The 53,771-nt window shown below is 59.4% G+C and carries 59 protein-coding genes, 3 tRNA genes and 1 pseudogene (1 of these 63 running past the window's edge); 25 read left to right on the top strand and 38 right to left on the bottom strand.

From position 1 onward, the window contains the following. From tig to AC3WP4_RS22280, 4 genes are all read right to left on the bottom strand, one after another. A protein-coding gene (gene tig, locus AC3WP4_RS22295; RefSeq protein WP_074878450.1) for a trigger factor crosses the window boundary here: on the bottom strand, positions 1-1,246 show its 5' portion. Its footprint begins 65 nt before the window's first position; only the first 1,246 of its 1,311 coding nucleotides appear in the window; it begins with the start codon at positions 1,244-1,246; its stop codon lies beyond the left edge, outside the window. Between the two features lie 423 nt (positions 1,247-1,669). Next, positions 1,670-1,754, bottom strand: a tRNA-Leu gene (locus AC3WP4_RS22290). 54 nt (positions 1,755-1,808) lie between these two features. After that, positions 1,809-1,884: transfer RNA gene (locus AC3WP4_RS22285), tRNA-His, on the bottom strand. 40 nt (positions 1,885-1,924) lie between these two features. Further along, positions 1,925-2,001, bottom strand: a tRNA-Arg gene (locus AC3WP4_RS22280). 279 nt (positions 2,002-2,280) lie between these two features. Between AC3WP4_RS22280 and folD the strand changes: the two genes are divergently transcribed. Both folD and pbpG read left to right on the top strand, forming a co-directional pair. Next, on the top strand, positions 2,281-3,135 hold the full coding sequence (folD, locus tag AC3WP4_RS22275; RefSeq protein ID WP_008148421.1) for a bifunctional methylenetetrahydrofolate dehydrogenase/methenyltetrahydrofolate cyclohydrolase FolD: 855 nt from the start codon (positions 2,281-2,283) through the stop codon (positions 3,133-3,135). A 238-nt stretch (positions 3,136-3,373) separates the two neighbouring features. Then, a complete protein-coding gene (gene pbpG, locus AC3WP4_RS22270) occupies positions 3,374-4,312 on the top strand; it encodes a D-alanyl-D-alanine endopeptidase (protein WP_074878453.1) in 939 nt (312 codons plus the stop codon). A gap of 51 nt (positions 4,313-4,363) precedes the next feature. Here pbpG and AC3WP4_RS22265 read toward each other — a convergent pair whose 3' ends face one another. From AC3WP4_RS22265 to AC3WP4_RS22255, 3 genes and pseudogenes are all read right to left on the bottom strand, one after another. Continuing rightward, positions 4,364-4,579 (bottom strand): hypothetical protein, encoded by a 216-nt coding sequence (locus AC3WP4_RS22265; protein ID WP_074878456.1) that lies wholly within the window; start codon positions 4,577-4,579, stop codon positions 4,364-4,366. Between the two features lie 17 nt (positions 4,580-4,596). After that, entirely contained in the window at positions 4,597-4,803 is a 207-nt protein-coding gene (locus AC3WP4_RS22260; RefSeq protein WP_074878458.1) for a DUF6021 family protein, read from the bottom strand. A 94-nt stretch (positions 4,804-4,897) separates the two neighbouring features. After that, positions 4,898-5,627: pseudogene (locus AC3WP4_RS22255) on the bottom strand (peptidase C39 family protein). A gap of 167 nt (positions 5,628-5,794) precedes the next feature. On the opposite strand from AC3WP4_RS22255, the gene AC3WP4_RS22250 reads away from it, so the two are divergent. Beyond that, positions 5,795-5,962: a hypothetical protein gene (locus AC3WP4_RS22250; RefSeq protein ID WP_162842864.1), complete on the top strand. Its 168-nt coding sequence runs from the start codon at positions 5,795-5,797 to the stop codon at positions 5,960-5,962. A 78-nt stretch (positions 5,963-6,040) separates the two neighbouring features. Here the strand turns inward: AC3WP4_RS22250 and AC3WP4_RS22245 are convergent, their stop codons facing one another. Together AC3WP4_RS22245 and AC3WP4_RS22240 are read right to left on the bottom strand one after the other, a co-directional pair. After that, positions 6,041-6,790, bottom strand: coding sequence for a TerC family protein (locus AC3WP4_RS22245; RefSeq protein ID WP_074878463.1), 750 nt, complete (start codon positions 6,788-6,790; stop codon positions 6,041-6,043). A gap of 28 nt (positions 6,791-6,818) precedes the next feature. Then, positions 6,819-7,061: a hypothetical protein gene (locus tag AC3WP4_RS22240; RefSeq protein WP_074878465.1), complete on the bottom strand. Its 243-nt coding sequence runs from the start codon at positions 7,059-7,061 to the stop codon at positions 6,819-6,821. A gap of 134 nt (positions 7,062-7,195) precedes the next feature. On the opposite strand from AC3WP4_RS22240, the gene nhaR reads away from it, so the two are divergent. Then, on the top strand, positions 7,196-8,095 hold the full coding sequence (gene nhaR / locus AC3WP4_RS22235) for a transcriptional activator NhaR (protein WP_074878467.1): 900 nt from the start codon (positions 7,196-7,198) through the stop codon (positions 8,093-8,095). Between the two features lie 4 nt (positions 8,096-8,099). Here nhaR and AC3WP4_RS22230 read toward each other — a convergent pair whose 3' ends face one another. Next, positions 8,100-9,254, bottom strand: a complete 1,155-nt coding sequence (locus AC3WP4_RS22230; protein WP_074878468.1) for an MFS transporter — start codon at positions 9,252-9,254, stop codon at positions 8,100-8,102. A gap of 279 nt (positions 9,255-9,533) precedes the next feature. Here AC3WP4_RS22230 and sstT point away from each other — a divergent pair, with 279 nt between their 5' ends. Continuing rightward, positions 9,534-10,766 carry a serine/threonine transporter SstT gene (gene sstT, locus AC3WP4_RS22225; RefSeq protein WP_074878470.1) on the top strand — a complete coding sequence of 411 codons (1,233 nt, stop codon included), beginning with the start codon at positions 9,534-9,536 and terminating at the stop codon, positions 10,764-10,766. A 76-nt stretch (positions 10,767-10,842) separates the two neighbouring features. Here the strand turns inward: sstT and AC3WP4_RS22220 are convergent, their stop codons facing one another. Genes AC3WP4_RS22220 through AC3WP4_RS22200 form a run of 5 tightly spaced genes read right to left on the bottom strand, consistent with a single transcriptional unit; the run spans position 10,843 to position 14,955 of the window. Continuing rightward, positions 10,843-11,352, bottom strand: a complete 510-nt coding sequence (locus tag AC3WP4_RS22220) for a DUF1993 domain-containing protein (protein ID WP_074878472.1) — start codon at positions 11,350-11,352, stop codon at positions 10,843-10,845. Between the two features lie 39 nt (positions 11,353-11,391). Next, positions 11,392-12,912: an ArnT family glycosyltransferase gene (locus AC3WP4_RS22215; RefSeq protein ID WP_102616351.1), complete on the bottom strand. Its 1,521-nt coding sequence runs from the start codon at positions 12,910-12,912 to the stop codon at positions 11,392-11,394. A gap of 3 nt (positions 12,913-12,915) precedes the next feature. Further along, entirely contained in the window at positions 12,916-13,194 is a 279-nt protein-coding gene (locus AC3WP4_RS22210) for a lipid-A-disaccharide synthase N-terminal domain-containing protein (protein ID WP_076028031.1), read from the bottom strand. Further along, complete coding sequence (locus AC3WP4_RS22205; protein WP_076028032.1) at positions 13,191-13,931, bottom strand: glycosyltransferase family 2 protein; 741 nt, start codon at positions 13,929-13,931, stop codon at positions 13,191-13,193. The genes AC3WP4_RS22210 and AC3WP4_RS22205 overlap by 4 nt, the downstream gene beginning before the upstream one ends. A 46-nt stretch (positions 13,932-13,977) precedes the next feature. Further along, positions 13,978-14,955, bottom strand: coding sequence for an NAD-dependent epimerase (locus AC3WP4_RS22200; protein WP_102616350.1), 978 nt, complete (start codon positions 14,953-14,955; stop codon positions 13,978-13,980). Positions 14,956-15,265: 310 nt separating this feature from the next. Here AC3WP4_RS22200 and AC3WP4_RS22195 point away from each other — a divergent pair, with 310 nt between their 5' ends. Further along, on the top strand, positions 15,266-15,913 hold the full coding sequence (locus AC3WP4_RS22195; RefSeq protein WP_102616349.1) for a YceH family protein: 648 nt from the start codon (positions 15,266-15,268) through the stop codon (positions 15,911-15,913). Positions 15,914-15,920: 7 nt separating this feature from the next. On the opposite strand, the gene AC3WP4_RS22190 is transcribed toward AC3WP4_RS22195, so the two are convergent. Together AC3WP4_RS22190 and AC3WP4_RS22185 are read right to left on the bottom strand one after the other, a co-directional pair. Next, on the bottom strand, positions 15,921-16,439 hold the full coding sequence (locus AC3WP4_RS22190; protein WP_102616348.1) for a cupin domain-containing protein: 519 nt from the start codon (positions 16,437-16,439) through the stop codon (positions 15,921-15,923). 12 nt (positions 16,440-16,451) lie between these two features. Next, positions 16,452-17,303, bottom strand: coding sequence for a shikimate 5-dehydrogenase (locus AC3WP4_RS22185; RefSeq protein ID WP_076028035.1), 852 nt, complete (start codon positions 17,301-17,303; stop codon positions 16,452-16,454). Positions 17,304-17,548: 245 nt separating this feature from the next. Here AC3WP4_RS22185 and AC3WP4_RS22180 point away from each other — a divergent pair, with 245 nt between their 5' ends. The 3 genes from AC3WP4_RS22180 to AC3WP4_RS22170 all read left to right on the top strand — a co-directional run bounded on the left by AC3WP4_RS22180 (position 17,549) and on the right by AC3WP4_RS22170 (position 18,633). Beyond that, positions 17,549-17,920 (top strand): hypothetical protein, encoded by a 372-nt coding sequence (locus tag AC3WP4_RS22180; RefSeq protein WP_074878489.1) that lies wholly within the window; start codon positions 17,549-17,551, stop codon positions 17,918-17,920. Between the two features lie 235 nt (positions 17,921-18,155). Next, a complete protein-coding gene (locus tag AC3WP4_RS22175) occupies positions 18,156-18,350 on the top strand; it encodes a hypothetical protein (RefSeq protein WP_003179723.1) in 195 nt (64 codons plus the stop codon). Between the two features lie 100 nt (positions 18,351-18,450). Then, entirely contained in the window at positions 18,451-18,633 is a 183-nt protein-coding gene (locus AC3WP4_RS22170; RefSeq protein ID WP_074878491.1) for a hypothetical protein, read from the top strand. On the opposite strand, the gene AC3WP4_RS22165 is transcribed toward AC3WP4_RS22170, so the two are convergent. Beyond that, a complete protein-coding gene (locus AC3WP4_RS22165; RefSeq protein ID WP_074878492.1) occupies positions 18,630-19,691 on the bottom strand; it encodes an AI-2E family transporter in 1,062 nt (353 codons plus the stop codon). The two genes, AC3WP4_RS22170 and AC3WP4_RS22165, sit on opposite strands and share 4 nt — an antisense overlap. A gap of 163 nt (positions 19,692-19,854) precedes the next feature. Here AC3WP4_RS22165 and trhP point away from each other — a divergent pair, with 163 nt between their 5' ends. After that, a complete protein-coding gene (gene trhP, locus AC3WP4_RS22160) occupies positions 19,855-21,180 on the top strand; it encodes a prephenate-dependent tRNA uridine(34) hydroxylase TrhP (RefSeq protein WP_074878494.1) in 1,326 nt (441 codons plus the stop codon). A gap of 108 nt (positions 21,181-21,288) precedes the next feature. Here trhP and AC3WP4_RS22155 read toward each other — a convergent pair whose 3' ends face one another. Continuing rightward, positions 21,289-22,152, bottom strand: a complete 864-nt coding sequence (locus AC3WP4_RS22155; RefSeq protein ID WP_074878496.1) for a LysR substrate-binding domain-containing protein — start codon at positions 22,150-22,152, stop codon at positions 21,289-21,291. 95 nt (positions 22,153-22,247) lie between these two features. Here AC3WP4_RS22155 and AC3WP4_RS22150 point away from each other — a divergent pair, with 95 nt between their 5' ends. Then, entirely contained in the window at positions 22,248-23,159 is a 912-nt protein-coding gene (locus AC3WP4_RS22150) for a DMT family transporter (protein WP_102616347.1), read from the top strand. A 96-nt stretch (positions 23,160-23,255) separates the two neighbouring features. Here AC3WP4_RS22150 and AC3WP4_RS22145 read toward each other — a convergent pair whose 3' ends face one another. After that, a complete protein-coding gene (locus AC3WP4_RS22145; protein WP_102616346.1) occupies positions 23,256-23,486 on the bottom strand; it encodes a hypothetical protein in 231 nt (76 codons plus the stop codon). A 92-nt stretch (positions 23,487-23,578) separates the two neighbouring features. Further along, the gene (locus AC3WP4_RS22140; protein WP_074878501.1) at positions 23,579-24,292 is read right to left on the bottom strand and encodes a FadR/GntR family transcriptional regulator; all 714 of its coding nucleotides are present in this window, start codon (positions 24,290-24,292) and stop codon (positions 23,579-23,581) included. Between the two features lie 285 nt (positions 24,293-24,577). Between AC3WP4_RS22140 and AC3WP4_RS22135 the strand changes: the two genes are divergently transcribed. The 3 genes from AC3WP4_RS22135 (at position 24,578) to ampC (ending at position 28,565) form a co-directional block, all read left to right on the top strand. Continuing rightward, on the top strand, positions 24,578-25,924 hold the full coding sequence (locus AC3WP4_RS22135; protein WP_074878502.1) for an MFS transporter: 1,347 nt from the start codon (positions 24,578-24,580) through the stop codon (positions 25,922-25,924). Positions 25,925-25,947: 23 nt separating this feature from the next. Then, positions 25,948-27,291 carry a glucarate dehydratase gene (gudD, locus tag AC3WP4_RS22130; RefSeq protein ID WP_102616345.1) on the top strand — a complete coding sequence of 448 codons (1,344 nt, stop codon included), beginning with the start codon at positions 25,948-25,950 and terminating at the stop codon, positions 27,289-27,291. A 116-nt stretch (positions 27,292-27,407) separates the two neighbouring features. Then, complete coding sequence (gene ampC / locus AC3WP4_RS22125; protein ID WP_371916937.1) at positions 27,408-28,565, top strand: class C beta-lactamase; 1,158 nt, start codon at positions 27,408-27,410, stop codon at positions 28,563-28,565. A gap of 79 nt (positions 28,566-28,644) precedes the next feature. Here ampC and AC3WP4_RS22120 read toward each other — a convergent pair whose 3' ends face one another. Both AC3WP4_RS22120 and AC3WP4_RS22115 read right to left on the bottom strand, forming a co-directional pair. Continuing rightward, the gene (locus AC3WP4_RS22120; protein WP_102616343.1) at positions 28,645-29,013 is read right to left on the bottom strand and encodes a DUF6124 family protein; all 369 of its coding nucleotides are present in this window, start codon (positions 29,011-29,013) and stop codon (positions 28,645-28,647) included. Between the two features lie 223 nt (positions 29,014-29,236). Next, positions 29,237-29,785, bottom strand: coding sequence for a DUF4174 domain-containing protein (locus AC3WP4_RS22115; protein WP_102616342.1), 549 nt, complete (start codon positions 29,783-29,785; stop codon positions 29,237-29,239). A gap of 177 nt (positions 29,786-29,962) precedes the next feature. On the opposite strand from AC3WP4_RS22115, the gene AC3WP4_RS22110 reads away from it, so the two are divergent. Further along, positions 29,963-30,331, top strand: coding sequence for a VOC family protein (locus AC3WP4_RS22110; protein ID WP_074878512.1), 369 nt, complete (start codon positions 29,963-29,965; stop codon positions 30,329-30,331). Between the two features lie 42 nt (positions 30,332-30,373). On the opposite strand, the gene AC3WP4_RS22105 is transcribed toward AC3WP4_RS22110, so the two are convergent. Together AC3WP4_RS22105 and AC3WP4_RS22100 are read right to left on the bottom strand one after the other, a co-directional pair. Continuing rightward, positions 30,374-31,159 carry a sulfite exporter TauE/SafE family protein gene (locus AC3WP4_RS22105; protein ID WP_074878514.1) on the bottom strand — a complete coding sequence of 262 codons (786 nt, stop codon included), beginning with the start codon at positions 31,157-31,159 and terminating at the stop codon, positions 30,374-30,376. A 207-nt stretch (positions 31,160-31,366) separates the two neighbouring features. After that, on the bottom strand, positions 31,367-32,116 hold the full coding sequence (locus AC3WP4_RS22100) for a hypothetical protein (protein ID WP_074878517.1): 750 nt from the start codon (positions 32,114-32,116) through the stop codon (positions 31,367-31,369). Positions 32,117-32,369: 253 nt separating this feature from the next. Between AC3WP4_RS22100 and AC3WP4_RS22095 the strand changes: the two genes are divergently transcribed. From AC3WP4_RS22095 to AC3WP4_RS22085, 3 genes are all read left to right on the top strand, one after another. After that, entirely contained in the window at positions 32,370-33,518 is a 1,149-nt protein-coding gene (locus AC3WP4_RS22095) for an aldose epimerase family protein (protein WP_102616341.1), read from the top strand. Positions 33,519-33,753: 235 nt separating this feature from the next. Further along, complete coding sequence (locus AC3WP4_RS22090; RefSeq protein WP_102616340.1) at positions 33,754-34,575, top strand: aldo/keto reductase; 822 nt, start codon at positions 33,754-33,756, stop codon at positions 34,573-34,575. Positions 34,576-34,604: 29 nt separating this feature from the next. Further along, entirely contained in the window at positions 34,605-35,075 is a 471-nt protein-coding gene (locus tag AC3WP4_RS22085) for a DUF1810 domain-containing protein (RefSeq protein ID WP_102616339.1), read from the top strand. Here AC3WP4_RS22085 and AC3WP4_RS22080 read toward each other — a convergent pair. Further along, positions 35,040-37,400 carry a DNA polymerase II gene (locus tag AC3WP4_RS22080; RefSeq protein ID WP_173860487.1) on the bottom strand — a complete coding sequence of 787 codons (2,361 nt, stop codon included), beginning with the start codon at positions 37,398-37,400 and terminating at the stop codon, positions 35,040-35,042. The two genes, AC3WP4_RS22085 and AC3WP4_RS22080, sit on opposite strands and share 36 nt — an antisense overlap. Before the next feature lie 343 nt (positions 37,401-37,743). On the opposite strand from AC3WP4_RS22080, the gene AC3WP4_RS22075 reads away from it, so the two are divergent. Next, complete coding sequence (locus AC3WP4_RS22075; protein ID WP_074878529.1) at positions 37,744-38,184, top strand: CBS domain-containing protein; 441 nt, start codon at positions 37,744-37,746, stop codon at positions 38,182-38,184. Between the two features lies 1 nt (position 38,185). Here the strand turns inward: AC3WP4_RS22075 and AC3WP4_RS22070 are convergent, their stop codons facing one another. Continuing rightward, entirely contained in the window at positions 38,186-38,809 is a 624-nt protein-coding gene (locus AC3WP4_RS22070) for a glutathione S-transferase (RefSeq protein WP_074878531.1), read from the bottom strand. 297 nt (positions 38,810-39,106) lie between these two features. On the opposite strand from AC3WP4_RS22070, the gene AC3WP4_RS22065 reads away from it, so the two are divergent. Next, positions 39,107-39,508: a hypothetical protein gene (locus AC3WP4_RS22065; protein ID WP_102616336.1), complete on the top strand. Its 402-nt coding sequence runs from the start codon at positions 39,107-39,109 to the stop codon at positions 39,506-39,508. An 80-nt stretch (positions 39,509-39,588) separates the two neighbouring features. On the opposite strand, the gene AC3WP4_RS22060 is transcribed toward AC3WP4_RS22065, so the two are convergent. Next, entirely contained in the window at positions 39,589-40,683 is a 1,095-nt protein-coding gene (locus AC3WP4_RS22060) for a DUF1615 domain-containing protein (RefSeq protein WP_102616335.1), read from the bottom strand. 339 nt (positions 40,684-41,022) lie between these two features. Here AC3WP4_RS22060 and AC3WP4_RS22055 point away from each other — a divergent pair, with 339 nt between their 5' ends. Further along, positions 41,023-42,558, top strand: coding sequence for an FAD-dependent oxidoreductase (locus AC3WP4_RS22055; RefSeq protein ID WP_074878538.1), 1,536 nt, complete (start codon positions 41,023-41,025; stop codon positions 42,556-42,558). A 43-nt stretch (positions 42,559-42,601) separates the two neighbouring features. Here AC3WP4_RS22055 and hemB read toward each other — a convergent pair whose 3' ends face one another. The 3 genes from hemB to AC3WP4_RS22040 all read right to left on the bottom strand — a co-directional run bounded on the left by hemB (position 42,602) and on the right by AC3WP4_RS22040 (position 45,348). Continuing rightward, positions 42,602-43,576: a porphobilinogen synthase gene (hemB, locus tag AC3WP4_RS22050; RefSeq protein ID WP_046047616.1), complete on the bottom strand. Its 975-nt coding sequence runs from the start codon at positions 43,574-43,576 to the stop codon at positions 42,602-42,604. Positions 43,577-43,773: 197 nt separating this feature from the next. Next, entirely contained in the window at positions 43,774-44,616 is an 843-nt protein-coding gene (locus tag AC3WP4_RS22045; protein ID WP_074878540.1) for a PhzF family phenazine biosynthesis protein, read from the bottom strand. A gap of 18 nt (positions 44,617-44,634) precedes the next feature. Beyond that, positions 44,635-45,348, bottom strand: a complete 714-nt coding sequence (locus tag AC3WP4_RS22040; protein ID WP_074878542.1) for a glutathione binding-like protein — start codon at positions 45,346-45,348, stop codon at positions 44,635-44,637. Between the two features lie 370 nt (positions 45,349-45,718). Between AC3WP4_RS22040 and AC3WP4_RS22035 the strand changes: the two genes are divergently transcribed. After that, complete coding sequence (locus tag AC3WP4_RS22035; protein ID WP_074878545.1) at positions 45,719-46,393, top strand: histidine phosphatase family protein; 675 nt, start codon at positions 45,719-45,721, stop codon at positions 46,391-46,393. 173 nt (positions 46,394-46,566) lie between these two features. Here AC3WP4_RS22035 and mnmH read toward each other — a convergent pair whose 3' ends face one another. Next, positions 46,567-47,670, bottom strand: coding sequence for a tRNA 2-selenouridine(34) synthase MnmH (mnmH, locus tag AC3WP4_RS22030; protein WP_102616334.1), 1,104 nt, complete (start codon positions 47,668-47,670; stop codon positions 46,567-46,569). Beyond that, positions 47,670-48,704, bottom strand: coding sequence for a selenide, water dikinase SelD (gene selD / locus AC3WP4_RS22025; protein ID WP_102616333.1), 1,035 nt, complete (start codon positions 48,702-48,704; stop codon positions 47,670-47,672). Before selD ends, mnmH begins: the two co-directional genes overlap by 1 nt. Positions 48,705-48,953: 249 nt before the next feature. Here selD and AC3WP4_RS22020 point away from each other — a divergent pair, with 249 nt between their 5' ends. Continuing rightward, positions 48,954-49,181, top strand: a complete 228-nt coding sequence (locus AC3WP4_RS22020) for a DUF6555 family protein (protein ID WP_074880815.1) — start codon at positions 48,954-48,956, stop codon at positions 49,179-49,181. 38 nt (positions 49,182-49,219) lie between these two features. Continuing rightward, positions 49,220-49,498 (top strand): hypothetical protein, encoded by a 279-nt coding sequence (locus AC3WP4_RS22015; protein ID WP_102616332.1) that lies wholly within the window; start codon positions 49,220-49,222, stop codon positions 49,496-49,498. A 26-nt stretch (positions 49,499-49,524) separates the two neighbouring features. On the opposite strand, the gene AC3WP4_RS22010 is transcribed toward AC3WP4_RS22015, so the two are convergent. From AC3WP4_RS22010 to AC3WP4_RS22000, 3 genes are all read right to left on the bottom strand, one after another. Beyond that, the gene (locus tag AC3WP4_RS22010; RefSeq protein ID WP_074878553.1) at positions 49,525-49,689 is read right to left on the bottom strand and encodes a metallothionein; all 165 of its coding nucleotides are present in this window, start codon (positions 49,687-49,689) and stop codon (positions 49,525-49,527) included. Positions 49,690-49,762: 73 nt separating this feature from the next. Then, positions 49,763-50,218: a DMT family transporter gene (locus AC3WP4_RS22005; RefSeq protein WP_074878555.1), complete on the bottom strand. Its 456-nt coding sequence runs from the start codon at positions 50,216-50,218 to the stop codon at positions 49,763-49,765. Continuing rightward, a complete protein-coding gene (locus tag AC3WP4_RS22000; protein WP_074878557.1) occupies positions 50,218-50,703 on the bottom strand; it encodes a DMT family transporter in 486 nt (161 codons plus the stop codon). Before AC3WP4_RS22000 ends, AC3WP4_RS22005 begins: the two co-directional genes overlap by 1 nt. Before the next feature lie 128 nt (positions 50,704-50,831). Here AC3WP4_RS22000 and AC3WP4_RS21995 point away from each other — a divergent pair, with 128 nt between their 5' ends. Then, positions 50,832-51,767, top strand: a complete 936-nt coding sequence (locus tag AC3WP4_RS21995) for a LysR family transcriptional regulator (RefSeq protein WP_074878559.1) — start codon at positions 50,832-50,834, stop codon at positions 51,765-51,767. 145 nt (positions 51,768-51,912) lie between these two features. Here AC3WP4_RS21995 and ctpM read toward each other — a convergent pair whose 3' ends face one another. Together ctpM and AC3WP4_RS21985 are read right to left on the bottom strand one after the other, a co-directional pair. Then, positions 51,913-53,589, bottom strand: a complete 1,677-nt coding sequence (ctpM, locus tag AC3WP4_RS21990) for a methyl-accepting chemotaxis protein CtpM (protein WP_492575896.1) — start codon at positions 53,587-53,589, stop codon at positions 51,913-51,915. Then, a partial coding sequence (locus AC3WP4_RS21985) for a hypothetical protein (protein WP_218219207.1) occupies positions 53,573-53,771 on the bottom strand: 199 nt, incomplete at its 5' end. The genes AC3WP4_RS21985 and ctpM, both read right to left, overlap by 17 nt.

Raw genomic sequence — 53,771 nt, 5'->3', positions numbered from 1 at the left:
CGCTAGCTTTCTGCAGAACAGTATCCACAACTTGCTCTTCCAGCACAACCGAACGAACTTCGTTCAGTTGCTGGTCGTTCTTGTAGTACCAGGACACAACCTGCTCAGGCTCCTGGTAAGCCGAAGCCATTTCCTGAATCATTTCACGAACGCGGGCTTCGTCAGGCTTGAGGTCGAATTGCTTGACCACTTCAGCCACGATCAGACCCAGCACGACGCGACGCTTGGCTTGTTCTTCGAACAGCTCGGCTGGCAGTTGCTCAGGCTTGATGTTGCCACCGAACTGCTGAACAGCCTGCACGCGCAGACGGTCAACTTCGTTGGACAGCAGAGCCTTCGGCACTTCGATCGGGTTGGTGGCCAGCAGACCGTCCATTACCTGATTCTTGACCTTGGATTTGATCGCCTGGCGCAGTTCACGCTCCATGTTCTTGCGAACTTCAGTGCGGAAGCCTTCCAGACCCGTTTCCTTGATGCCGAATTGAGCGAAGAATTCTTCGTTCAGTTCTGGCAGCTTTGGCTCGGAAACAGTGTTCACGGTTACGGTGAACTCAGCGGTTTTGCCTGCCAGGTCGAGGTTCTGATAGTCCTCTGGGAAAGTCAGGTTCAGAACGCGCTCTTCGCCGGCTTTAGCACCAACCAGACCGTCTTCAAAACCAGGAATCATGCGGCCGGAACCCAGAACCAGCTGAGTACCTTTGGCGGAACCGCCAGCGAACACTTCACCATCGACCTTGCCAACGAAATCGATGTTCAACTGGTCTTCGGTTTGAGCAGCGCGATCGGCCACTTCGAAACGAGTGTTCTGCTTGCGCAGCACTTCCAGCATTTTGTCCAGATCGGCATCAGCCACGTCAGCGCTCAGGCGCTCAACCGCGATACCTTCGAAACCGGCAACGGTGAACTCAGGGAACACTTCGAAAATCGCGACGTATTCCAGGTCTTTGCCAGCTTCCAGCGATTTCGGCTCGATCGAAGGAGCGCCAGCCGGGTTCAGCTTCTGCTCAACGACAGCTTCGTAGAAAGAGGACTGGATCACGTCACCGACCGCTTCCTGACGCGCATCAGCACCAAAACGGCGCTTGATTTCGCTCATTGGCACTTTGCCTGGACGGAAGCCAGCAATCTTGGCCTTTTGGGCGGTCTGCTGCAGACGCTTGTTGACCTGGCTCTCGATGCGCTCAGCCGGCACGGTGATGCTCATGCGGCGCTCAAGAGCAGAAGTATTTTCAACAGAAACTTGCATGGATATTCCTCGTTGCACAGACGTTAGCCGGCCGTTTCCGACCCCAGAATCAAGGGCATGCATTCTAGTGGGTCAAACTCAAGAAGTCACCCTACTGAAAACGGGTAAAAAAGCAGCAGGCAATTTATAGGCGGGGACAAACGGTTGTGCCGCGCCCTGTTAGCAAACACAGCCAATCATGCCAGGGCTCTGCACCAATCCTTCTATATATAGAAGGCATCGGCAATCCATCCCTGACAGTCGACCCCACAAGGGGACCAACGGGCGAAACAGCATCATCGAGAAACATAAATTCGACGATCCTAGCCGCCCTCTCGACCCAGAACTTGCGGCCGCTTTGAAAATTCAGACTTCTGAAACAAAAACGGCGCAGCCCTTTTCAGGTGCTGCGCCGTTTTCTGCTATTAAATAGCTACTTGTAAATGGTGCGGACGGAGAGACTCGAACTCTCACACCTTGCGGCGCTGGAACCTAAATCCAGTGTGTCTACCAATTCCACCACATCCGCATCAAGCTTTTAAAGCAAAGGCGCCAGACTGTTAATCTGGCGCCTTTCTAAATATGGGGTGGACGAAGGGGATCGAACCCTCGACAACGGGAGTCACAATCCCGTGCTCTACCAACTGAGCTACGCCCACCATATTGCCATGTTGCGTTACTTGTGCCAAAGCTGCCTAATGGCGCACCCGGCAGGACTCGAACCTGCGACCATCCGCTTAGAAGGCGGATGCTCTATCCAGCTGAGCTACGGGCGCCTTGTTAATCTGTATTCTTGGACGATTACAAACTAAGTGCTTTCAGTCTCACCGAATCAAACATCAACTCTGCTCGACCTTCTTAACCAGTGCTAGGCTGTGCCCGACAAGTGCGACGAATGTTATAGGTGACCCTGAAGGTCGTCAACTCTTTTTTAAAAAAAATTCATTTAATTAAAGGGGTTAGGGGAATTTGCAGACCAAGCGCCTTTGCCCTCACCTCATGACATGCGAGAATGCGTTCTCTTTTTTTCCCCTCTCGATGGTTAATCACGCGCAATGACTGCACAACTAATCGACGGCAAATCGATCGCCGCCAGCCTGCGCCAGCAGATCGCCAAACGCGTCAACGAGCGTCGCCAGCAAGGTCTGCGCACGCCCGGTCTCGCGGTGATCCTGGTCGGCAGCGATCCCGCCTCTCAGGTTTATGTCTCGCACAAGCGTAAAGACTGTGAAGAGGTCGGCTTCATTTCCCAAGCCTACGACCTGCCTTCCGAAACCACTCAAGAAGCACTGACCGATCTGATCGATCGCCTGAACGACGATCCGGCGATTGATGGCGTTCTGCTTCAGCTGCCTTTACCTGAACACCTGGACGCCTCCAAATTGCTGGAACGCATTCGTCCAGACAAGGACGTCGACGGTTTCCACCCTTATAACGTCGGCCGCCTTGCCCAGCGCATTCCACTGCTGCGTCCGTGCACCCCTAAAGGGATCATGACGCTGCTGGAAAGCACTGGTGTCGATCTCTACGGGATGGACGCAGTGGTTGTCGGGGCTTCCAACATTGTTGGCCGCCCGATGGCAATGGAATTGCTGCTGGCTGGCTGCACTGTGACCGTCACCCACCGCTTCACCAAGGATCTGGCAGGCCACGTCGGTCGTGCCGATCTGGTGGTGGTCGCTGCCGGCAAGCCGGGGCTGGTAAAGGGTGAGTGGATCAAGGAAGGCGCAATCGTGATCGACGTCGGCATCAACCGCCAGGAAGACGGCAAACTGGTTGGCGACGTGATCTACGACACCGCCCTGCCCCGCGCTGGCTGGATCACTCCGGTCCCGGGTGGCGTTGGCCCGATGACGCGCGCTTGCCTGCTGGAAAACACGCTGTACGCAGCCGAAACACTGCACAGCTGAGTTCGCAACTTCATTGCTGCGACGAACAAAGGAACCCCGCCATTGGCGGGGTTCTTTTTGCCTGGATTTAAAACACTACCGCTCGCCGGAAACCTACAGGTTGTAGGGGTTTTCAAGGACTTTGACCTGTTCATTGATCAACCATCGACAGTTCTTCAGCCATACTCCTAAAATGCGTCGTTTTTAAAGAAACAACCCGTTACAGAACGGTTTATCCACACCTAACGAGTCTGCCAGCGTGAAAATCCGTCTTTCCATCCTGAGCCTATTTTTTGCATTTACCGGGACTTTCACCACGCCAACCGTCAACGCTGCCGACACCACTTCAGCGCCGCGAGATACGTCAACACTGAAGCTCGCTTCCAGCAGCGCATTGCTGATGGATCTGCAGACCAACAAAATCATCTATGCCAGTAATCCTGACGTGGTTAAGCCGATCGCTTCCGTCAGCAAGTTGATGACTGGGCTGATCGTGGTTGAAGCCAGACAGAACATGGACGAATACCTGTCGATCAACATCAGCGACACGCCGGAAATGAAAGGCGTGTTCTCCCGGGTGAAACTCAAAAGCGAATTGCCGCGCAGGGAAATGCTGCTGATTGCCCTGATGTCCTCGGAAAATCGCGCGGCTGCCAGCCTGGCCCATCATTATCCAGGTGGCTACGTCGCGTTTATTGCCGCAATGAATGCCAAAGCAAAAGCACTGGGCATGACCAGTACACACTTCGTCGAACCCACCGGCCTCTCCCCTCGCAACGTGTCCACAGCCCGCGACCTGAGCAAACTGCTGATCGCTGCGCACAAATACCCGCTACTGACTGAACTGAGTACGACCAAGCAAAAAACCGTCTCGTTCCGTAAACCCAACTACAGCCTGGGTTTCCGTAATACCGACCACTTGGTCAACAAGCCGAACTGGGACATCAAGCTGACGAAAACCGGCTTCACCAACGAAGCCGGTCACTGCCTGGTGCTGGTCACCAGCATGGGCAATCGCCCGGTTGCGCTGGTCATCCTCGACGCCTTTGGCAAGTACACACACTTTGCCGATGCCAGCCGTATTCGCAGCTGGGTTGAAACCGGCAGGGGCACCAACGTGCCATCTGTAGCCTTGCAGTACAAATCCGACAAGAATCTCAAGCATCGTCAGAGCAGCGTGGTTGAAGCGTCGAAATAAACAACAGGTAAAAGTAAGCCCCGATTGTTCGGGGCTTTTTTCCGTCCAGCGTTAATCATTGGGCAACGGCATCTGGTCGTCATCCGGAATGCCATCCCCGGCACTCGGATCTCTCGTGCCGTGGGGATGTTCCGTTGGCACTACCATCGGACGCGCCAAGGGATCCCTCAATGGATCGTTCGGATCCATCACAGGGTCGATGTCTTTTTCAGGCGTGGTTGGAACGCTGTCCGGACGTTTGTCGTTGAAACTCGAATCGGTAGACATACGCACCTCACTCAGGCTCAGGGTTTCAGATCGGCGAGTGGATCGTAAGGCTTCGCGGGAGCCTTGGGATTGTCGCCCGGCTTCACATCCCTGGGTGCCTTGGCAGGTCCGATGGGGTCGACCTGAGGATCGGCGAGGTCCGGTGAATCGGGATCGAACCCCAACTCATCACCCGAAGAATGCTCAGACGAATGCGGGCCGACAGGGGTCTTGGAATGTGCCATGGGCGCCTCCTTTGAATCCGGCCCGGAGAAATCCGGGCCCTATTTCATTAGAAGTCGGCAAAGTGCAAGGGTGCCCGGCAAATGACGAACGGACTTATTGCGCGCTCAGCGCTTTCTTCGCCCTGGCGGCTGCCTGCTCCTGACCTGCCTGAGCAAGGTCGTTCGCGGCCTTGAGCCATCGCTGTTGATCGACATTGGCCGGCAATTGATTCGGCTTCTGGATCAGCACGGCCCAGCCACCGGCATCCTTGAGCGCCGCTTCAAACGAACCGAAGCCCATCAACTCTCGACGGTTCATGCCCGAGCGCAGCAGCACGGTCTGCTTCTGGCGGTTGTACCCGGCAAGAATGGCGTAACGCGGTTCAGCCCAGAACGCCGAGCCTTCGGTGAAACGCACCATGACCGGGTAACCGGCCGCAACCTGGGTCAATAGTGCCGGCAGATTGCTGTCGAGGGGATAGACGACCATGCCGTACTCGCGAGCGAGGTTCTGCATGTTCTGCTGCAACTGGGCTTCGGCACCCGGCAAATGCAACGGTTTTTCGAGCAACCCTGGCGTTATCACAATGCCTTGCTGGGACAACATGCTGGCCAGCACTTGCGGCCCACTTTGATTCGCCACGCCACGGTAGAACGTGCCACTGAGCTCGACGCGCTCCGGCAGCCGCTTGATTTCCGGTGCCACACTCCCCGCGCAACCCGCCAGACCGGCAACGCAGCCAACGACCAGCACTAAAGACCGAACTCGAGAAAATACCCGCACCATCATCACTCTCTTGATTTAGACGCCAGGCATCCGCGCTCCCGGCTTGGCCGTCGATCATAGGACGCCGCGCGGCAGCGGTATAGCCTTAAGCGGCAGATGATGGCATTCGATAGAGCGAACTGATTGGTGACAGCCGACCTTTGGTCAATAGTCTGAAACACAGCAGCGACTAGACTGTCATGTGCAAAGAGTGTGTGCCCGCAGCAGGGCGAAGAGGAGGCACTGATGAGCCTGGCGATGACCATTGTGATGTTGATTTCTGGCTGGCTGGCCGTTGCCGCCGCCATGTTATGGGGAGTCCTGCGCATTACCCGTCGGCACCATCATCCGGTTCAGTCGGCGCCAATGGCGAAACCCGATAAAACCACTGAACAGCACGCTGCCGCGCACTGACCGCCCCCCTTACGTATCCAAACAAAAACGGCCGCCTGGGCTCTTTCGAGCGCAGGCGCCCGTTTCGTTTGACGCGAGTTAAGCTTCAGCGGCTAAACGCTTCTGCTTCGCCCGCCGTGACATCATGTTCAAACTCTCGATCGTCGCCGAGAACGCCATGGCTGCATACACGTAGCCTTTCGGTACATGGGCGCCGAAGCCTTCGGCGATCAGCGTCATGCCGATCATGATCAGGAAGCCCAGCGCCAGCATCACCACTGTCGGGTTGTCGTTGATGAACTTGGCCAGAGGGTCAGCCGCCAGCAACATCACCAGTACCGACACCACCACCGCGATGATCATGATCGGCAAGTGTTCGGTCATGCCGACAGCGGTAATGATGCTGTCGATGGAGAACACCATGTCCAGCATCAGGATCTGACCGATAGCGGCAGCGAAGCCCAGGGTCACGGTCGAGGTGGCCGACGTTGGATCATCCGGCGCCGGGTCCATGCTGTGATGGATCTCGGTGGTCGCCTTCCACAACAGGAACAGGCCGCCGGCGATCAGGATCATGTCCTTCCAGGAGAACGTCTGGCCGAAGATATCGATCACAGGCTCAGTCAACTGGACGATGAACGCGATGGTGCTCAGCAGCGCCAGTCGCAGGATCAGCGCCATGCCGATACCAATGCGCCGCGCCTTCTGCCGGTGCTGCTCGGGCAGTTTGTTGGTCAGGATCGAAATGAAGATCAGGTTATCGATGCCGAGCACGATTTCCATCACGATCAATGTAGCCAGGGCGACCCAGGCAGTGGGGCTTGCAGCAAGTTCTAAAAGGTATTCCATGGGTCAGTCCTGACTCGTTTAAGACGGTTTAGATTTCCTGGGACGAAGATTCGGTTTTGTCCGTTTCCTTGGCCGATTGTTCTTTCTTGCTGATCAGACCACCCGTGGCATCGCTGATCGCTTGCTCTGCGGCTTTGTGGGTATCGTCGATCGCTTGTTTGGCGGTTTCGGCAGCCTTGCCCATCAGTTGCTGAGCGCTTTTTTCGGCCTGGTCACAACCGGCCAATACCAGTAAAGACGTGATCAGCAGTGCCGTGGTTTTAAGCTTCATGATGCTTTCCTCGATAGAACAGACAGGGCGAAAAGGCCACCCGTCGATAGCGGGGCATTCTAGGGAGGCAAACACTTCAGGAAAATTCGTATTTTTAGCGGCTATACTTCGGGTTTAACGAACTGTAGGTCGTCATGCTCAACTATCGACAGCTACATTACTTCTGGGTGGTGGCCAAGACCGGCAGCATCGTGCGCGCCTGCGAGCAGCTGAATCTGACGCCGCAGACCATCAGCGGGCAGATTTCCCTGCTCGAACAAACCTATGGCATCGAGCTTTTTCGGCGGGTCGGCCGGCAGCTGGAACTCACCGAAGCCGGTCGTCAGACCCTGCCCTACGCCGAGCAAATGTTCCAGTTGGGCGGCGAACTGGAGCTGATGCTGCGAGCCCAGCCCAACGAGCAACAGATTCTGTTTCGGGTAGGCGTGGCCGATGTGGTGCCCAAATCCATCGTCTATCGCCTGATTGCGCCGACCATGGAATTGAGCGAGCCGCTGCGCATCACTTGTCGCGAAGACAAACTGGAACGCCTGCTCGCCGACCTGGCGATCCAGCGGCTCGACCTGGTGATTTCCGACAGCCCGATGCCCTCGCACCTGGACATCAAGGGCTACAGCCAGAAACTCGGGGAATGCGGGATCAGCTTCTTCGCCACTGCTGGACTGGCGGCGCAATACGGTCAGGATTTCCCCCGCGGCCTGCACGGCGCACCGCTGCTGATTCCAGGACCGGAGACCGTGGTGCGCAGTCGCTTGCAGCGCTGGTTTGCCGAGCAGCAGATCCAGCCGCGCATCGTCGGCGAGTTCGATGACAGCGCCTTGATGCAGGCTTTCGGCCAATCCGGCAGCGGGATCTTCATCGGCCCAAGCGTGATTGCCGATGAAGTGATACGCCAATACGGCGTGGAACTGATTGGCCAGACCGACGCGGTGACCGAGTCGTTCTACGCCATTTCGGTGGAACGCAAGGTCAAGCACCCCGGCATTGTCGCCATTACCGAAGGTGCCCGACGCCAGCTGTTCACCGAGATGTGAGGTGTCAGGCGCAGACTTCGCGGGGCTTGAAGGTCATCAGCGCGATGGCCAGGAGGATCGAGGCGAGGATAAACGCGGCCGCCGCGAAACCAAGACCTTGTAGGCCTACACCGTCGATGACCCTGCCGCCGATCATCGCGCCCAGGCCGATCCCCAGGTTAGCCCCGGCAATGTTCAGCGATGCCGCGAACGCCGGCGCTTCGGGTGCAGCCTTCATCAAGCGCACATGGCTGACCAGGAACAACGCCGCCTGGGTCACGCCCCAGATCCCCATCGCCGCGGCCAGACCCAGCGGCGAATGAATGTTCGGCACCAGCGCCACCAGGCCGGCGATCATGAACGCGCAGAACATCATCGAGGCGATCAACGGATGACGATCCACCGCACGGCCGCCCAGCGAGTTACCGATCAAGCCGACCGCGCCGAAGCCCATCAGGCACCAGCCGACCACCGTGCCGTTGAAACCGGCCAGGCGCTCAAGAATGTCCGCCAGATAGGTGTAGGCGGTAAACATGCCGCTGAACACCAGGACCGACAGCAGCACATGCCCCACCATCAGCGGGCTGCGCAGGATTCTGAACTGCGAACGAAAGCTCACCTGATGCTGATGCAGATTGGTTTTCGGCAGGTAGATAAACAGCAACAGCGCCTTGGCAAACGCGATCACCGCCAGAATGCCGAAGGCACTGCGCCAGCCGAACGCATCGGAGATCAGTGTGCCCACCGGAATGCCGAACACCGTAGCGCAGACAATCCCGAAACCGATCTTGGCGATGGCACGACCGGCGTAGTCCGGGCCGACAATGTCCACCGCGGTTTCACTGGCCAGCGCCCAGAACACCGGCAGCCCCAACGCGGGGATCAACCGGGCGACGGACATCACCCAGATGTTCGGCGCAAACGCCGCCAGGGTGTTGGCCAAGCCAAACATGATCAGCACCGAGATGAACAATTTTCGGCGCTCGAACCTTGCGAAATACGCGGTCAGGAATGGCCCGAATGCGGCGACCGTAAACGCGAACAAGGTCACCAGCAAACCCGCCTGGGGGATGCTGACTTCAAGGTCTCGAGCGATCGCCGGCAATAGGCCGACGATGACGAATTCCGTGGTCAGTACCGTGAAACCGGCGGCAGACAACAGAAGGATGGGCAACAGCATGCACAACTCCAGAAAACGACAACACCAGCGATAGCCCGAAGGCCCACTGGCATGACTTGAAAATGAGGATGGCGAATCTTAACAGAGTGTTTCCGATCAGGGTTGCACGAACCTGCCGATCTCGTTGATCCGCGGGCGGCAGATCGTCACAGGTCTGAAGGACAAGGACCACGCTGTGATAAAGTCCGCGCCCTGCGATACGTACACCCTGCTCATCGGCCATTGATTGGCATTGATGTCGCGATACCCCGCACCTAATAAAATCAGAGATGCCGTTTTATGACCGCTTTATCCCCTTCGCTATGGTTCCGCCTGAATCGCTTGAGCCTGGTCGCACAAATCATCATCGGCCTGATTGCCGGGATTGCCCTGGCCCTGTTCGCGCCAGAGGTGGCCAAGTCCACCGCATTCATCGGCAAAGTCTTCGTTTCGGCGCTTAAAGCTGTCGCACCGATTCTGGTGTTCGTGCTGGTCATGGCCTCGATTGCCAATCACAAGCACGGCCAGGAAACCCACATCCGGCCGATTCTGTTTCTGTATCTGCTGGGAACGTTTGCGGCGGCGGTGGTGGCCGTTGTCGCCAGTATGTTGTTCCCGTCGAGCCTGGTGTTGGCCACTCACGACGTTGCGGTCAGCGCACCGGGCGGTATCAGCGAGGTGCTGCAAAGCCTGCTGTTGAGCGTGGTCGACAACCCGGTCAGCGCACTGATGAATGCCAACTTCATCGGAATTCTGGCGTGGGCGATTGGCATGGGCATTGCCATTCGCCATGCCGGTGACACCACTCGTGAAGTGCTCGGCGACTTGTCCAACGGCGTGACCCTGATCGTACGCCTGGTGATCCGTTTTGCGCCGCTGGGTATTTTTGGCCTGGTGGCTTCGACCCTCGCCACTTCCGGTTTTGGTGCCTTGATCGGTTACGTGCATCTGCTGGCGGTCTTGCTGGGCTGCATGCTGTTTGTGGCGCTGGTGATGAACCCGGCCATCGTGTTCTGGAAGCTGCGTCGCAACCCGTATCCACTGGTGATCACGTGCTTGCGCGAAAGCGGCATCACTGCGTTTTTTACCCGCAGCTCGGCGGCGAACATTCCGGTCAATCTGGAATTGAGCAAGCGCCTGGGCCTGCACGAAGACACCTATTCGGTCTCGATCCCGCTGGGCGCAACGATCAACATGGCGGGCGCGGCGATCACCATTACCGTGCTGACCCTGGCGGCCGTGCATACGCTGGGCATTGCCGTGGACATTCCGACCGCCATCCTGCTGAGCATCGTCGCGGCGATCTGTGCCTGTGGCGCTTCGGGCGTGGCGGGCGGCTCGTTGCTGTTGATTCCACTGGCGTGCAGCCTGTTTGGCATCCCCAGTGAAATCGCCATGCAGGTGGTGGCCGTCGGGTTCATCATCGGTGTGCTGCAGGACTCGGCGGAAACCGCGCTGAACTCCTCCACCGACGTGCTGTTCACCGCGGCGGCGTGCCTGGGCGAAGACGAGAAAGCCGCGCGTATGGCGTAACAAAGATCTTTTGATTCACCAAAAAAAAAGCCCGCCAAGGCGCGAACCTTGGCGGGCTTTTGTGTATCAAGGCGATTTAGAACGCGCCCATGTAATCACGCTTGCCCACTTCCACACCGTTGTGACGCAGCAGTGCGTAGGTGGTGGTGACGTGGAAGAAGAATTGCGGCAGACCGTAGCTCAGCAGGTAAGCCTGGCCGGTGAAGCGTTTTTCTTTCGGCGTGCCCTGACGGGTGATGATTTCGATGCCTTCCTTGCCGTCGATCTGTTCCGGTTTGATCTCGCCGATGAAGGCCAGCACTTTGGCAATCAGCGCTTGCAGCTCGGCAAAGGTGGTTTCGGTGTCGTCGTATTTCGGCAGTTCGACTTCGGCCAGACGCGCGGAAACGCCCTTGGCGAAATCAACGGCGATCTGCACCTGACGGACCAGCGGGAACATGTCCGGGTACAGACGGGCTTGCAGCAAAGCATTCGGGTCGATGTTCTTGGCAGTGGCGTGGGCTTCGGCCTTGTTCAAGACGTCGCTCAGGGCGTTGAGCATTTGTTTGAAAACCGGGACGGAAGCGGCGTACAGGGAAATAGTCATGGCAGTCTCGTGTTGTGACAGGAGGGAAACGTGGGGCGATTATAGCCATGCGCGGTCCCAGGTGAAGCGATAGATATTGGCTGGCTGTCCGGGATGACAACGGCCGTTGTCGGCATCGGCACCGACAATCGACCACTGCGCGCGCGAAGTTTCCCCCAGTTCACGGGCGGCCTGCGGATTGAAACACCGGCTCAGCAGTTCGTCCGGCACCAAGGCGTACGCCTGACGGTGTTCGCGCAACCATTGAGCGGCCTGCTCGACCGTGGAGCCGATCATCCCGAAATGCACGATCGGCTGTCGGGCGAATAACCAATGGCCCTCACGCCAGTTGACCAGCACCAGGTCTGCGCCCTGGGTCATCGCCGCTGCTTGCACCATCAGCGCCTCGTGGGGATTGGGCCCGTCCTTGACCGGATCGACGAAACCGCGCGCAAACCACAACGCGAACCACGTGACGGCCAACACCTGGAACACCCGCCGACCGCGCGGGCGCTTGCCGAACCAGCGCTTGAACAGCCACGGAATCAGCGGCGCCGCAACCAGCACCAGCGCCGGTAACGCCGGATAGATGTACAACTTGCGCTTGCCGCTGCTCAGGCAGAAAAACAAAACCACCAGTACGACCCAGCCCAGCAGTACCAGCACTCGACCGTCGCGCTTGCGCAACTGCCTGCGCCAGGCGGGCACGAGCCATGGCAAGGCCAGCACCAACGGCATCCAGTATTGCGGGATGACGTTGACGAAGAAGTACCAGAACGGTTCTCGGTGATCCCACGCGGCGGCATAGCGCCCCGCTGTCTGGCGCAGCAGAATTTCCCGTGCATAGGCGATTTCATCAGCGGCGCCATTGAAGGCGATGGACACCGCCAAGGGCAGCAGCCAGATCGCGACGGCGCCAAGCACAACCAAAAAACCTAGGCACCACTTGCGCGCCTCGCCCGGCATGGCCACCACGCCAGGCCAGCCTTTGCGCGCCGCGTAGGCATACGGAATCAGCATCAACGCCGGGAGAAAGCCGACCCCTTTGGTGATCACGCCAATGCCCATGGCCGCGCAACCCGCGTAGAACCAACGCCAGGCGGGCCCGAGCAACAAGTGACGGGCCAGGCCGTACAGGCCCAGAGAGGTGAACAGAATCAGAAAACTGTCGATCTGACCGGTCCGCAGAATGCTGTACGTCTGATACGTGGCCAGGTACAGCAGCGCGGCTGTTCGTCCGGCCTGCTGATTCCACAACCGGCGCCCCAGGTCATAGAGCATGGCCGTGACCGATGTGGCAGACAAAAGCCCCGGAATATAAAGGGCAAGGGCGGGCATCCCGGTGATCCAGGTGAAAAACGCCACCGTCCACATGAAAATCGGTGGTTTATCGCCGTAGATTTCGGCGGCTCGATGCGGAATCAGCCAGGAACCGTTATGCAGCATCTCCAGCGCAACGCCGAGGAATCGCTCCTCGTCGACATTCTGCGGCTGGCGCAGCCCAAACCCGGCGCCGACCAATAAAAGAGCAAGCAACATCAACCCCAGGCATTCGACGCTGGGTGACAGGGTTCGGCGCACAGTTCAGTCCTTCAAGGTTTTGCTGCGGGCAATCAATTGCAGGTTGCGCAAATAGACGATGGAACCAAACGCCTGACCGGCGATAAAAACCGGGTCCTGTCGGTAAATGGCGTAAGCGAACAGCAGCGCGCTGCCGACGATGCTCAGGTACCAGAAGCTCACCGGAATCACGCTGCGTTTCTTGTATTCGCTGTACAGCCACTGCAGGACAAAGCGACCGGTGAAGGCGATCTGGCCACTGAAACCGACCACCAGCCACAGGGTTTCGCGGGACAGGTTCATCCTTCGATCTCCTGCGCACGGGCATGCAGGCGCGTGCGCCTGATCAGCCACCAGACACCGATCAGATCGAGGATGCCCACCAAGGCCCGGTCGATGTTTCCGTATTTGGATACCCCGGCCGTGCGGGGCCGATGGTTGACCGGATGGGTGATCATCCGGCCGTTATGACGCTGGATCAGCGCAGGAATGAACCGGTGCATATGGTCGAAGTACGGCAAGCGCAGAAACGCCGCCCGCTGTATCAGTTTCAGCCCGCAGCCGGTGTCCGGCGTCTGGTCCTTGAGCATCCGGCTGCGCAACCCGTTGGCAAAACGCGAGGCCCAGCGCTTGCTCGCGGTATCGCGACGGTTGACCCGGTGCCCGGCCACCAACTGAAGGTCGACGCGGCCCTGCTCGCTGCGCACTAATGCCAGCATGCCGGGGATGTCCGCCGGGTCGTTCTGACCGTCGCCATCGAGCGTGGCCAGCCATTGGCCCCGGGCGACAAGCGCCGCATGGTAGAGCGAAGTGCTCTGCCCCAGCGAACGCTCATGGCGCAGGATACGCAACGTACTCAGGCCGCTGTGCCGCGTCTGCCGTAGCTCCTGCAAGGAAGCGTCAGTACTGCCATCGTCCACGACGATGATTTCATACGCCTCATCGGCCAGTGCAATACGGATTTCTTCGAGCAGCAATTTGAGATTGCTCGCCTCGTTCTTTGCCGGAATCAGGACGGATACAAATATGTCTTGGCTCATAGAGGCCCCCTATTTCCCTGGATTTTCATGATCAAGGGCCGACGTTTTATCTCTGATAAAAGTGGCTGTACCACTTCACAAATTCGGCTACGCCGGCTTCAACTGTCACTTGAGGACGGAAATCGACCCACTGCGCCAATGCCGACACATCCGCCCAGGTCTTGACCACATCGCCAGCCTGCAGCGGCAGGAAGTTGCGCCGGGCTTTCCTGCCCAATGCCGACTCCAGACACTCGACGAAATCCAGCAGCGCCACCGGCGTGCCGCGCCCGATGTTGAAGATCCGGTTGGCGCCATCGCCAGAACCGTCCGATAACGGCGGTCTCGGGCACAGGCGCGCAATGCTTTCGACGATGTCGTCGATGTAGGTGAAGTCGCGCGACATCTGGCCTTGGTTGTAGAGGTCAATCGGCCTGTCGTTGAGGATCGCGTCGGTAAATTTGAACAGCGCCATGTCGGGGCGCCCCCAAGGTCCGTAAACGGTAAAAAAACGCAGGCCGCTGGCCTTCAGTCCAAACAGATGGCAATAGCTGTGGGCCATCAGCTCGTTGGCACGCTTACTGGCGGCATACAACGAAATCGGATGATCGACAGCGTCTTCGACGCTGAACGGCATTTTGCTGTTGGTGCCGTACACCGAGCTGCTCGATGCATAAATCAGATGCTCGGGGCGATGGTGCCGGCAGGCTTCCAGCACATTCAAGAAACCGGTCAGGTTCGATTGCGCATACACGTCCGGGTTGTCCAGCGAGTAGCGAACGCCCGCCTGGGCTGCCAGATGGATAACCTCTGTGAAGCCGTGATCCTTGAACAAAGCCATCAAGGCGGGTTTGTCGACGATATCCAGTGCCTGGAAATGAAAGCCCAACAGATTCTTGAGTTCGTTGAGCCGTGCGTGTTTGAGTTCCACGCTGTAGTAGTCGTTGAGATTATCGATACCGACCACCTCAAGACCTTCCTGACACAAGCGCTTGACCGTGTGATACCCGATGAAACCGGCGGCGCCGGTGACCAGTACGGTCATAGCGGGCACGCGCCGATCAGCGCATTATTGCGGGTCGATACCCACGTCAGCTTCATGCCTTGCTCCACTGCACAATTAATAAGGCCGGTGACGTCGTCGATAGGAATTTTCGCCGTACCCGTGATGAACCGCAGTCCTCTGCAGCCATGCATACGGTGCACGTCTGATTGTTAAGATGGCGTAACAGATTGATTTAGGTTTTGTGACCATTGCCAAGGGGCGGCGACGAATTCAGTTGCCATTGGCACACGTCTATCTAAAGTGCATGCCAGCAGGAGAAAATCATGAACCCGGGAAGGAATGCACAATCATGAGCACCGAGCAAGAAACGACCTTCGACGAGCCGCGACTCAACAGCACGGAAATCCGCATTCTGGGTTCGTTGATCGAGAAACAGGCCACCAGTCCGGAAACCTATCCGCTAACCCTTAATGCGCTGGTGATTGCCTGCAACCAGAAAACCAGCCGCGAGCCGGTGATGAACCTGACCCAGGGTCAGGTCGGCCAAAGCCTGCGCGCGCTCGAAGGCCGCGGCTTTACCAAACTGGTGATGGGCAGCCGTGCGGATCGCTGGGAACACAAAGTCGACAAGGCCCTGGAACTGGTGCCGGCTCAAGTCATTCTTGCCGGGCTGCTGTTCCTGCGCGGTCCGCAAACGGTCAATGAACTGCTGACCCGCAGCGGCCGCATGCATGACTTCGAAGATGCCGAACAGGTGGTGCATCAACTGGAACGCTTGATCGCTCGCGGTCTGGCGCTGTTGATACCGCGCCAGGCCGGTCAGCGTGAAGACCGCTACATGCACGCCTTGGGCGACCCGGCGGACATCGAAGTGATCCTGGCGGCACGGCAGAACCCGACCGAACGTGGCGCGGGTGCTGGCGTATCGGTTGAGCGGATCGAAGAGCTCGAGGCGCGAATTGCAGCGCTGGAAGAGCGCCTGGCCCGCCTCGAATAACCCTGCGCTACTCGCCGTCCCAATAATCCACGCCGTCGGCCGGCCGGGCGACGGCGACGAAGCCCGAGGCATTGCCCTGGGCATCGACCTTGAAATCGTCCATCACCGCATACTTGCCGGAATCCGGGTATTCGCAAATCTCGGGTGATTGTTGGGTGCTGACCGCCAGGTAGCGCAGTTCAGCGTTGCTGGTGTTGATGATCTGGTGCGCGGCTTCAGGGCCACCCGGCGGGCAGGCAATGACATCTCCGGCGCGAATGGGGAAACGCTCGGTGCCCAAGCGAATCTCCCCTTCCCCGGCCACGATGTAAAACATCTCCTCGTTGACCCGATGACTGTGAAACGGGCTGCCACGCATCCCCGGTTCCAGCGCGTACAGGCGATAACCCAGCTTCTGCGCGCCGAGTTGCTGGCCGATGCGTGCCTGCCGTTGCCGATAGCGGTCGGCGGTGTCTCCCGTCGGCGCAAACGCTTCGGGCAGCGGCTCAAGTTCGGCCTGATCCAGATTAAGAATGGCAGGATGCATGAGTCACCCCAGTCACGGTTTCGCTTGCGGGGCAGCAGGATAGCCAAGGCCACTGCGGGCAAATTCCACGGCTTTGTGAAACTGCTCAGCGGTCGGCCGCACGCCCGTGTACAGCACGAACTGCTCCAGCGCCTGGATCGCGATCACTTCCAAACCGGTGATCACTCGCTTGCCTTCAGCACGAGCGCGCACAATCAACGGAGTTTCCGAGGGGACTGCCACCACGTCGAAAACCGTCTCGGCAGCAGCGATGGATTCAGCATCGAATGCCAACTGATCGGCCTCGGGGCCGGACATGCCAATCGGTGTGACGTTGATCAACATCTGCGGCCGCTCCGAGCCCAGCTCCGCTTGCCATCGATAGCCCAGCGACTCGGCCAACGCCCGCCCGGAACGCTCGTTACGAGCAACGATCAGGCCATTTTTGTAGCCACCATCGCGCAAGGCACTGGCCACCGCCTTGGCCATGCCGCCGCTGCCGCGCAGGGCAAAGGTCAATTCCTTCGGCACCTGATGGGTGTCAAGCAACTGGGCGATTGCGATGTAGTCAGTGTTGTAAGCCTTGAGATGGCCATTAGTGTTGACGATGGTGTTGATCGACTGAATGGCCGCGGCGGAGGGGTCCAGTTCATCGACCAGCGCAATGCACGCCTCCTTGAACGGCATCGACACGCCGCAACCCCGAATCCCCAAGGCGCGAATGCCGCCAACGGCGCCTGGCAGGTCCTGACTGCTGAAGGCCTTGTAGTAAAAATTCAGGTCCAGTTGCTCATACAGATGATTGTGAAACCGCAGGCCGAAGTTCCCGGGTCGTGCGGAAAGCGACATGCACAGCTGGGTGTCTCTGTCGGGGTTCATCTGCATGAAAAATCTCCTTGAGTAGCACTTTCAGATGGACGGGATTAGCCAATCCATCGGGTCTGATCGATCATAACGGCGTGCCTGCACGCGGCATCTCTAGACTGTAAAGATGCTAGTGCAGACCTTACACAAAATTTACCCAACGGCTGTGCTGATTTTGAAAAAAACGCTGTCTTAGAAGTATCCCCGCGACAATCCTTGGGTCTATTGCAGACACAAGCGCCGGGGCGAAGAACCGAGGAACTATCATGATCCGGAAAATCCCCACAGTAGCCTTGCTGGTCGGTGCTCTTGCTATCGCAGGGCAGGCAGAAGCTGGCGGCGGTCACCACGGTCACGGTTGGGAAGGACCGGCGGTATTTGGCGCGATCGTTGGGTCGGCCATCGTCGGTTCGGCCCTCATCAACAGCAACCGCCCGGTTTATGTACAGCAACCGGTTTACGTTCAGCCACAGCCGGTTTACTACGGCCCGCCACCGGTTTATTACCAGCCGGCACCGGTCTACGTGCAGCAACCGGCCTATTACGGCCCACCGCCGGTTTATTACGGCCCGCCCCGTGGTTATTACGGTCCACCGCGCGGTTACTACGGCCCTCCCCGCGGTTATGGCCGCTGGTAACGGAATCAGCAGGCCCCGCCTCAACAGCGGGGCCTTTTTTGTGACCGTCCGTCGGCAGAGGTCTGGATAAATCTCGCCAAGGTCGCTGTCGGGACAGTCTTTGCGGCGAAAATTGGCAAGATTGACTCGCCATCCTTCCCCCGTGCTGGGGAAAACGGTCATATTTATGTCATGTCGGGTCCGCACTCTAGGACTTGTCCGTTAACAACAGGTTGATAAAAACAAGGACGACCTTATGCCCACGCAAAACCCGCACCGTATTGTCGGCTTGTGCACTTCCAGCAAGGTGTACAACGCATTGACCGAACTCAAGCACCTTGAAGGCCATCGCAGCGCCAAGTTTCTTTCGCTGCTGGCAGAAAACCTGGTGCGCAAAGGCCTGCTCAACGAGCAGGAAGTGGTTCATATGCTGGATCTGGTGGTCGACTGAAGCGAAGCCTCATTGGTATCAATGACGACTATCGAAAGCGTTGATTGTCCGATCAGGCGCTCGGTCCGTAAGGTAGCTCCAACGTTTGATGGAGGTACTTATGTCCCAGGTTCAGATCATGTCCGTTATCGGCAGCGCCGTTCCCGCACCGCTCAGAGCGCTGGGATTGCTTGCCTGTTGGTACCTGGTGCAGGACGGCGAACCGATCAGCGGCCCGCTCACCTCGCTGCCAGCCGCCCAGGCCCTGTCGCAACGTCTCGGCCAAGGCCAGATCAGCGTTTAAGGTAGCTGCACCCGCGGTTTGGTTTCAATGAAGATTGCCCAGCTCGACATGAACAGCGCAGCAATCAGCGGCCCGATCACAAAGCCATTGAGGCCGAAGATGGCCAGACCGCCCAGGGTCGAGATCAGGATCAGATAGTCCGGCATCTTGGTATCCTTGCCGACCAGAATCGGTCGCAGCACGTTATCCACCAGGCCAATCACAAAGATCCCGAACAGCACCAGTACCACGCCCTGCCAGATCGAACCGGCGAACAGGAAAAACGCCGCCACCGGCGCCCAGACAATCCCCGCCCCCACCGCTGGCAACAGCGACAGAAACGCCATCAACACCGCCCAGAGCAACGCGCTCGGAATATCCAGAAACCAGAAAATCAGACCGCCCAATGCACCCTGTGTGATTGCCACCAACAGGTTGCCCTTCACTGTCGCTCGAACCACCCGATTGAACTTGAGTTGCAAACGGCGTTTCTGGGTGTCCTGCAGCGGCACGGCAGCGCGCACTTTGCGGGCCAGTTCGGCACCGTCACGCAAAAAGAAGAACAGCAGGTAGAGCATGATGAAAAAGCTCACCACAAACTCGAACGTGCCTTGGCCGAAACTGAACGCCTTCGTGGCGATAAACTCATTGCCGGTCACCGCACTCTTGATGATTTTCTCCCGCAGCCCGTCCAGCTCGCCTACCCCTGCCCGATCGAGCAAGTGCTGGAAATACGGCGGCAGGCTCTGTTTGAAATGCGTCACATACCCGGCGATGTCCAGTTCGCCGCTTTCGATGCGGTTGTAGACCGAGGCACCTTCTTGCACCAGCAAGATACTCAGGGCAATCACCGGCAGAATCGCGATCACCAGGCAGATGCTCAGGGTGAACAACGATGTCAGATTGCGTTCCCAGCCGAACTTCAATTGCAGTCGTCGGTGCAGGGGCGCGAAAAGGATGCCGAGGATCACCGCCCAGAACACCGCGCCGTAAAACGGCAGCAAAATCCAGATGAAGGCGGCAGTGACCAGCCCCAGCAAGATCACCAGTGATTTGTTTTGTACTGTCTCTTCGTTCATGTCCGATCCATGTCAGTCCGCAAGGACACAATGCCGCGCCCTGATGCTTAGTCCGCCACGGTTCGCGCGAGTGCCATCCGTTTGTTCATCAAGCATAGATCCAGATCAATGAACTCCGCGGACAAGCCGCTTACTCTCGGCGGCTTTTGTGACCGACGCTGCCATGACTCTCCTGCCTCCAGAACTGCTGGCCCCCGCCGGCACCCTGAAAAACATGCGATATGCCTTCGCCTACGGCGCCGATGCGGTGTACGCCGGTCAGCCGCGCTACAGCCTGCGGGTGCGCAACAACGAATTCGATCACGCCAATCTGGCCCTCGGCATTCACGAAGCCCAGGCTCAAGGCAAGCGCTTCTATGTGGTGGTGAACATCGCCCCGCACAACGCCAAGCTGAAAACCTTCCTCAAGGATCTGGCGCCGATCATTGCGATGGCGCCGGACGCGCTGATCATGTCCGACCCGGGCTTGATCATGCTGGTCCGCCGGCATTATCCGCAGATGCCGATTCACCTGTCGGTACAGGCCAACACGGTGAACTGGGCCAGTGTCGAGTTCTGGCAGCAACAAGGCTTGAGCCGGATCATCCTGTCGCGAGAGCTGTCCCTGGAAGAAATTGCCGAGATCCGCGAGCAAGTCCCGGCCATGGAGCTGGAGGTGTTCGTCCATGGCGCCTTGTGCATGGCGTATTCCGGTCGCTGCCTGTTGTCAGGCTATATGAACAAGCGCGATGCCAATCAGGGCAGTTGCACCAATGCCTGTCGCTGGAAATATTCGGCGCAAGAGGCTACGGAAAATCAGCTCGGCGAAATCGTGCAGACCTTCCAGCCCGAACCGACCCTGGGTATCGGCACCCCGACCGATCAGGTGTTCCTGTTGCAGGAAGCCAATCGGCCCGACGAACTGATGCCGGCCTTCGAAGACGAACACGGCACCTACATCATGAACGCCAAGGACCTGCGCGCGGTGCAGCATGTCGAGCGCCTGACGCAAATGGGCGTGCACTCACTGAAAATCGAGGGCCGGACCAAATCCCATTTTTATTGCGCACGCACCACCCAGGTTTACCGCCGGGCGATCGACGACGCGGTGGCCGGTCGCGCGTTCGACCGCAGCCTGATGACGGATCTGGAATCCCTCGCCCAGCGCGGCTACACCGAAGGGTTTCTGCGGCGGCACGTGCATGACGAATACCAGAACTACCAGCACGGCAGCTCGGTGTCGGAGCGCCAGCAGTTTGTCGGCGAGCTGACAGGCGAGCGGCGTGACCGGATGGCGGAGATCAAGGTGAAGAATCGATTTGGTTTGGGCGACCATATGGAACTGATGACACCCAAGGGCAACTTCCAATTCGATTTGCATCAACTGCAAAACGTCAGGGGCGAGCCTGTCGAAGTGGCACCGGGGGATGGGCACACCGTGTACTTACCGATTCCGGATGCGGTGGATTTGCAGTTTGGGTTGTTGATGCGGGATGTGAGTGTCACATGATCCCCCCACTGTGGGAGCGAGCCTGCTCGCGATGACGGAATCACAGCCAATATTGTTGTTGAATGTTAAACCGCTATCGCGAGCAGGCTCACTCCCACAGGTAACGAGTCAGGCGAACTCTTCGCGCAACATCCCCACAAACGCCTCCCGCGCCGGGTGTACCCCGGCGTTTTCATGCCAGTAAAACAGGTTGTCGATCGCTGTCAGCTCGGGGAACTCATACCCCGCGCAACCTGCCCCTTTGGCGTACTGATCGAACACGCCTTTTGGCACCAGCGCGACACCCGCACCGGCACTGACGCAGCCGACAATCGCCCCGTAACTGGCCAGGCTGACAATCGGCAACGCCTGCCCCTGCCGCAGCAACCAATGCTCCAGCGCCGCCCGGTAGGGACAGCCCTGGGGCCACATGAACACGGTCTTGTCCTGCAAATCCGCGATGTCCCGTACCGGCCCCAGAGACTTCGAGGCGATCAACAGAAGCTCCTCGCGGTACATCGGCGTGCGCTTGAGGTGTGAGCGCTCGACATCCACCGCAACGATCGCGCCGTCGAGCCGGTGATTGAGCGTGTCGTCGAGTAATTGGCCCCAGGTGCCGGTGGTCAGTTCCAACGCAACGCCGGGGAAACGTTTGTGGAATTTCGCCAGCAAACGCGGCAATCGGCCGGTTGCCGACGACTCGATGGCGCCAATGCGCAACGGCCCGGAGGGCTCGGCCGAAGGGTCCACCGCACGCTTGGCCTCCGCCGTCAGGGCAAGAATTTTTGAGGCATATGCCAGGAAGGTTTGCCCCGCCGGGCTGATTCGCAGCCCTCGGCCCTCGCGCAGAAACAGCGCGACACCCAGCTCCGCTTCCAGGGACTTGAGCCGTGCCGTGATATTCGACGGCACGCAATGCAACAACTCGGCCGCCCGGGCGATGCTGCCGACCTCGGCAACGGTCTTGAACATGCGTATCTGTGCCAGCTCCATACATCACCTAAAGTGAAGAGTTGACGCACTATAAGTCAGTTGTGGAGAACAGTCAGGCTTCTGATACTGGGTGCATCCGCCTACAGGTCCCGATCATGAAGCTACTCACGCCCTCCCCCGGTTCGCCGGTCAAAATCTTCCTGGCCATGGCATTTGTGGTCGGCTGCTGGGGTTACTCACCGACTGGCATTCACATCGGTTTGCAGGCCTATGAGCCTGGTCATCTGGCCTTGCTGCGGTTTCTGCTGGCGTCGGCATTCATGGCGGTGGTCGCGGTGTTCCGAGGCATTAACCTGCCGAAAACTCGTGACCTGCCATTGCTGTTCGCGCTCGGTTTCTTTGCCGTGAGCCTGCACCATGTAGCGCTGAATTTCGGCCAGCAAAGTGTCAGCGCCGGCGCCTCCAGTGTGTTGGCGCAATCGACGCCGTTGTTCAGCACGTTGCTGGCGCGTTTCGTGTTCAAGGACCGGGTGAGCGCGTGGCGGTGGGGCTGCGTTTTTCTGGGGTTGATCGGCGTGGTGATTGTGGTGGCCGGGGATCATGGACTGGGGAGCATCGACGCCCATGGTGTGTTGATCCTGTTGGCCGCGGTGTCGTGGAGTTTCTACTTTGCCTTGCAGAAGCACTACTCGCGGCGCTACGACGGGCTGACGCTGGTGTGTTACACAGTCTGGTTCGGGACGCTGCTACTGTTGGTTTATCTCCCGGGGCTGGTGAGCCAGGTCATCACCGCGCCGGTTGAAGTGCAGCTGGCCGTCATTGGGCTGGGCATTTTCCCAAGTGCCCTGGCGTACCTGGCCTGGGCCTATGTGCTGACGCATGTGGATCTGAGCCGCGCGACGATGACGCTGTATCTGATTCCACCGACCGCCATGGCGATTGCCTCTTTTGCACTGGGCGAGCGGCCGACGTTGATGATCGTTGCGGGCGCACTGGTGGTGCTGGTCAGCGTGTTGGCATTGAATCTGGAGCGCAGGCCGGTGGTTGCTCGAGTCACCGAGGCCTGATCCGGACCTGTCGTGCACAAAAAAAACGGCGCAGCAATGCAAACTTTGTGTCGTTTCTTAACTGATTGGTATCAGGCGCAATGACCGGGTTTCTCTTTATCGCCTGTCATCGGACAGCGGAGTTGGTTCATCTGGCGGAGGCACGTCCTCGGCGGCATCAGGGTCCATCCAGTCTTCAGGTCGATCAATGTCGACCTCGGTCGGGTCCCGCGAAGGGTCCATGCCGGGTGGCGCGTCGTGGTCCATGCGCGGCTCGTCGGTACCGAAAATGGGTCGAGTGGGGTCGGTGTTGGGCGTTGCGCCCCGGAACATCGAATCGTTAGCCATGACGCACCTCACTGATGAGGACCAGCAAATCTGGGCCGTATTCGTTGGAATCAGGGCCGCGGATGCGGTGCTATCGAGTAGACAAACGGTGGTCAGCCATCGGCCGAAAACCGGTCGCGACTGTTGGTCAGATGCAGCCACATGGCCGCCCGCGCCGCATCCGGGTCCTGGCGTTTGATCGCATTGAGAATGGCCTCGTGCTCAAGGTTGGCCAGTTGCCCCAGCTTGCTCAAATCTACTGCGCCGCGCTCGGCGGCATTGACGCGGGTGCGCGGGATCATGGCGCTGCCCAGGTGCTGCATGATTTCGCTGAAGCACACGTTGCCGGTAGCTTCGGCGATCAGCAAGTGGAAACGCTTGTCGGCTTCGACGCAGCTGTCGTTGTTGGCCAGCAGGCTTTGATAGTCGTCCAGCGCTTCGCGCATCTGCGCCAATTGATGCTCGGTGCGACGGGTTGCCGCCAGTGCGGCGGCCTGGGTTTCCAGGCCCATGCGCAACTCCAGAATGCTGCGCACCCCCAGCGCGGTATCGACGTTCAACCGCAGCCCCTGTTCCGGTGCTCGCTCGATAACAAAGGTGCCGATGCCGTGGCGGGTTTCCACGAGACCGGACGCCTGCAATTTCGAGATCGCCTCGCGCACCACCGTGCGACTGACGCCGTGCTCCTGAACAATCGTGTTCTCGGACGGCAGCTTGTCACCGGGCAGCATCTGCCCGAGCAAGATGCTCTGGGTCAGTTTGGCGACCAGGTCATGGGCCAGGTTATGGGTGCGCTTGCGGGCAGGCGCGTCGAGGTCTTCTTGCATGGCGGTCATCCGGAAGCAGGGCTACCGGAATCGTAGCACTGCGCCGGGCGGGAATCTCAGCAAAAACGCGTCGACCAACTTGTATGACAACACTCAACAAATCGAGCCTAAACGACCGAAACAAAGCTCATCCACTCGGCAGAAAGACTAATAAATCCCCTGAATAACGCTATTTTGTTGGACGAAGGCACTTGCAGGACGAAAAAACGTAGTTGTATGATGTCTATCAACATCGCAACACCCAGTCACACCCCCGCATAAAAATAATCAGTGGGAGATAACGCAGTGAATACATCCATATCCGGGATGAACGATGGCGCCGATTCGGTCCTCAAGTCCGCCATCTCGAAAGTGAAACGCCATGTTCTGCCGCTGTTCGTGATCATGTTCATCGTCAACTACATCGACCGCGTGAACATCGGCTTCGTCCGCGCCCACATGGAACATGACCTGGGCATCGGCGCTGCTGCCTACGGCCTCGGCGCCGGTCTGTTCTTCATCGGTTACGCGCTGTTTGAAGTCCCCTCCAACATCCTCCTGCAAAAAGTCGGCGCGCGAATCTGGCTGACCCGCATCATGCTGACCTGGGGCCTGGTCGCCGCTTGCATGGCGTTCATCCAGAACGAAACCCACTTCTACATCCTGCGATTTCTGCTCGGCGTGGCCGAAGCCGGTTTCTTCCCCGGCGTGATTTACTACTTCACCCGCTGGTTGCCTGGCGTTGAACGCGGCAAGGCGATTGCCATCTTCCTCAGCGGTTCGGCGATTGCTTCGCTGATCTCCGGCCCGTTGTCCGGGTTACTGCTGCAAATCAGCGGTTTGGGCATGCACGGCTGGCAATGGATGTACTTCATTGAAGGGATGTTCTCCGTCGGGCTGTGCGTGTTCGTCTGGTTCTGGCTGGACTCCAAACCCCACGACGCCAAATGGCTGAGCCGCGCCGAACAAGACGCACTGGTCAAGGCCATCGACGACGAACAACTGGCCCGCGAAGCCGCGACACCGATCAAACCGTCGTTGGGCAAGCTGCTCAAGGATCGCCAGATCATCCTGTTCTGCCTGATCTACTTCTTCATCCAGTTGACCATTTATGCCGCGACCTTCTGGCTGCCGAGCATCATCAAAAAGATGGGCGACCTGAGCGACATTCAGGTCGGGTTGTTCAACTCGATTCCGTGGCTGCTGTCGATCGTCGGCATGTACGCCTTCGCTTCGCTGTCAGCCAAATGGAAGCATCAACAAGCCTGGGTCGCCGCGGCACTGCTGATCGCAGCAGCCGGGATGTTCATGTCCACCACCGGCGGGCCGATCTTCGCCTTCGTTGCGATCTGCTTTGCTGCGCTGGGTTTCAAATCAGCGTCGTCGCTGTTCTGGCCGATTCCTCAGGCCTATCTGGACGCACGGATCGCGGCGGGCGTGATCGCTCTGATCAACTCGGTGGGCAACCTCGGCGGCTTCGTCGCGCCGACCACCTTCGGTCTGCTGGAGGAACGCACCGGTTCGATTCAGGGCGGGCTGTACGGCCTGGCCGCGACCTCGATCATTGCCGCAATCATCGTCTTCGCCGCACGCAATAAACCGAAATCCGCACCTGCCGTTGCACTGGCCGAACAAGCGCCCAACCAAGCCTGAATATCCGTTTGAAGGACATGAAAATGAATGCACAAGAAACTGCCAAAGCCCCGGTCATTACCAGCATGCAAGTTGTTCCGGTGGCCGGCCACGACGGCATGCTGCTCAATCTGAGCGGCGCCCACGGGCCGTTTTTCACCCGCAACATCGTGATCCTCAAGGACAACGCCGGTCATACCGGCGTCGGTGAAGTGCCGGGCGGCGAGCGCATTCGCCAGACCCTCGAAGACGCTCGCTCGTTGGTGGTCGGCAGTCCGATCGGCACGTATCAGAAGATCCTCAATCAAGTGCGCCAGACCTTCGCCGATCGCGATGCCGGCGGTCGCGGGTTACAGACATTCGATTTGCGCATCACCATCCACGCCGTCACCGGCCTGGAAGCTGCATTGCTCGATCTGCTCGGCCAGCATCTGGATGTGCCGGTCGCGGCCTTGCTCGGTGAAGGTCAGCAGCGCGATGAAGTGAAGATGCTCGGTTACCTGTTTTATGTCGGTGATCGCAACGAAACCGACCTGGCCTACCGTAGCGAGCCGGATGCCGACAACAACTGGTTCCGCGTGCGTCACGAAAAAGCCATGACCGCCGACGCCGTGGTGCGCCTGGCTGAAGCCGCCCACGCGCGCTACGGTTTCAAGGACTTCAAACTCAAGGGCGGCGTGCTCAGTGGCGATCAAGAAATCGAAGCCGTCACCGCCCTGGCCGAACGCTTTCCCGACGCGCGCATCACCCTTGATCCGAATGGTGCGTGGTCACTCAAGGAAGCCATTCGCTTGTGCCGGGATCAGCATCACGTACTGGCTTACGCCGAAGACCCGTGCGGCGCGGAAAACGGTTATTCGGGCCGTGAAGTCATGGCGGAATTCCGTCGCGCCACAGGTCTGAAAACCGCCACCAACATGATCGCCACCGACTGGCGGGAAATGGGCCACGCGATCCAGTTGCAATCAGTGGACATTCCACTGGCCGACCCGCACTTCTGGACCATGCAGGGTTCGGTCCGCGTGGCGCAGATGTGCCATGAATGGGGCCTGACCTGGGGTTCGCACTCCAACAACCACTTCGATATTTCCCTGGCGATGTTCACCCACGTCGCGGCCGCCGCGCCGGGTGACATTACCGCCATCGACACCCACTGGATCTGGCAGGACGGCCAGCGCCTGACCAAAGCGCCGCTGCAAATCGTTGACGGTTGTGTGCAGGTGCCGAAGAAACCCGGGTTGGGTGTCGAACTGGACATGGATCAGTTGGCCAAGGCTCATGAGTTGTACAAAGGCATGGGATTGGGTGCCCGGGATGACAGCGTGGCGATGCAGTTTCTGATTCCGGGCTGGAAATTCGATAACAAGCGGCCGTGTCTGGTGCGTTGATTCAGCGGTCGCGCCTGGCCTGTTAGCAATCTTCCCGGCCCGCTTATGGGCGGCCGGGTTCAAAAACCGCTCGGAGCGTAGCGGTTAACCCCCTAAAATGGCGCGCAATCGAATCAATGACGGACCCAACCAACATGGACAGGCTGAAAATTCTCGCCGTTTGCGTGGCGCTGCTCGCCTCCGGCCAATGCGTCGCACAGGATCAAATCGAGACGGTGGTGAATGCCGCCGTACAACCGGTCATGCAAGCCCAGGCCGTTCCCGGAATTGCCGTGGCCGTGACCGTCAACGGAAAGCCGCATTACTTCAACTACGGGGTGGCGTCGAAAGAAAGCGCACAACCCGTCACCGAAAACACTTTGTTCGAGATCGGCTCGGTGAGCAAAACCTTCACCGCGACCCTCGTCGCCTACGCTCAGGCCACCGGCAAACTGTCCCTGTCGGACAAGGCCAGCAGCGTGCTGCCGGATCTGCGTGGCAGCGCGTTCGATAACATCAGCGTGCTGCAACTGGGCACCTACAGCGCCGGCGGCTTGCCGTTGCAATTCCCCGACGATGCCGACGCACCAGACAAGATGCTCGGCTATTTCAAGCAGTGGAAACCGACCTATGCCGCGGGCACCCATCGGCAGTATTCAAACCCTAGCCTGGGGTTGTTCGGCTACCTCGCCGCCCAGAGTATCGGCGCGCCGTTTGATGACGTGATGGAAAAAACCCTGCTGCCGAAACTCGGGCTCAAACACACCTACCTCAAGGTGCCGCAAGCTCAAATGGGGCTTTACGCCCAGGGTTACAACAAGGAAGACAAGCCTGTACGGGTTGGGCCGGGGGCACTGGATTCAGAGGCTTATGGCGTCAAAACCAGCGCGGCGGACCTGATTCGTTATGTTGAAGCGAACATGAAACCGGCCCGCCTTGAGGATCCGCTGCAGCGGGCCATCGCCGCGACGCATACCGGCTACTACAAAGTGGGCGATATGACTCAGGGGCTGGGTTGGGAGTTCTACCCCTATCCGGTCAGCCTCGATAAATTGCTGGCGGGTAACTCGACGCAGATGGCGATGGAGGCTCACGAAGTCCAGTGGCTGACCCCGCCGCAACCTCAACCGGAAAGCGTGCTGATTAACAAAACCGGTTCAACGGGCGGCTTCGGTGCCTACGTGGCGTACGTGCCGTCGAAAGACATCGGCATCGTGATCCTGGCCAACAAAAACTACCCGAACCCTGAGCGGATCAAGATTGCTCATACGATATTGAGTGCACTGGCCAAATAGCCAAGAGGCGCGACTTCTCGCAGCGGTAGACAAAATGGGCGACCCCTTTGAGGTCGCCCATTGTCGTTACTGCGTCAGCTCAATGCAGAGTCGGCGGCTGAGCGTCAGGTGCACCACTTCTCGGATCAAGATTTTCCCGCGCCTGATTCACCAACAACTCGGTGACCGCCGCCAATTGCTGGATCGACAGCAGCAGCTGGCGGTTCGAACCTTCCAGTTTTCCGGCAAAACTCGCAATCAGCACATTCAGGGAGGCAAGGTTTTCGCAGGCCTGATTCAGCAGGGTCAGCGTGTCGACACCAGGCGCAACAGTGAAAACCTGCCGGGTCGTGGGGGTACGCCTGGGGCTTTGGGTAACGGCGCCTTTTGCGGTTTCACACGGCTTCGCGGGATTGAGTTGATCGGCATCGTTTGGGGTTTGCGATGGATGCTTGCTGATCTTTTTCACAGACGAGGCTCCTTTTTGTGCCATTGGTGTTTACGTCCCTGGATCCCCCAGTGTCGCGGATTCCCACGTCCGACCGCTATTTCGCGGTGGCTGACGAAGGCTAGCCGTGCTCTCTGACAGAAACCAGTTCATAAACACCGACAGGACTTGCAGGAAACTTCCGAGACCAATGGAAATCGGTACATCGCCCCCCCGAAACACGCGTATTTTTTAGCCGCCGAGTTCAATCATCCGGCATTTCAGGCGGCTTGGCAGGCTTCGCCGGTTTGCCCGGTTTTGCTCCCTTGGCGCCCTTGGCCGGTTCGGCTTCCGTGACCGGCGGTGGTGTCGGCACTGTGGCTTGTTGCTCCGTCGCCGGCAATTGGTCGACGGCGGCGAAAATCTCCTTCAGCTCGATCGTTCCCGATTGCTCAAGTTTCTTTTCCCCGTCCTTGCCCACCAGGATGACTTTGCTCTTGGCGCCAGCCCCCAACTTGAGCGAACGGATCAATGCCGCCGTGTCTTGCGGCCCCAGGTCTTTGCCCTCGCGCTGGCCCATCAGATTAAGCACGGTGTACAGGACCATGTTTCGCTCGGTGAACCCCCTGCGATTGGCCGGTTCATCCAGCGACTTTTTCAGACTGACCCACGTGGGATCGACCGTGCTCGGCGCGATGACAATCAACGGCCGGGACCTGCCCTTGTCCATGTCCAGCGGTGAGCCGTCATCGGCAGCGAGCAAGGGGCCGGCGAAAGCCAGCAGGGTAGTCAGGGTCAATGACCTGATGAGCATGCGCATCTCCTTTTGATATCCACGCTCTAATGATTGCGCATCGCGGCGTTCGTTCCGGGTGACGCACGCAATATGTCTCGCCTGCCCCAAGCTTAGGTCAGGGCGGTCATTGCGCAACAGCCTGAGCTAATCTCATAAATCAATAACATCGCCCTGATCCGCCGTGAGGACCTCTGCATGAGCGCTCAGTTGAACCACACCATCGTCTGGTGTCGCGACAAGCAGATATCAGCCAACTACCTGGCAGACATCCTCGGCCTGCCCAGCCCCGAACCCTTCGGCCCGATGCTGATCGTCAAGTTCGACAATGGCGTGTCGCTGGACTTCTACGACAATGACCCGCCGATTGCCTCCCAGCACTACGCGTTTTTGATCGGTGACGAGGATTTCGATGCGGCCTTCGCCCGCCTGCAAGCCCGCCAGCAACCCTGGTGGGCCGACCCCGGCAAACAACGACCGAACGAGATCAACGATTACGGCGGTGGCCGGCGGGTTTACTTCGATGACCCGGACGGGCATCTGCTGGAAATTCTGACACGGCCCTGAGCGCGCCTGCCAAGCTGGTTTGTTTGTGCAACCGCGGCCCGATCAAAAGGCCAGTTTGTACCCGATCAGCACCAGCATCGTGGCCAGGCAAGGTCGCAGCACTTCATCGGAGATGCGGCCAGTGAGGTGGCTGCCCAGGTAAATCCCCGGCAGTGAACCGATCAGCAAGTAACCCAATACGTGCCAGTCCATGTTGCCCATGCTCGCATGGCCGAGGCCGGCCACCAGGGTCAGCGGTACGGCGTGCGCGATTTCCGTGCCCACCAGGCGGCGGGTCGGCAGCATCGGATAGAGAATGAACAACGCAACGGTGCCCAGGGCGCCGGCGCCGATGGAGGTCAGGGCAACCATGGTGCCGAGGACCAGGCCAGTGATCACGGTCAGCGCATTCAAGCGATTGCCGCTGGGGTTGTAATGACCGCCCGCGCGTTTGTGGGCGAAATCGAGCAGGCGCTTCTTGAAGAAAATCGCCAGCGCCGTGGCAAACAGGACAAAGCCCAAGGCCTGTTTGATGACCGCGTTCATCGCCTCCGGGGACGTTTGCAAGGTGCTCAGGAACCACAACGTCAGCGCCACCGCCGGCACGCTGCCGAGGGTCAACCAACCGGTGATGGCCCAGTCGATGTTCTTGTTCTTTCGATGAACCAGCACGCCACTGGACTTGGTAATCGCCGCGTACAGCAAATCCGTCCCCACTGCGGTGGCCGGATTGACACCGAACCACAACAGAATGGGGGTCATCAACGAACCGCCACCCACGCCTGTCATCCCGACAATAAAGCCGACCACCAGACCTGCCACGACTAAACCGAAATTACCGAATTCCATTAACACGCCCACAAAAACGCATGAAAAATCAGGCCCGCAGCATAGCGATTTTTCTTATAACCACTTATATCGATGCGAACTATCGTTATACCTAAAGCCCACACACGCTCCTGTGGGAGTGAGCCTGCTCGCGATGACGGACTCACAGCCAGCATCATTGCTGAATGTTAAACCGCTATCGCGAGCAGGCTCACTCCTACAAGGGGTTCACTGTACTGGCAGGAAATTGAGGAACAGCAAACTCTGCGCGTAATTCAAGCCGATCCGGCGGTAGCGCTCGTCCAGCATCTGCGTCAGCAGGTCCAGCCGGGCGACGATCTTGCCGAACTCCACGGCAAAACTCAGGTTGCTGCCCTCCTCCGAGATTTCGTTGGAAAACAGTAAAGGCTCGCCGTTCCTGTTTTGCCGCTGGCTGAGGATCCAGGTGGCTTTCTCGATGTTGCGGGCCGCATTGCTGACGAACGTGGGATTGATCGCATCCGTCATGTAGAACTCAAGCCGATTACCGTGAGCAGTGACGAGCATGCTGCCGATGGCATAGATGAAAGCACCGACCCGGTCGCCGAGAAACTCCGGGCTCATGGCATAGCTCAGCGCTGCCAGGTCTTTTTTGCCTCCCAGGGTCGGCAGCGGCTGTTGCTGTTCGATGGCCATGCGCACTTGTTTGCCCGCGGTGCGGGCGTCAAGGAAGCCGGATTTTTTCAACTCGTCCGGGTTGCGCAGGTAGAGCTTGCTCATCAGCAGGTAGAGGCTGTCGAGGTTGTCGCGCATCGCCAGGGTCGCCATGCGGTCGACGCTGGTCTGGAGGAATTCCTGGGGTTTGCCTTCGCGGAACTGGTTGACGATATCACTGCCCTGCTGCTGGCTGCACCCGGAGGCGGCGAGCATCGACAAGCAAGCCAACAGCAGGCAACGGCGGCGGATTCGCGGGGTGGTGCGGGGTAAAACTCGAGCCATGGGTTATCGAACTTGGGCATGGGCCGGCGGTGGGGATTCGCCGCAGGCTGGCCAAGGGTAGAGCCGTGAATCCTGGAAAAGTGCAGTGCCGACCGTCCGCAAGCGTTGGCACCCGTTAAGCGGCGCCATCAAATTAGTCATACTTTATAATTGCAACATCGCCTGCATAAGCTATAAATCCTTCCTTGCTCCTATTAAAAACCGATTAGTAGTATGACTACTTTGTCAAAAACAATAAAAAGGAAGGTCAACCATGCTTCAATCCCGATACCCGTTCTGCGCCCTTGGACTGTCACTGATGATCGCCACCCTCTCCGCCCAGGCTGCCGGCCTGTCCAGCGAACACAAGGCCTTTGGCAAAACCAATGACGGCACGCCCGTCGAGCAATACATCTTGCGCAACAGCCATGGGCTGACCGCCACGGTCATTACTTACGGCGGCATTTTGCAGTCGCTGAAAGTGCCGGACAAAAACGGAAAGTTCGACGATGTGGTGCTCGGTTTCGATGACGTGCAGGGCTATCAGAGCGGCACGGCGTATTTCGGTGCGACCATCGGGCGCTTTGGCAATCGCCTGGCCAACGGTGCTTTCGAACTGGACGGCAAGCGCTATCAGGTACCGCTCAACGACAGTTCCAATTCGCTGCACGGCGGCCCCCGGGGTTTTGACAAGCACGTCTGGAAAGCCCAGCCGAGCAACGGCAAGGATTCGGTCGGCGTGACCCTGACCTACCTGTCGGCGGACGGTGAAATGGGCTTCCCCGGCAACCTGAAAACCGAGGTCACCTACAGCCTCAATGAGCAAAACGAGTTGCGCATCGACTACAAGGCTTCCACCGATAAAGCCACGGTGTTGAACCTGACCAATCACAGCTATTTCAACCTGGCCGGCGCCGGTAACGGTGATGTGCTGAAACAGCTCGCCACCCTGCACGCCAGCCATTACACGCCAGTCACCGGCAAGCTGATCCCTACCGGCGAACTGGCCCCGGTGGCTGGCACACCGATGGACTTCACCCAGCCGACCGCCATTGGCAAGCACATCAAAGCCGATCACCCTCAGTTGAAATTTGCCGAACCGAAACAGGGCGGCTTCGATTTCAACTGGGTGCTGAACGCCGCAGGTGATGTGGGCCAACTCGCCGCCGAGGTCAGCGATCCGCAATCCGGTCGTCGCTTGCAGCTCTACACCACCGAGCCTGGTGTGCAGTTCTACACCAGCAACTTCCTCGATGGTTCGGTCAAGGGCAAGGCTGGCAAGGTCTACCCGCACTGGGGCGCGTTCACGCTGGAGACCCAGCACTACCCGGATTCGCCGAATCAGCCGAACTTCCCGTCCACGCGCCTGGACCCGGGCAAGACCTATGCCCAGAGCACGGTGATGAAGTTTTCTACCCAGTAAGGCCCAATGCGATCATGTAGCAGCTGCCGAGCCTGCGAGGCTGCGTCCGAGGACGAAGTCCTCGCAACTCCTGCGCACGCGGTATTCCTGAAACACCTCATTGTTTGATTCGGCGACTGCTTCGCAGCCGAACGCAGCCTCGCAAGCTCGACAGCTGCTACAGGTCGATGGAACCACCGGGGTATTCTGTTGCCAACCGAAGGAGTACTCATCGATTCAAAATAAGGAGATTTGAATGCGCACCCTCGAACTGGCCGGCGTCAACGTACCGGTGATCGGCCAAGGCACCTGGCGCATGGGCGAAGACCGTTCCCGGCATACCCAGGAAGTGGCGGCATTGCGCCTGGGTATCGAACTCGGCATGACCCTTATCGATACCGCTGAAATGTACGGCGAGGGCGGCGCTGAGGAAGTGGTCGGTGAAGCCATCACCGGCAGACGTGATGAAGTGTTTCTGGTCAGCAAGGTCTACCCGCACAACGCCAGCCGCAAAGGGATTCCGCTGGCGTGCGAACGCAGCCTGCGGCGGCTGGATACCGATTACATCGATCTTTACCTGCTGCACTGGCGCGGCCAGTACCCCCTCGAAGAAACGGTCGAAGCCTTCGAACGCCTGCGGGTCGAAGGCAAGATCGGTCGCTGGGGCGTTTCCAATTTTGATGTCGATGACCTCCAGGAACTGGCCTCATCGGCCTGTGCCACCAACCAGGTGCTCTACAACCTGGAAGAGCGCGGCATCGAGTTTGATCTGCTGCCCTGGAGCCGCCAGCATCGAATGCCGCTCATGGCCTACTGTCCGATCGGTCAGGGTGGGCCTATGCTGGACCATATAACGCTCAAGCAAATAGCCGCCCGTCACCGTGTGACGCCGGCCCAGATAGCGCTGGCATGGATGCTGCGTAACGAAGGCGTGATCGCCATCCCCAAAGCGGTCCGCCCCGAGCACCTGCAACTCAATGCGCAAGCGGCGCAATTGCAACTGGAGGCTGGGGATCTGGAGGCGCTGGAACAGGCGTTTCGCGCGCCACAACGCAAACAGCGATTGGCCATGGTCTGAGCCATCGCAGTCTGTCAGAGGGCTTCGGCATGAGAAGCACTGATCAGGACGATTCCTTTAATCTGCAACGCTTTATCCAGGCACAGGACCCGGTGTACAAACGGGTCCAGGCCGAGCTGAACGCCGGCCACAAGCGCAGTCACTGGATGTGGTTCATCTTTCCGCAATTCGCAGGTTTGGGCGGCAGCGAGATGTCCCGCCACTTTGCCATTCGTTCCAAAGAGGAAGCCGCGGCATACCTCAATCATCCGCTGCTGGGTTCACGGTTGCGCACCTGCACGCAATTGGTGCTGAACATCGAAAAAAGCTCGGTCGCCGGCATATTCGGCCATCCCGACGATCTCAAGTTTCACTCTTCCATGACGCTGTTCGCCCAGGTTGCCGGCGCTAACAGCGACTTTCATCGAGCACTGGACCAGTATTTCCACGGCATCCTGGATGACTGGACGTTGTTGCTGCTGGACTCAAAACAGGCCCAACTGCCCACCAATCAACGTTGAAAAGTCGTCGTCCACGAAGGGCAGAATGGCGTCCGCCACCGGTTGCAGCTGGCGGGTGACGTAGTGGTCGTAGTCGATGGGCGCGCTGCGGATTTCCAGCGGCTCGGGCCCGGCGACGGTGATCACGTAACTGATCCAGCCACCGTTCTGGTATTGCCGCGGACGGCCCTGCAGGTCGTTGTACTCATCGGCAATCCGCGCGGCACGCACGTGGGGCGGCACGTTGCGCTGATAGTCATCGAGGGTGCGGCGCAGGCGCTTGCGGTAGATCAGGCGATCGTCGAACTCCCCCGCCAAGGTCTTGCGCACGTAGTCGCGCACATACTCCTGATAGGGTTTGCGATTGAAGATGCGCAGGTACAGCTCCTGCTGGAATTGCCGGGCCAGCGGCGACCAGTCGGTGCGCACGGTTTCCAGGCCTTTGTAGACCATTTCGTCGGTGCCATCGGCGCGGGTCACAAGCCCGGCATAACGCTTCTTGCTGCCCTCCTCGGCGCCACGAATGGTCGGCATCAGAAAGCGCTTGTAGTGGGTTTCGAACTGCAACTCCAACGCACTTTCCAGACCGTATTGCTGCTGCACATGCTCGCGCCACCACTGGTTGACGTGATCCACCAGCGCGTGGCCGATCTGTGCGGCTTCTTGCTGACCGTGGGCACGACGCAGCCAGACGAAGGTCGAGTCGGTGTCGCCGTAAATCACCGTGTGGCCTTGGGCTTCGATCAGCTGTCGCGTACGCAGCATGATTTCGTGACCGCGCAGCGTGATGGACGATGCCAGGCGTGTGTCGAAGAAGCGGCAACCGCTGGAACCGAGCACGCCGTAAAAGGCGTTCATGATGATTTTCAGGGCCTGGGACAGCGGCGCATTGTGTTCGCGCTTGGCGGTTTCACGCCCTTCGGCGACCCGGGCGACGATGGCGGGCAGGCAATGCCGGGTTCTGGAAAAACGCGCACCGCGAAAGCCTGGCACCGACTCGCTGTCATCCGGATGTTTAAGGCCCTCGATCAAGCCCACCGGGTCGATGAGAAAGGTACGGATGATCGACGGATAGAGGCTTTTGTAGTCGAGCACCAGCACCGATTCGTACAGGCCCGGTTGCGAGTCCATGACAAACCCGCCGGGGCTGGCTTGCGCAGGCTTGTTCCCAAGGTTCGGCGCGACGAAACCCTGGCGGTGCATCAGCGGCATGTACAGGTGCGTGAACGCCGCCACCGAGCCGCCGCTGCGATCCGCCGGCAAACCGGTGACGCTGGCCCGTTCCAGCAGAAAGGTCAGCAGCTCGGTCTTGGCGAAAATCCGCGTTACCAGCTCGCAGTCTTTGAGGTTGTACTTGGCCAGGGCCGGTTTGTCCTCGGCGAACATGCGGTTGATTTCGTCCATGCGCTGGTACGGGTTGTCGATCGACTTGCCCTCGCCAAGCAGGGTTTGCGCGACGTTCTCCAGGCTGAACGAGGGGAAACTCCAGGTCGCCGAGCGCAGGGATTCGATGCCGTCGATGATCAGCCGGCCCGCGGCCGAGGCGAAGTAATGGGTGCGGCTCCCGTGTTCGCGCCACTGCATTTCTTCGCCGCCACGCCCCAGTTTCAGCGGCACCGCCAGCCGCCGGGCATGTTCGTGAAGCACGCGCAGGTCGAACTGTACGACGTTCCAGCCGATGATCGCGTCGGGGTCGTGGCGGGCGAACCATTCGTTGAGTCTTTTCAGCAGCAGGGTTCGGGAATCGCAGTATTCGAGCTGGAAATCCACCTCGCTGCCGTCGCCATTGGGCGGCCCGAGCATGTAGACCTGGCGTTCGCCGCAGCCTTCCAGGGCGATGGAGTACAGCTCGCCCTGAGCGGTGGTTTCGATGTCCAGGGAGACCAGCCTGAGGCTAGGGCGATAGTCGGGGTCGGGTTTCATCTGGGCATCGAGCAGCAGGCCCTCGGCGTTCGGCGTGCCACTGAACCGGACCGGCGCGGTGATGAAACGCTCCATCATGTAGCGTTCCGGCGGGCGCACATCGGCTTCGAACACGTCGACGCCGGCCTTGCGCAGTGCGGTTTCAAGACGCATCAGTTGACCGTGCTGCTGGCAGTACAGACCGAGTACCGGGCGGTGCTCGAAATCCAGTAACGCCAACGGCCGCAGCTCGACGTTCTTTTCGCCGCGCAGCAACGCTTCAGCCTGATCGCGCTGGGCGGCGGGAATGAACGCCACCGAGGGTTGATGAGGCAGGCGGATCCGCTGGGGACCGGTGTCGGTCGCCAGCCAGAACTCGACTTCCGTACCGGCCGGGGTATCGCGCCAATGCCGGGTCAGGACGAAGCCCCGCTGTAAATCCACCACTGCAACCTCAAGATTTGATTCAAGGCGCAATTCTACGCGTCATCGAAGGCGATAGCCCTCTCTGCGAGGTGGACGCAATGCCTGTGGGAGCGAGCCTGCTCGCGAAAGCGGTGTATCAGTCGACACCTGTATTGACTGACCCGCGGTCTTCGCGAGCAGGCTCACTCCCACATGGATCGAGTCAGCCCATGGATCAATGAATATCTGTGGAGAATTTCAGGTTTACCGAAGAAAAACTGCTGAATGGCGTTTTTTGAGCGTTATCTGCCGCTTTCTGCCTTGCCCTCAGCGCCGGTGTCTACGATTCTTCAAGGACAACGACAACACCTGAGAAACTGCCATGAAAACCGTCGCCCAACTGCTGAAGTTAAAGGCTGAACAGAATCATGAGGTCCACACCATTGCACCGCATCAAATGGTGCTGGAAGCCCTGATGGTCATGGCCGCCAAAAACGTCGGCGCCTTGCCGGTCCTGAGAAATGGCGAGGTTGTCGGCATCATCAGCGAGCGTGACTATGCGCGCAAACTCGTGCTCAAGGGCCGCTCCTCCGTCGGTACACCGGTCGAAGACATCATGGTGTCGCCGGTGATCACCGTGGACACCCGTCAAACCGTCGAAACCTGCATGGGCATCATGTCCGACAAACGCCTGCGCCACTTGCCGGTGGTGGAAAACGGCCAGTTGATCGGTTTGCTGTCGATTGGCGACCTGGTCAAGGAAGCCATCGCCGAACAGGCTGAATTGATTCGCCAGTTGGAGCAGTACATCCGCGGCGAATAGATCAACCCGGCCAATGCCGCGCAAAGACCGGTGCCAATGTCGGGTGCCGGTCAATGCGCGTAAGCCACGCGAAAAATCCGGGCCTTGCACTGCGTAAATACTCGCGACTGCCCGCCCATCTTGAAACCACCGCCGCCAGCACATCCAGTGCCCCCGGCGTCTCGTCGCCCAGATACAAATCGCCCGAAAACTGATCGGCAAACACCTCCCAACTCCGGTGCAGTCGCGCGCGGGCGCCGGCCATGAGGTTTTGCCTGGACGATTCATCCGTCTCGGCCAGCCAGCGCTCGGGGTAGTCGATGATGCCAATCGCCGAATAGCAATTGCTGACGATGTACACCAGGCCGCGAATGGCCTGATCCCGCTCGGCGGCGTTTTTCGGCAACAGGTTTGATTGGGGGAACGTGAGACCCAGGTGAATCAGAATCGCCGCGCTCTCGGTGAGAACGCTGCCATCGGGCAATTGCAGGGTCGGGACCTGCTTGAGCGGATTGAGCTTCTCCAGCGCGTGGGTCGCCTCGGGAGAGGTTTCAACGTCGATGAAGCGGTAGGGGATTTCGCACAGCTCCAGTGCCGCTTCTATCGCGGCAGCGCCGGAGTTCTGGTGTCCGTATAGCTGGTACATATCGCGCGCTCCTGGCGAAACGAAAACAGAATCAGCAGACGAGCGAATACTCGTCATCGGCCAGTCTAGCCGGTGAACAAGGGCGCGGTGGCGCCATGCTCGCCTATGAGCATGGCGTCGAACGCTGGTCACGATGGCGGCCGAGGTGGGGAACTGGAACATCACGCTCATGTGGGGTGAGTCGTCCTTCCTATCATTGCCGTCGATGTTCACCATCACGGCAATGAAGTTCTCATAAAAAATCCGCGGCGTAACATCAGCCTCACACCAAACAACTACACCCCGGAGCACACCATCATGAAACGCCAAACTATCCTCAGCATTGCTTTCTCGGTTTTCGCAGTTAACGCTTTCGCCGCTACCTCTGTTCACCCGGTTGTCGCTGAAGGCGGCTCGGATCGTCTGATTGAAAGTCGTGTGGCCGAAGGTGGCTCCGATCGTCTGATCGAAAGCCGCGTCGCTGAAGGTGGTTCGGATCGTCTGATCGAGAACCGCGTCGCAGAAGGTGGCTCCGATCGTCTGATCGAGAACCGCGTCGCTGAAGGTGGCTCCGATCGTTTGATCGAGAACCGCGTCGCTGAAGGTGGTTCGGATCGTCTGATCGAAAACCGCGTTGCTGAAGGTGGCTCCGATCGCCTGATCGAGAACCGCGTCGCTGAAGGTGGTTCGGACCGTCTGATCGAAAGCCGCGCTGTATAAATGAATGGTTTTACCGAGGTACTCAATGAAAAACCCGGCCTTATCAGCCGGGTTTTTTTACGTCTGTCTTTTGCGCTCGGTCACTTGCCGGCCCGCGCCATGCAACGCTGATAGCGCTCATCGACCCGCTTGGCAAACCATGCCGTGGTGAGTTTGCGGGAGATCTTCGGGCTTTGCAGCACAATCCCCGGCAACACCGCACGCGGTAATGGCCGACCTTCCGCCTGTTCGGCCAGGGCAAAAACCCGTGCATAGAGCTGGGTGTTCTCGAATTCGAAGTTTTTGCCCTCCTCCAATTGGTCGCGAATGGTCGGATTGCGCATGCCCAGTTGCTTGCCGAGGGTGCGCACCGCCAATTCCGTGGTGCCTGGCATGATCGAATCGTAGCGAACCAGGTCACCATCCAGCGCCAGCGGTATGCCCGACGCGCGACTCACCGCGTTCTGAAATGCGGCATTGCGACTGGCGTACCAACCGGCATTGAAATCGGCGAAGCGATACAACGGTTGTTTGTAGCTCACCGGATAACCGAGCAAGTGGGCTATACCGAAGTACAGGCCGCCGCGACGACTGAACACTTCACGACGGATCGAGCCGTTCACCGGGTACGGATAGGCCTTCGCCTGTTGCTCGGCGAAATCGATGCTGACCTGCATCGGCCCACCGGTGTGCACCGGGTTGAACCCACCGAACAGCGTCCGGCCCATGGGCACCATGCCGATGAAGTCATCGAAAATCGCGCTGAGCTCTTTTTCGCTGCGCGCCGCATTGAGTCGATCACTGTAGCTTTTGCCATTGGATGAACTCACCTGCAGCGCACCGCTCACCAGCAGGCCGGGAATGTGGGCTTTGTCGGCACGGCGGTCGATTTCCGCGCGGGCGATTTTGCCCAGGCCCGGTACCGGCGGGTCCACCTGGAAAGTCGATTCCTGCTCGGTGACCGCCAGGACCGAGCATAGGTTTTGGGTGGATGGATAAATGTTCTGGGCAGCAAATGCTACGTAAATATCGGTAGCCCAGCCCTGGCGATCGGTGGTTTTGGCCGGCAACAGGCGCACGATCTCGGCCTTGACCTCAGCAGGCTTGCGCGCCGGGAGCTCTTGCGTGCGCTGAGTACCGCAACCCGCCAGCACCAGCAGCGCGGCGACGCTCATCATCAATCGTTTGGCTTGCATGTTGCTCCATCAAATCCGTTGAGCCGGGGTAACCATACGATCAATGGCATGGCGCAGGCTATGACTCTCACCGCCCCCCACTGTTCCCTGTAGCAGCTGGCGAAGCCTGCGTTCGGCTGCGAAGCAGTCGTGAAATCAGACGATGCGGTGTTTCAGGAAGACCGCAAACTCAGGTTTTACGACTGCTTCGCAGCCGAACGCAGGCTTCGCCAGCTGCTACGGATCGCGTTTTGGCTTGGTCGGCATCAGGGCTGCGGGGCCTTTCTCCGTTTGGCAGACAACCCGCCCGTCCGTCGCGGCTGAACCATACTTGAGCCACACACCGAGGAGGACAGGCTCATGAACCGTAGCGACGTACTGATCATCGGCGCCGGCCCGACCGGACTGGTGTTGGCGCTGTGGCTGAGCAAGCTTGGCGTGCAAGTGCGCATTATCGACAAGACGTCAGCACCCGGAACCACGTCGCGGGCGCTGGCCGTCCAGGCGCGGACGCTGGAGCTGTATCGCCAGCTCGACCTCAGCAATGCCGTGGTGCAGAACGGTCATCGAGTGGCCGCCGCCAATTTCTGGGTCAAGGGCGAACCCGTGGCGCGCTTGCCACTGAGCCGCATCGGTGAAGGCCTGACGCCCTATGCGTTCCTCGAAATCTTTCCTCAGGACGAACACGAACGGCTGCTGATCGACCGCCTCGAAGCCTTTGGCGTCCAGGTTGAACGCAACACTGAGCTTGAGAATTTCGTGGAAACCGGTGACGGCATCACCGCCTTTTTGCGCTTGGCCGATGGTCAGGAGCAAACCTGCCAGGCCTGCTATCTGGCGGGTTGTGACGGTGCCCGGTCGATCGTGCGCAAAACCCTGGACACCGGTTTCCCTGGCGGCACCTACCAACAGGTTTTCTACGTCGCCGACGTGCAAGCCAGCGGGCCGACGTTCAACGGCGAACTGCACGTGGATCTCGATGAAGCGGATTTTCTCGCGGTGTTTCCCTTGGCCGGTGAAGGCCGCGCCCGTCTGATCGGCACCGTACGCGACGAACGCGCCGACCAGGTCGACACCCTGCAATTTGAAGACGTCAGCAGCCGGGCCATCGAGCATATGAAAGTGAAGATCGAGCAACTGAACTGGTTCTCGACCTACCGCGTGCATCATCGGGTGGCGGATCACTTTCAAACCGGGCGCGCATTTCTATTGGGTGACGCCGCCCACGTCCACAGCCCTGCCGGTGGCCAGGGCATGAACACCGGCATTGGCGATGCCATCAACCTCGCCTGGAAACTCGCGGCGGTGTTGAGCGGCGGCGCTGAGGCCAAACTCCTCGACACTTACGAAACCGAGCGCATCGCGTTTGCCCGCAAACTGGTCGCCACCACCGATCGGGTGTTCAGCTTTGTCACGGCCGAAGGGCGCATCGCGGATTTACTGCGCACGCGCCTGACGCCGTTGTTGATTCCGAAAATGGCATCGTTTGAGGCGTCCCGCGAGTTCCTGTTTCGCACGGTGTCGCAGATCACCCTGAATTATCGCGGGATGCCGTTGAGCGCGGGCGTTGCCGGCCATGTTCACGGTGGCGACCGCCTGCCGTGGGCTCACGACGGCGAGGGGGACAATTTCGAATCGCTGAAGTGTCTGACCTGGCAGGTGCATGTGTATGGCGACACCAGCGACGAAATGATCGCCTGGTGCCACGAACATCATTTGCCCTTGCATGTGTTTGACTGGCGGCCGGCGTTTGAAGCGGCGGGGCTGGCGCGTAACGGGTTTTACCTGTTGCGACCGGACACGTATGTGGCGATTGCCGACAATTCTGCCGATCCCAAGGTGATCGAGCGGTACTTGCGGGATCACGGGATCAGGCCGTTTTTTGGCGTCCGCTGATGATCGTTCCCACGCTCTGCGTGGGAACGATCACGTCAAGATCTCAGATCCCGGCCAGCGCCAGGTCCATCGCAAAGTAAGTGAAGATCAGATCCGCCCCGGCCCGCTTGATCGCGCCGAGGCTCTCACGCACCACGCGATCTTCATCGATCGCCCCGGCCTGGGCGGCGAATTTGATCATCGCGTACTCGCCGCTCACCTGATACGCCGACAGCGGCAAGCGCGAGGCTTCACGGATGTCGCGGATGATGTCCAGGTACGCCCCGGCCGGTTTGACCATCAGCGCATCGGCGCCCTCCTGCTCGTCCATCAGGGATTCGCGCACGGCTTCGCGACGGTTCATCGGGTTCATCTGGTAGCTTTTGCGATCGCCCTTGAGCGCGCTGCCGCCGGCTTCACGGAACGGACCGTAGAGTGCCGAGGCAAACTTGGTCGAATAGGCCATGATCGCGGTCTGGTTGAAACCCGCTTCATCGAGCGCCCGGCGAATGGCCTGAACCTGCCCGTCCATCGCGGCCGACGGGGCGATCACATCGGCACCGGCACGGGCCGCGGCCACCGCTTGCTTGCCGAGGTTAATCAGGGTCTGGTCGTTGTCGACTTCATGGTTGTGCAACACGCCGCAATGACCATGGTCGGTGTACTCACAGAAGCAGGTGTCGGACATCACGATCATGTCCGGCACCGCATCCTTGGCGATGCGCGACATGCGCGACACCAGACCGTTATCGCTCCAGGTGTCGCTACCGTTGCCGTCCAAATGGTGCGACACGCCGAACGTCATCACCGACTTGATCCCGGCGCGGGCATAACGCTCGATTTCACCTGCCAGTTTCGACTCCGGGATACGCATCACGCCGGGCATGCTTTTGATCGGGACGAAGTCATCGATCTCTTCCTCAACGAAAATCGGCAGCACCAGATCGTTCAAACTGAACTCGGTTTCCTGGAACAGGCTGCGCAGGCTCGCATTGCGGCGCAGGCGGCGTGGACGTGCTTCGGGGAACTGACTGGACATGTGGATTTCCTGAAAAACGGAGGACGAGACGAAAGTCGTAGGGGGCGAAGCTTATGCCCTGGACCTTGCAGGGCACAAACCTCAGGTGAGGAAAAACCCTTACCGGTTCGGCAATAATCACCGCTCCCCATCAGATGATCGTTCCCACGCTCTGCGTGGGAACGATCAGCGCAGGCTCGGCAACTGCCACATGTCGCTTACAGTGTCAGCGTTCCGCTGATGCAGGTCACCACCGCGCCGCCGATCCAGATCTCGTCGCCCACTTGCTCGACCTGAATGCGCCCGGCGCGGCCCATGGTCAGGCCCTGGCTGACCACATAGGACGTCGGCGCCAGTCCTGCGTTGAGTAACCACTGGGCAATTCCGGCGTTCAGGCTGCCGGTGGCGGGGTCTTCCGGCATGCCGTCGCCGGAGATGAACGCCCGTACTTCGAACTGTGCGTCATCACCATCACGCTCGGGATGCCAGGGCGCGATGACACCGACGGCCAGGCCAAGCATTTGCGAATGATCCGGTTGCAGGTCCAGCACCTGCTGGCGATCCTCGACCATCACGGCCAGCCACCCCGCACCGTTGTCGACCCACTGAGTGCGCACGATCGCCCCCGATTCCAGGCCTAGCCCCCGCCGCACCCGTTCCACCACATCGGCTTCCACCGGCCCGGTTTTGAGCAATGCCGGTGCGAGAAAGGCCAGCTCTGCCCCTTGTCGACGAACCCGCACCAGCCCCACGCCGCATTCCTGAATGATCTCTTCGCCCTTGGGCACACCACCGGCCTCCAGCCACGCATGGCAGGTGCCCAGTGTCGGGTGACCGGCGAACGGCAATTCGCTCAGGGTGGTGAAAATCCGCACGCGATAGTCAGCGCGAGGATCGCGCGGTTCGAGTATAAATGTGGTTTCGCTGAGGTTGGTCCAGCTGGCGAACGCCGCCATGTACTCATCGCTGAGCTCATCGGCGCCGAACACCACCGCCAACGGATTGCCCTTGAGCGCAACACGGCTGAAGACATCTACTTGCTTGAAATCGAATGAGTGCATGGCCTTCCTTGGTATTGATCAAATCGAAGCGTTTGGCTTGGGGATTTCCAGCCCGCGCATCACCGCCGGCCGCGCCAGAAAGCGCTCCAGCACCCGCGTGACGTTGGTGAAGTCGTTTATGCCCACCAGCTCGCCAGCCTCATAGAAGCCGATCAGGTTGCGCACCCAGGGGAAGGTTGCGATGTCGGCGATGGTGTAGCGCTCGCCCATGATCCAGTTGCGCCCTTCCAGACGGTTATCGAGGACATTGAGCAGGCGTCTGCTTTCATCGACGTAGCGGTCGCGGGGACGTTTGTCCTCGTAGTCCTTGCCGGCAAATTTGTTGAAAAAACCGAGCTGGCCGAACATCGGCCCGATGCCGCCCATCTGAAACATCAGCCACGCAATGGTCTCGTAGCGAGCCGCCGATTCCTGGGCCAGCAGTTGCCCGCTCTTGTCGGCCAGGTAAATCAGAATCGCCCCGGACTCGAACAGTGCCAGGGGTTGGTCCCCCGGACCGTGGGGGTCGAGGATCGCCGGGATCTTGTTGTTGGGGTTCAGCGAAAGAAATTCGGGGGACATCTGGTCGTGGGTGTCGAAGGCCACCCGATGCGGCTCGTAGGGCAGTCCGATCTCTTCGAGCATGATCGACACCTTGACGCCGTTGGGAGTCGGCAAGGAGTAAAGCTGGATCCACTCGGGGTATTGAGCCGGCCATTTTTGGGTAATCGGGAACGCGGACAGATCGGTCATGGGAAGCATCCACACGAAAAAAGTCGACGCTGATCATAATGTAGGCCTGGCGACGGCCGCGAATTTTTGGCGTTATCAATATTGCTGATGAGCAAGATCAGAAGATCGCAGCCTGTGAATGGCGCCGAGACCTGTACTGTGTCCATAAATCCGCAACATCCTGTCGATAACCTCTGCTCTAACCCATCTCAGGTTGCCGCTACAGTGCTGCGCACTCGCTCGGATCGAACCAAATGGGCTTCAGAGGACTCTGAGCATTGCCCTTTCGGAAACGGACCGGCCCAACGACATGGAAAACACCCGATGCACGGAGCTGGCGGTGTAAAGGTTTGTCAGCCTTAACTGAATGCGCTGAAGATCACCTATTCAAATGATGAACCTTTTCAAATTCGCCCAACGCTTCAAACATCGCGCGTATGTCCTCCTGCCTTCCCTGTTGGCGGTCAGCGCGCTGTTCCTGTCCCTTGAGTCCAGCGAAAGCCGCGCCCAACCGGCGGACGGCACCCAGACGCTGGTGTTCCTGCGCCATGCGGAAAAACCCGCCGGCGGCCTCGGCCAGCTCAACTGCCAGGGCCTGAACCGTGCCATCGACCTGGCCACCTTGTTGCCGGAAAAATTCGGCAAGGCCAACTATGTGTTTGCCGCCAACCCGACGCGCAATGTCGAAGAAGGCGAACTGGACAATTCCTACAGTTACATTCGTCCCCTGATGACCATCAGCCCCAGCGCGATCAAGCTCGGTTTGCCGGTGAACATCAATTTCTCGGCCAACGACACCAGCGACCTGGCCGATGAATTGCTCCACGACAAATATCACAACTCGGTCATCTACACCGCCTGGTCCTCCGGCTACCTGCCGGAGCTGATCAACAGGGTTGCTGGAGAAGCCGTTGGCAAGAAACAGAACATTACCGATGACTGGGAATCCAGCGACTACGACTCGCTGTACGTGCTCACTCTGACCTGGCACAACGGCAAGGCCAGTGTGCAGAGCCACGCCTACAAGCAAGGTCTGGATAATGGGCAGGAGACTTGTCCGACATAAGCTTTAAGGGATTTGGTGCCTGTCAGGGCCTCATCGTCGGAACGCCGCCCGGAGCAGGCTCATTCCCACAGGGGCCTGCTGTGACCACAACATTTGTGCCCACCCCAAATCAAATGTGGGAGTGAGCCTGCTCCGGGCGGCGTTCCGACGATGGGGCCGGCAAATCCAACACATTACTTCTGATTGATGCGCCGCTCGCGCAGGTATTCAAGCACCGCAGCCCGCTCCCCGGCGAATTCAATGCGCCCCCCTTTCTTCTCCCGCTGAAACGCATACATCGGGTCGTAATACTCGCGAAGCAACCCTTCGATCCAGCCCCGGTGCAAGTCCACGGCCCCGCTGCTCGCCTGCTCCGTCAGCGCGTCTTCCATCAACATCAACAGCCGCCGATGGCGCTCACCGCCCAGACGTTTCTGCACATTGTTCAGGCTCTCCAGCAGGCGCTCGGAAAACAGCGCGAAACCTTCATCGCCATGCACACCGATGAACTCGGCACACAAGTCCACCACGTAATCGCGCAGGATCCGTTCGACCCGCCCTTCCAGGCTATCTTCCAGCCAGACCATCGGAAACTGCTGCATGCCCTGAAACAGCGGCAGCGGTAGCGCACAACTGCCGATCGCGCGGCTCTCGTCTTCCAGCACAAACTGCTCGATGCCCTGGGCGCGCTTCTTCAGTACGTCCACCGCCAGGCAGTTCTCAAAATCGATGTTGGAGGGCTGGCCGGTGGCGCGTTTACCGAAACTGGAGCCGCGATGATGGGCATGACCCTCAAGGTCCAGGCCGTTGCTCAACTGCGTGAGTACTTCGGTTTTGCCGGTGCCGGTCATGCCGCCCAGCAAGACGAAATCACACTGGGCAACCGCCTGATCGAGCGTGTCGAGCAAGAAGGTGCGCATGGCCTTGTAGCCGCCACCCACTCGCGGATAGTCGATGCCCGCCTCGTCCTTGAGCCATTGCTGGACGATCTGCGAACGCAAACCACCGCGAAAACAATACAAATACCCATCAGGATGAGCCCGGGCAAAATCGGCCCAGGCCTGGATACGCTCGGCTTTTATCTCGCCGGACACCAACTGGTGCCCCAGCGTAATGGCCGCTTGCTGGCCGTGTTGCTTGTAACACGTGCCGACCCGTTGCCGCTCATGGTCATTCATCAGCGGCAGGTTGATCACGCCGGGGAACGAGCCTTTGAGAAATTCGACCGGCGCACGGGCATCCATCATCGGTCGGTCGTTGAGGAAAATGTCGCGGTAATCGGTGTATTCGATGGACATCAAAACACCTCGACCGCGTTTGTCTGTCGCTCGATCAGTTCACCGATCGGCTCGAGGGTCAGGCCCAGCTCGGCAGCCACTTTGAGGAAGTGTTCGTTACCTTCGGGGGTGACCGCAACCAGCAGGCCACCGCTGGTCTGCGGATCGCAGAGCACGCGCTTGTGCATTTCCTGAAGACGCCCCAGCTTGCTGGCGTAGCTGTCAAAGTTGCGCAGCGTCCCGCCCGGCACGCAGCCTTGGTCGAGGTAATACTCGACACCCGGCAGACGCGGCACACGGTCGTACTCGATGCGCGCGGTCACGTTGCTGCCATCGGCCATTTCCACCAAATGCCCCAGCAGGCCGAAACCGGTGACATCGGTCATCGCGGTGACGCCTTCGAGTTTGCCGAAACGGCTGCCGGGTTTGTTCAGGGTGCACATCCAGTCGCGGGCCAGGCCGATGTCGGCAGGGCGCAACTTGCCCTTCTTCTCGGCGGTGGTGAGGATGCCAATGCCCAGCGGTTTGGTGAGGTAAAGCAGGCAACCGACGGTAGCGGTGTCGTTGCGCTTCATGTGGCGCTTTTCCACCAGACCGGTCACGGCGAGGCCGAAGATCGGCTCTGGTGCGTCGATGGAATGCCCACCGGCCAACGGAATGCCGGCTTCATCGCAGACCGAACGCCCGCCGCGAATCACTTCCCGGGCAATCTCCGGGGCCAGCACGTTGACTGGCCAGCCGAGGATCGCAATCGCCATCAACGGATCGCCGCCCATGGCGTAGATGTCGCTGATGGCATTGGTGGCGGCGATGCGGCCGAAGTCGAACGGGTCGTCGACGATCGGCATGAAAAAGTCGGTGGTCGAGACCACGCCGCGTTCTTCATCAATGGCGTACACCGCCGCGTCATCGCGCGAGGCGTTGCCGACCCAGAGTTTCGGGTCAAGGTTCTGCGCCCCGCTGCCGGCCAGGATCACTTCCAGCACTTGGGGAGAAATCTTGCAGCCACATCCAGCACCATGGCTGTATTGGGTCAGACGAATCGGTTCGCTCATGGGGGAGGCACATCTCGTGAAGTCAGTGCCGAGGAGTTTACATCAACCCCTATTTCGAAGGAGCTGATCGTTCCCACAGGGGAACGCTTCAATGGATGCTCCCCGTTCGGCCTGGGACGCAGGGTTTCAGGGGATTACAGGTAACGAACCAGCAGTCTGTCGGCATTGGTGGTATCCGTCTGACAATCCGAGTGAATTTTCCGCCCCCCCAACGATCCTTGTATAACCACAGGGAGGAATATGGGCTTTATGAACAACGCAAAACTTTTCGTCATTGAATACACCCTTCATGGCGCGCCCAAGTCTTTCATCATCCGCCTGGACAAGATGGATAACGCGGAGGCTTGGCATTGGGCAAGTTGCGACGCGGGGATCGGACGAATCCCCCGCTTCGGCCGTGAGAAGGTGCAAAAAACCAGCAAGCCGATGGCAGAGAAGTTCGGCGTGGAAAACGTCAAGTGGCGGCCGGCGAATTAACGGATGGCGCAGCCTTGGACTTTTGGGAGGGATCGGGCATGACAACGACGCAACTTACCAGCAAGGCACACCTGGACTACGGCCTCGATACGCTGTTTGGCCGGATCACCAAAAGTGCCGAGTGTGAGGTCGGCCTTGAACAAGTCGAGCATGACCCGACCCGCTTCGCCCTCCGCGTCCAGTCACCTGTACCGCAAGATCTGGAACAGGCAAAAACGCTGGCGGTGAAGGTGGATGGGCGACGACTCAATGGAATCATCCGCCATACCGAACGGCTGGAAGATCAAAGCCTGAAGCTGGAAGTGGAGCCTGATTAGGCTCCACATTCTGTGCGTCACGGGTGTCAGCCCTTGGCGCACTTACAACCTTTGGTCGCGCATTCTTCGCCATGTTCATGGTGTTTGGCGCAGGCCTCACAGCAATAGTGCTTGCCGTGTCGCGCGATCGGATGTTCGCCCAGTTTGCAGGAGCACTTGGGGCAGTCGCATTTACTTTCACTGTCGATCATGAGCCTGACTCCATTGGTGGTGGTCGTCCGGGTTTCGCACATGCGACCCGTATCACCAGTGTAGGAGCTTGCATCACCCCTGCCGGGCACTGCTGCGATACATGAACAGCAATGCCAAGGCGAGACACACCATCGCCAGTATCCGGCTGCTGGACAACTCGATCGCCGGGTTGCCCAGCCAGCCGAAGTTATCGATCAACATCCCCATCCCCAATTGCCCCACGATCACCGCCACCGTGGCGACCGCCGTGCCGACCCGCGGCACCGCGCCAACCATCACCAGCATGTACACCACCCCGAACAGTGCACCGCTGAGCTGCCATTTCGGCACGTCCAGCAAACTCACGGCATGGGCCGGTTCGAAAAACAGGATCAGCAGTCCGGTGGTCACTGCACCGACCACGAAGGTCAGCAAACTGCTGCGCAACACGCCCACCGTTTCGCCCAATCGCCCATTGATCGCCGCCTGGACACTCAACACCGCACCGGCCGCCACGACCACCGCCAACAAAATAATCAGATTCATCATCAACCCCGAGCGATCAGAACAAGTGCCGCGACAATCAGCAGCAAGGCCAGCCAACGTTCACCGTTGACCTTTTTGCGGGTAGCGCCGAACCAGCCGAAGTGGTCGATCAACACGCTTTTGCCGACCTGCCCGGAGAGGATCGCGATCATGGTCATGGCAATGCCGATGTGCGGCGTGGCCAAGGTCAGCACGATTACGTACATCGGCCCCAAAAACCCGCCGATCAACTGCCAGCGCGGCAGTTCATTCAAGGCGGGCCCCTGTTGCGGACCGCTGAACAGCAACAGCAAGAACAAAATCGCCGAGCCGACACCGAAGATGCTCAAGGTCGCCCACAAGTGCCCGACCTGAACCCCGAGCGGCCCGAGCAGACCGGCCTCCACGGACAGGCCCATGCCGGCCAGAATCACCAGCGGGAGCAGCAACAGTCGCAGCCCTGGTTGGGGCGCTGGCGTTTCAGCGATGTCGATTGAAGAAGATTGCATAACGAAAACCTGCCAGTTATCAGATGAACGCGGGGATGGGGTGGCGCGCATTATCGGCTGGCGATCCTTTGCGATAAATGGGAGCATCCTGACAACACTTTTGCGCAACTCGCACAGCAGGACTTCTCATGCATGGCCTCAACGAACTGGGATTCAAGGCACTTCGGCTATTTGTAGCGGTGCTGGACCACGGCAGTTTTTCCGAAGTCGCCCGTCGCGAAGGCCTGGCCCCTTCTTCGATTTCCCGGCAGATCCAATTGATGGAACAAGCCCTGAACCAGCAATTGCTCTACCGCCACACCCGCGCCGTCTCACCTACCGAAGCCGGGCGCATGCTGGGTCATCACGCGCGGCTGGTGCTGGTGCAACTCGAAGAGGCCGAGCAGGCCCTGCAGGAACAGCAAAGCGAACCGAGCGGACTGGTGCGGATCAACGCGCCAGTGGTGTTCGGTCAGCGGCACCTGACGCCGTGGCTGGGGCGGCTCTGCGAGCGCTACCCGAAACTGCAACTGGATATCCAGCAGACCGACAGCTACGTCGATCCCTTGCAGGAAGGCGCCGACCTGCTGTTTCGCATCGGCGCGCTGCACGATTCGAGCATGCAGGCGCGGATTCTGGCGCCCCATCGTTTTCAAGTCGCCGCGAGCCCGGCCTATCTGGAACGTCACGGCACACCGCAACATCCCGAAGAACTGGCCGCGCATCAGTGCCTGGCCTACAAGGGCGTGACCGGCCAGCAACGCTGGTTTTTCCGCAAGGATCAGCAGGACTGGACGCCCTGCTCGGTGAAGGGTCCGATCACCGGCAACCACGCCGACACCCTGACGCAAGCCGCCGAACAAGGCTTGGGGCTGGTGATGTTTCCGTCGTGGCTGATCGGTGAGGCGGTGCGCAAGGGCACGCTGGTGCCCGTGCTCGGGGCGTATCAGGTGTCCAACAGTCCGGAACCGCAGCAGATTGCAGTTCTCTGGCCTGGGAGCCGACGGTTGTCGGTGAAGGTAAGGACGGTGATTGATTTCTTTGTCGAATGCTTCGGCACGGTGCCCTACTGGGACAGACCGTAGCGACCAAGTCGAACACGCTTGTGTGGCGAGGGAGCTTGCTCCCGCTCGGCAGCGCAGCGGCCGCAAAATCTTGCGAGCGCTGCGCACTCGAGCGGGAGCAAGCTCCCTCGCCACACAAGCCCCCTCGCCACAAAGGCATCGTCCGTCAGATGCGGAACTGGCCCACCAGTTTGCCCAGGCGCTGACCGAGGTCGGCCAGGCTGCGGGACGTCTGGGCGCCGAGTTGGGTTTCGTCGGCGACACTGTCTACGGCCACAGCGATCTGGTGCACGCTGCGGTTGATCTCTTCGGCCACGGCGGTCTGCTCTTCGGCGGCGCTGGCGATCTGCGCGTTCATCGAGTTGATGGTGCCGATCAGCTGGGCCATGGTGTCCAGCGAGGCACCCGCTTCGTTGGCCTGGGCCGAAGTGCCGTCCCCGGCTTCGCTGGAACGGCGCATCGCTTCCACCGCCGACTGAGTGCCGGCCTGCAAACGATCGATCATGCCCTGGATTTCCTGGGTGCTGATTTGCGTGCGACTGGCCAGCGCCCGAACCTCGTCGGCCACCACCGCAAAACCACGACCGGCCTCACCGGCACGGGCAGCTTCGATGGCGGCGTTGAGCGCCAGCAGGTTGGTCTGCTCGGCAATCGAACGGATCACGCCGAGTACGCTGACAATCGACGACACGTCTTTTTGCAAGCTGTCCAGCGACACGCCACTGCTGCGAATGTCGTCCACCAACGCATGAATCTTCACGATGCTGCCGGCCACCACACGCTTGGCAGCCTGGCCTTCTTCGTCGGTCTGCTGGGCAGCCACTGCGGCGTTTTGCGCACTTTTCGCCACTTCCTGAGCCGCCGCCGACATTTGATTGATCGCCGTGGCGACCTGATCGGTCTCGTGACGCTGACGCTCCATGGCTTGATCCGAGCGCTGCGCCTGGTCGGAGACCTGATTCACCAGCCCGGTCAGTTGCGAGGTCATTTCGGTGATCTGGCGCACCAGGCCATGGATCTTGTCGACGAAGCGGTTGAACGAGCCGGCCAGTTCGCCGAGTTCGTCCTGGCTGGTGATGGTCAGGCGACGCGTCAGGTCGCCCTCGCCCGCCGCGATGTCATCGAGGTTGGCTTTCATCAGGTTCAGCGGACGCAAGATGGTGTTGGCCAGCAGCATCCCGGCAGCGGCAATCATCAACAGCACCACCACGGCAATCCCGACGATGCTCAGCACCACGCCTTGCATGCGCTCCTGGACCTTGATTTCGACCAGCGCCACTTGCGCTTCGATGCCGTCGAGGTTGACCGAAGTACCGACCGCCATGTCCCACTTCGGCAGGTATTCGGTGTAGCCGAGTTTCGGCACCAACACTTGAGTGTTGCCGGGCAACGTCGAGCTGTATTGCAGGTAGTGGGTGCCGTCCTTGGCGACTTTCACCAGGTCGCGGTTGACATAGACGCCGTTCGGATCGCGGTTGTCCTTGAAGCTCTGGCCCACACCTTCCGGGCTGTTGGCCTTGAACAGGCGCACGGTGTTGGAGTCGTAGCCGAAGAAGTAGCCGTCCTTGCCGTAGGTGATGCTCGACAGCAACTTGACCACGTGGGCCCGCGCCGCATCATCACCGGGGGCGGCCGCGTCATAGAGCGGTTTGATCGTGGTCATGGCCACGGCGACGTAACTTTGCAGGGTTGCCTTGGCATCGCTGAGCAGGCGCTGGCGAGTTTCCTCGACTTCCGTGCGGGCCTGCTCCTGCAGAATGAACAATGTGGTCAGGCTGATGACCAGCGCAAAGAGCAACACCGGGAGGACGGCAAGGGACAGGACTTTAGCCTTCAGGCTCATGCGCATGACGGTTCACTCTTTTGATTTTATTGGCGTGGTTAGAGGCTTTAACGGCACGCAGCATCAAAAGTTGAATGCGGCTCTTGTTGATCGTTCCCACGCTCTGCGTGGGAATGCAGCCCGGGACGCTCCGCGTCCCATCAAGAGCCGAACGCGGAGCGTCCGTTGAGGCATTCCCACGC

It is taken from the genome of Pseudomonas sp. FW305-20 (assembly GCF_058788075.1).
Note: the sequence above shows the minus strand (reverse complement) of the source record. Positions and strands in the feature narration are given on the sequence as shown.

Excerpts from the sequence above, each read along its gene's own strand:
- folD (WP_008148421.1), top strand. The coding sequence starts at position 2,281 with ATGACTGCACAACTAATCGACGGCAAATCGATCGCCGCCAGCCTGCGC.
- AC3WP4_RS22265 (WP_074878456.1), bottom strand. The coding sequence starts at position 4,579 with ATGTCTACCGATTCGAGTTTCAACGACAAACGTCCGGACAGCGTTCCA.
- AC3WP4_RS22260 (WP_074878458.1), bottom strand. The coding sequence starts at position 4,803 with ATGGCACATTCCAAGACCCCTGTCGGCCCGCATTCGTCTGAGCATTCT.
- AC3WP4_RS22250 (WP_162842864.1), top strand. The coding sequence starts at position 5,795 with ATGAGCCTGGCGATGACCATTGTGATGTTGATTTCTGGCTGGCTGGCC.
- AC3WP4_RS22245 (WP_074878463.1), bottom strand. The coding sequence starts at position 6,790 with ATGGAATACCTTTTAGAACTTGCTGCAAGCCCCACTGCCTGGGTCGCC.
- AC3WP4_RS22240 (WP_074878465.1), bottom strand. The coding sequence starts at position 7,061 with ATGAAGCTTAAAACCACGGCACTGCTGATCACGTCTTTACTGGTATTG.
- nhaR (WP_074878467.1), top strand. The coding sequence starts at position 7,196 with ATGCTCAACTATCGACAGCTACATTACTTCTGGGTGGTGGCCAAGACC.
- AC3WP4_RS22230 (WP_074878468.1), bottom strand. The coding sequence starts at position 9,254 with ATGCTGTTGCCCATCCTTCTGTTGTCTGCCGCCGGTTTCACGGTACTG.
- sstT (WP_074878470.1), top strand. The coding sequence starts at position 9,534 with ATGACCGCTTTATCCCCTTCGCTATGGTTCCGCCTGAATCGCTTGAGC.
- AC3WP4_RS22220 (WP_074878472.1), bottom strand. The coding sequence starts at position 11,352 with ATGACTATTTCCCTGTACGCCGCTTCCGTCCCGGTTTTCAAACAAATG.
- AC3WP4_RS22210 (WP_076028031.1), bottom strand. The coding sequence starts at position 13,194 with ATGAACCTGTCCCGCGAAACCCTGTGGCTGGTGGTCGGTTTCAGTGGC.
- AC3WP4_RS22205 (WP_076028032.1), bottom strand. The coding sequence starts at position 13,931 with ATGAGCCAAGACATATTTGTATCCGTCCTGATTCCGGCAAAGAACGAG.
- AC3WP4_RS22200 (WP_102616350.1), bottom strand. The coding sequence starts at position 14,955 with ATGACCGTACTGGTCACCGGCGCCGCCGGTTTCATCGGGTATCACACG.
- AC3WP4_RS22195 (WP_102616349.1), top strand. The coding sequence starts at position 15,266 with ATGAGCACCGAGCAAGAAACGACCTTCGACGAGCCGCGACTCAACAGC.
- AC3WP4_RS22190 (WP_102616348.1), bottom strand. The coding sequence starts at position 16,439 with ATGCATCCTGCCATTCTTAATCTGGATCAGGCCGAACTTGAGCCGCTG.
- AC3WP4_RS22185 (WP_076028035.1), bottom strand. The coding sequence starts at position 17,303 with ATGCAGATGAACCCCGACAGAGACACCCAGCTGTGCATGTCGCTTTCC.
- AC3WP4_RS22180 (WP_074878489.1), top strand. The coding sequence starts at position 17,549 with ATGATCCGGAAAATCCCCACAGTAGCCTTGCTGGTCGGTGCTCTTGCT.
- AC3WP4_RS22175 (WP_003179723.1), top strand. The coding sequence starts at position 18,156 with ATGCCCACGCAAAACCCGCACCGTATTGTCGGCTTGTGCACTTCCAGC.
- AC3WP4_RS22170 (WP_074878491.1), top strand. The coding sequence starts at position 18,451 with ATGTCCCAGGTTCAGATCATGTCCGTTATCGGCAGCGCCGTTCCCGCA.
- AC3WP4_RS22165 (WP_074878492.1), bottom strand. The coding sequence starts at position 19,691 with ATGAACGAAGAGACAGTACAAAACAAATCACTGGTGATCTTGCTGGGG.
- trhP (WP_074878494.1), top strand. The coding sequence starts at position 19,855 with ATGACTCTCCTGCCTCCAGAACTGCTGGCCCCCGCCGGCACCCTGAAA.
- AC3WP4_RS22155 (WP_074878496.1), bottom strand. The coding sequence starts at position 22,152 with ATGGAGCTGGCACAGATACGCATGTTCAAGACCGTTGCCGAGGTCGGC.
- AC3WP4_RS22150 (WP_102616347.1), top strand. The coding sequence starts at position 22,248 with ATGAAGCTACTCACGCCCTCCCCCGGTTCGCCGGTCAAAATCTTCCTG.
- AC3WP4_RS22145 (WP_102616346.1), bottom strand. The coding sequence starts at position 23,486 with ATGGCTAACGATTCGATGTTCCGGGGCGCAACGCCCAACACCGACCCC.
- AC3WP4_RS22140 (WP_074878501.1), bottom strand. The coding sequence starts at position 24,292 with ATGCAAGAAGACCTCGACGCGCCTGCCCGCAAGCGCACCCATAACCTG.
- gudD (WP_102616345.1), top strand. The coding sequence starts at position 25,948 with ATGAATGCACAAGAAACTGCCAAAGCCCCGGTCATTACCAGCATGCAA.
- ampC (WP_371916937.1), top strand. The coding sequence starts at position 27,408 with ATGACGGACCCAACCAACATGGACAGGCTGAAAATTCTCGCCGTTTGC.
- AC3WP4_RS22115 (WP_102616342.1), bottom strand. The coding sequence starts at position 29,785 with ATGCTCATCAGGTCATTGACCCTGACTACCCTGCTGGCTTTCGCCGGC.
- AC3WP4_RS22110 (WP_074878512.1), top strand. The coding sequence starts at position 29,963 with ATGAGCGCTCAGTTGAACCACACCATCGTCTGGTGTCGCGACAAGCAG.
- AC3WP4_RS22105 (WP_074878514.1), bottom strand. The coding sequence starts at position 31,159 with ATGGAATTCGGTAATTTCGGTTTAGTCGTGGCAGGTCTGGTGGTCGGC.
- AC3WP4_RS22100 (WP_074878517.1), bottom strand. The coding sequence starts at position 32,116 with ATGGCTCGAGTTTTACCCCGCACCACCCCGCGAATCCGCCGCCGTTGC.
- AC3WP4_RS22095 (WP_102616341.1), top strand. The coding sequence starts at position 32,370 with ATGCTTCAATCCCGATACCCGTTCTGCGCCCTTGGACTGTCACTGATG.
- AC3WP4_RS22090 (WP_102616340.1), top strand. The coding sequence starts at position 33,754 with ATGCGCACCCTCGAACTGGCCGGCGTCAACGTACCGGTGATCGGCCAA.
- AC3WP4_RS22085 (WP_102616339.1), top strand. The coding sequence starts at position 34,605 with ATGAGAAGCACTGATCAGGACGATTCCTTTAATCTGCAACGCTTTATC.
- AC3WP4_RS22075 (WP_074878529.1), top strand. The coding sequence starts at position 37,744 with ATGAAAACCGTCGCCCAACTGCTGAAGTTAAAGGCTGAACAGAATCAT.
- AC3WP4_RS22070 (WP_074878531.1), bottom strand. The coding sequence starts at position 38,809 with ATGTACCAGCTATACGGACACCAGAACTCCGGCGCTGCCGCGATAGAA.
- AC3WP4_RS22065 (WP_102616336.1), top strand. The coding sequence starts at position 39,107 with ATGAAACGCCAAACTATCCTCAGCATTGCTTTCTCGGTTTTCGCAGTT.
- AC3WP4_RS22060 (WP_102616335.1), bottom strand. The coding sequence starts at position 40,683 with ATGCAAGCCAAACGATTGATGATGAGCGTCGCCGCGCTGCTGGTGCTG.
- AC3WP4_RS22055 (WP_074878538.1), top strand. The coding sequence starts at position 41,023 with ATGAACCGTAGCGACGTACTGATCATCGGCGCCGGCCCGACCGGACTG.
- hemB (WP_046047616.1), bottom strand. The coding sequence starts at position 43,576 with ATGTCCAGTCAGTTCCCCGAAGCACGTCCACGCCGCCTGCGCCGCAAT.
- AC3WP4_RS22045 (WP_074878540.1), bottom strand. The coding sequence starts at position 44,616 with ATGCACTCATTCGATTTCAAGCAAGTAGATGTCTTCAGCCGTGTTGCG.
- AC3WP4_RS22040 (WP_074878542.1), bottom strand. The coding sequence starts at position 45,348 with ATGACCGATCTGTCCGCGTTCCCGATTACCCAAAAATGGCCGGCTCAA.
- AC3WP4_RS22035 (WP_074878545.1), top strand. The coding sequence starts at position 45,719 with ATGATGAACCTTTTCAAATTCGCCCAACGCTTCAAACATCGCGCGTAT.
- mnmH (WP_102616334.1), bottom strand. The coding sequence starts at position 47,670 with ATGTCCATCGAATACACCGATTACCGCGACATTTTCCTCAACGACCGA.
- selD (WP_102616333.1), bottom strand. The coding sequence starts at position 48,704 with ATGAGCGAACCGATTCGTCTGACCCAATACAGCCATGGTGCTGGATGT.
- AC3WP4_RS22020 (WP_074880815.1), top strand. The coding sequence starts at position 48,954 with ATGAACAACGCAAAACTTTTCGTCATTGAATACACCCTTCATGGCGCG.
- AC3WP4_RS22015 (WP_102616332.1), top strand. The coding sequence starts at position 49,220 with ATGACAACGACGCAACTTACCAGCAAGGCACACCTGGACTACGGCCTC.
- AC3WP4_RS22010 (WP_074878553.1), bottom strand. The coding sequence starts at position 49,689 with ATGATCGACAGTGAAAGTAAATGCGACTGCCCCAAGTGCTCCTGCAAA.
- AC3WP4_RS22005 (WP_074878555.1), bottom strand. The coding sequence starts at position 50,218 with ATGATGAATCTGATTATTTTGTTGGCGGTGGTCGTGGCGGCCGGTGCG.
- AC3WP4_RS22000 (WP_074878557.1), bottom strand. The coding sequence starts at position 50,703 with ATGCAATCTTCTTCAATCGACATCGCTGAAACGCCAGCGCCCCAACCA.
- AC3WP4_RS21995 (WP_074878559.1), top strand. The coding sequence starts at position 50,832 with ATGCATGGCCTCAACGAACTGGGATTCAAGGCACTTCGGCTATTTGTA.
- ctpM (WP_492575896.1), bottom strand. The coding sequence starts at position 53,589 with ATGAGCCTGAAGGCTAAAGTCCTGTCCCTTGCCGTCCTCCCGGTGTTG.